Origin of the sequence: Andreprevotia lacus DSM 23236 (assembly GCF_900176275.1) — a bacterium.
In the GTDB taxonomy this organism is placed as follows: Bacteria; Pseudomonadota; Gammaproteobacteria; order Burkholderiales; family Chitinibacteraceae; genus Andreprevotia; species Andreprevotia lacus.
This window is the reverse complement of record NZ_FWXD01000002.1, coordinates 195,985-253,655: the sequence shown is the minus strand read 5'-3', so window position 1 is coordinate 253,655 and position 57,671 is coordinate 195,985. Positions and strand designations below refer to the sequence as shown.

The 57,671-nt window shown below is 63.7% G+C and carries 45 protein-coding genes and 1 pseudogene (1 of these 46 running past the window's edge); 23 read left to right on the top strand and 23 right to left on the bottom strand.

Annotated elements, in window-relative coordinates; genetic code table 11:
• The 11 genes from mrdA to B9A19_RS02770 all read left to right on the top strand — a co-directional run.
• On the top strand, positions 1-797 hold the 3' portion of the coding sequence (gene mrdA, locus B9A19_RS02820) for a penicillin-binding protein 2 (RefSeq protein WP_217806966.1). The gene continues 1,165 nt to the left of window position 1, outside the view; 797 of the gene's 1,962 nt are visible here — the last part of the coding sequence; its start codon lies beyond the left edge, outside the window; the stop codon is at positions 795-797.
• Positions 790-1,902 (top strand): rod shape-determining protein RodA, encoded by a 1,113-nt coding sequence (rodA, locus tag B9A19_RS02815; protein ID WP_084089023.1) that lies wholly within the window; start codon positions 790-792, stop codon positions 1,900-1,902. The genes mrdA and rodA overlap by 8 nt, the downstream gene beginning before the upstream one ends.
• A 2-nt stretch (positions 1,903-1,904) precedes the next feature.
• Complete coding sequence (locus B9A19_RS02810) at positions 1,905-2,918, top strand: septal ring lytic transglycosylase RlpA family protein (RefSeq protein WP_084089022.1); 1,014 nt, start codon at positions 1,905-1,907, stop codon at positions 2,916-2,918.
• Between the two features lie 80 nt (positions 2,919-2,998).
• A complete protein-coding gene (locus tag B9A19_RS02805) occupies positions 2,999-6,082 on the top strand; it encodes a bifunctional diguanylate cyclase/phosphodiesterase (protein ID WP_084089021.1) in 3,084 nt (1,027 codons plus the stop codon).
• A gap of 390 nt (positions 6,083-6,472) precedes the next feature.
• Positions 6,473-7,414, top strand: a complete 942-nt coding sequence (locus tag B9A19_RS02800; RefSeq protein ID WP_084089020.1) for an ABC transporter substrate-binding protein — start codon at positions 6,473-6,475, stop codon at positions 7,412-7,414.
• Between the two features lie 99 nt (positions 7,415-7,513).
• Positions 7,514-9,049: a sugar ABC transporter ATP-binding protein gene (locus tag B9A19_RS02795; RefSeq protein ID WP_245804245.1), complete on the top strand. Its 1,536-nt coding sequence runs from the start codon at positions 7,514-7,516 to the stop codon at positions 9,047-9,049.
• 10 nt (positions 9,050-9,059) lie between these two features.
• Entirely contained in the window at positions 9,060-10,085 is a 1,026-nt protein-coding gene (locus B9A19_RS02790; protein ID WP_084089018.1) for an ABC transporter permease subunit, read from the top strand.
• A 9-nt stretch (positions 10,086-10,094) separates the two neighbouring features.
• A complete protein-coding gene (locus tag B9A19_RS02785; protein ID WP_084089017.1) occupies positions 10,095-11,552 on the top strand; it encodes a xylulokinase in 1,458 nt (485 codons plus the stop codon).
• Entirely contained in the window at positions 11,534-12,523 is a 990-nt protein-coding gene (locus tag B9A19_RS02780) for a carbohydrate kinase family protein (protein ID WP_084089016.1), read from the top strand. The genes B9A19_RS02785 and B9A19_RS02780 overlap by 19 nt, the downstream gene beginning before the upstream one ends.
• A complete protein-coding gene (locus B9A19_RS02775; protein WP_084089015.1) occupies positions 12,520-13,446 on the top strand; it encodes a carbohydrate kinase family protein in 927 nt (308 codons plus the stop codon). The genes B9A19_RS02780 and B9A19_RS02775 overlap by 4 nt, the downstream gene beginning before the upstream one ends.
• Positions 13,447-13,480: 34 nt before the next feature.
• Entirely contained in the window at positions 13,481-14,230 is a 750-nt protein-coding gene (locus B9A19_RS02770; RefSeq protein WP_217806965.1) for a DeoR/GlpR family DNA-binding transcription regulator, read from the top strand.
• Here the strand turns inward: B9A19_RS02770 and B9A19_RS02765 are convergent.
• From B9A19_RS02765 to B9A19_RS02730, 8 genes and pseudogenes are all read right to left on the bottom strand, one after another.
• Positions 14,218-14,820 (bottom strand): annotated as a pseudogene (locus B9A19_RS02765) (ATP phosphoribosyltransferase regulatory subunit); the annotation flags it as partial. The gene B9A19_RS02770 and the pseudogene B9A19_RS02765 overlap by 13 nt on opposite strands.
• 342 nt (positions 14,821-15,162) lie before the next feature.
• Positions 15,163-15,495, bottom strand: a complete 333-nt coding sequence (locus B9A19_RS02760) for a hypothetical protein (protein ID WP_139798616.1) — start codon at positions 15,493-15,495, stop codon at positions 15,163-15,165.
• 111 nt (positions 15,496-15,606) lie between these two features.
• A complete protein-coding gene (locus B9A19_RS02755) occupies positions 15,607-15,873 on the bottom strand; it encodes an acyl-CoA-binding protein (RefSeq protein ID WP_084089078.1) in 267 nt (88 codons plus the stop codon).
• 223 nt (positions 15,874-16,096) lie between these two features.
• On the bottom strand, positions 16,097-17,380 hold the full coding sequence (locus B9A19_RS02750; RefSeq protein ID WP_084089011.1) for a dihydroorotase: 1,284 nt from the start codon (positions 17,378-17,380) through the stop codon (positions 16,097-16,099).
• Positions 17,377-18,348: an aspartate carbamoyltransferase catalytic subunit gene (locus tag B9A19_RS02745; protein ID WP_084089010.1), complete on the bottom strand. Its 972-nt coding sequence runs from the start codon at positions 18,346-18,348 to the stop codon at positions 17,377-17,379. The genes B9A19_RS02750 and B9A19_RS02745 overlap by 4 nt, the downstream gene beginning before the upstream one ends.
• A 324-nt stretch (positions 18,349-18,672) precedes the next feature.
• Positions 18,673-19,434, bottom strand: a complete 762-nt coding sequence (locus tag B9A19_RS02740; protein WP_084089009.1) for a transporter substrate-binding domain-containing protein — start codon at positions 19,432-19,434, stop codon at positions 18,673-18,675.
• A gap of 112 nt (positions 19,435-19,546) precedes the next feature.
• Entirely contained in the window at positions 19,547-19,960 is a 414-nt protein-coding gene (gene ruvX, locus B9A19_RS02735) for a Holliday junction resolvase RuvX (protein ID WP_084089008.1), read from the bottom strand.
• Positions 19,957-20,514 (bottom strand): YqgE/AlgH family protein, encoded by a 558-nt coding sequence (locus tag B9A19_RS02730; protein WP_084089007.1) that lies wholly within the window; start codon positions 20,512-20,514, stop codon positions 19,957-19,959. The genes ruvX and B9A19_RS02730 overlap by 4 nt, the downstream gene beginning before the upstream one ends.
• Positions 20,515-20,603: 89 nt before the next feature.
• Here B9A19_RS02730 and B9A19_RS02725 point away from each other — a divergent pair, with 89 nt between their 5' ends.
• The gene (locus B9A19_RS02725) at positions 20,604-22,016 is read left to right on the top strand and encodes a cryptochrome/photolyase family protein (protein ID WP_084089006.1); all 1,413 of its coding nucleotides are present in this window, start codon (positions 20,604-20,606) and stop codon (positions 22,014-22,016) included.
• On the opposite strand, the gene B9A19_RS02720 is transcribed toward B9A19_RS02725, so the two are convergent.
• From B9A19_RS02720 to B9A19_RS02675, 10 genes are all read right to left on the bottom strand, one after another.
• Positions 22,013-22,735 carry a heparan-alpha-glucosaminide N-acetyltransferase gene (locus B9A19_RS02720; protein WP_084089005.1) on the bottom strand — a complete coding sequence of 241 codons (723 nt, stop codon included), beginning with the start codon at positions 22,733-22,735 and terminating at the stop codon, positions 22,013-22,015. The two genes, B9A19_RS02725 and B9A19_RS02720, sit on opposite strands and share 4 nt — an antisense overlap.
• 121 nt (positions 22,736-22,856) lie before the next feature.
• Positions 22,857-23,915 (bottom strand): class II fructose-bisphosphate aldolase, encoded by a 1,059-nt coding sequence (gene fba / locus B9A19_RS02715; protein ID WP_084089077.1) that lies wholly within the window; start codon positions 23,913-23,915, stop codon positions 22,857-22,859.
• 234 nt (positions 23,916-24,149) lie between these two features.
• Entirely contained in the window at positions 24,150-25,778 is a 1,629-nt protein-coding gene (locus B9A19_RS02710; RefSeq protein ID WP_084089004.1) for a cyclic-di-GMP receptor FimW-related protein, read from the bottom strand.
• 8 nt (positions 25,779-25,786) lie between these two features.
• A complete protein-coding gene (locus B9A19_RS02705; protein WP_217806964.1) occupies positions 25,787-26,215 on the bottom strand; it encodes an HIT family protein in 429 nt (142 codons plus the stop codon).
• Positions 26,216-26,324: 109 nt separating this feature from the next.
• Complete coding sequence (locus B9A19_RS02700) at positions 26,325-30,227, bottom strand: DUF3683 domain-containing protein (RefSeq protein WP_084089002.1); 3,903 nt, start codon at positions 30,225-30,227, stop codon at positions 26,325-26,327.
• A gap of 87 nt (positions 30,228-30,314) precedes the next feature.
• Positions 30,315-31,928, bottom strand: a complete 1,614-nt coding sequence (locus tag B9A19_RS02695; protein WP_084089001.1) for a tetratricopeptide repeat-containing diguanylate cyclase — start codon at positions 31,926-31,928, stop codon at positions 30,315-30,317.
• Positions 31,929-32,017: 89 nt separating this feature from the next.
• Positions 32,018-33,028, bottom strand: a complete 1,011-nt coding sequence (locus B9A19_RS02690; RefSeq protein ID WP_084089000.1) for a tetratricopeptide repeat protein — start codon at positions 33,026-33,028, stop codon at positions 32,018-32,020.
• A 113-nt stretch (positions 33,029-33,141) separates the two neighbouring features.
• Positions 33,142-34,302: an iron-containing alcohol dehydrogenase gene (locus B9A19_RS02685; protein ID WP_084088999.1), complete on the bottom strand. Its 1,161-nt coding sequence runs from the start codon at positions 34,300-34,302 to the stop codon at positions 33,142-33,144.
• Positions 34,303-34,356: 54 nt separating this feature from the next.
• Positions 34,357-35,367 (bottom strand): tetratricopeptide repeat protein, encoded by a 1,011-nt coding sequence (locus tag B9A19_RS02680; RefSeq protein WP_084088998.1) that lies wholly within the window; start codon positions 35,365-35,367, stop codon positions 34,357-34,359.
• Positions 35,368-35,482: 115 nt separating this feature from the next.
• Positions 35,483-36,385 (bottom strand): LysR family transcriptional regulator, encoded by a 903-nt coding sequence (locus tag B9A19_RS02675; protein ID WP_084088997.1) that lies wholly within the window; start codon positions 36,383-36,385, stop codon positions 35,483-35,485.
• Positions 36,386-36,481: 96 nt separating this feature from the next.
• Between B9A19_RS02675 and B9A19_RS02670 the strand changes: the two genes are divergently transcribed.
• Both B9A19_RS02670 and dkgB read left to right on the top strand, forming a co-directional pair.
• Positions 36,482-37,690 carry an MFS transporter gene (locus tag B9A19_RS02670; protein WP_084088996.1) on the top strand — a complete coding sequence of 403 codons (1,209 nt, stop codon included), beginning with the start codon at positions 36,482-36,484 and terminating at the stop codon, positions 37,688-37,690.
• Positions 37,691-37,724: 34 nt separating this feature from the next.
• Entirely contained in the window at positions 37,725-38,525 is an 801-nt protein-coding gene (dkgB, locus tag B9A19_RS02665) for a 2,5-didehydrogluconate reductase DkgB (protein WP_084088995.1), read from the top strand.
• Positions 38,526-38,782: 257 nt separating this feature from the next.
• On the opposite strand, the gene B9A19_RS22420 is transcribed toward dkgB, so the two are convergent.
• Both B9A19_RS22420 and B9A19_RS23230 read right to left on the bottom strand, forming a co-directional pair.
• Positions 38,783-40,156 carry a carbohydrate-binding protein gene (locus B9A19_RS22420; RefSeq protein ID WP_084088994.1) on the bottom strand — a complete coding sequence of 458 codons (1,374 nt, stop codon included), beginning with the start codon at positions 40,154-40,156 and terminating at the stop codon, positions 38,783-38,785.
• A 122-nt stretch (positions 40,157-40,278) separates the two neighbouring features.
• Positions 40,279-41,844 carry a carbohydrate-binding protein gene (locus B9A19_RS23230; protein WP_176216742.1) on the bottom strand — a complete coding sequence of 522 codons (1,566 nt, stop codon included), beginning with the start codon at positions 41,842-41,844 and terminating at the stop codon, positions 40,279-40,281.
• A 237-nt stretch (positions 41,845-42,081) separates the two neighbouring features.
• Here B9A19_RS23230 and B9A19_RS02650 point away from each other — a divergent pair, with 237 nt between their 5' ends.
• The 7 genes from B9A19_RS02650 to B9A19_RS02620 all read left to right on the top strand — a co-directional run bounded on the left by B9A19_RS02650 (position 42,082) and on the right by B9A19_RS02620 (position 51,847).
• On the top strand, positions 42,082-43,086 hold the full coding sequence (locus B9A19_RS02650) for a LacI family DNA-binding transcriptional regulator (RefSeq protein ID WP_084088992.1): 1,005 nt from the start codon (positions 42,082-42,084) through the stop codon (positions 43,084-43,086).
• Between the two features lie 148 nt (positions 43,087-43,234).
• Positions 43,235-44,488, top strand: coding sequence for an extracellular solute-binding protein (locus tag B9A19_RS02645; protein ID WP_084088991.1), 1,254 nt, complete (start codon positions 43,235-43,237; stop codon positions 44,486-44,488).
• Positions 44,485-45,372: a carbohydrate ABC transporter permease gene (locus B9A19_RS02640; protein ID WP_084088990.1), complete on the top strand. Its 888-nt coding sequence runs from the start codon at positions 44,485-44,487 to the stop codon at positions 45,370-45,372. Before B9A19_RS02645 ends, B9A19_RS02640 begins: the two co-directional genes overlap by 4 nt.
• A complete protein-coding gene (locus B9A19_RS02635) occupies positions 45,354-46,196 on the top strand; it encodes a carbohydrate ABC transporter permease (RefSeq protein ID WP_176216741.1) in 843 nt (280 codons plus the stop codon). The genes B9A19_RS02640 and B9A19_RS02635 overlap by 19 nt, the downstream gene beginning before the upstream one ends.
• Before the next feature lie 146 nt (positions 46,197-46,342).
• Positions 46,343-48,229 (top strand): beta-1,3-glucanase family protein, encoded by a 1,887-nt coding sequence (locus B9A19_RS23225; RefSeq protein WP_139798615.1) that lies wholly within the window; start codon positions 46,343-46,345, stop codon positions 48,227-48,229.
• A gap of 135 nt (positions 48,230-48,364) precedes the next feature.
• A complete protein-coding gene (locus tag B9A19_RS02625) occupies positions 48,365-49,129 on the top strand; it encodes a substrate-binding periplasmic protein (protein ID WP_139798614.1) in 765 nt (254 codons plus the stop codon).
• A gap of 129 nt (positions 49,130-49,258) precedes the next feature.
• On the top strand, positions 49,259-51,847 hold the full coding sequence (locus B9A19_RS02620) for a site-2 protease family protein (protein ID WP_139798613.1): 2,589 nt from the start codon (positions 49,259-49,261) through the stop codon (positions 51,845-51,847).
• Positions 51,848-51,867: 20 nt separating this feature from the next.
• Here B9A19_RS02620 and B9A19_RS02615 read toward each other — a convergent pair whose 3' ends face one another.
• From B9A19_RS02615 to B9A19_RS02605, 3 genes are all read right to left on the bottom strand, one after another.
• Positions 51,868-53,208 carry an RtcB family protein gene (locus B9A19_RS02615; protein WP_245804244.1) on the bottom strand — a complete coding sequence of 447 codons (1,341 nt, stop codon included), beginning with the start codon at positions 53,206-53,208 and terminating at the stop codon, positions 51,868-51,870.
• 237 nt (positions 53,209-53,445) lie between these two features.
• Complete coding sequence (locus B9A19_RS02610) at positions 53,446-54,393, bottom strand: GGDEF domain-containing protein (RefSeq protein ID WP_217806963.1); 948 nt, start codon at positions 54,391-54,393, stop codon at positions 53,446-53,448.
• Between the two features lie 148 nt (positions 54,394-54,541).
• Positions 54,542-55,348 carry a hypothetical protein gene (locus B9A19_RS02605; RefSeq protein ID WP_084088984.1) on the bottom strand — a complete coding sequence of 269 codons (807 nt, stop codon included), beginning with the start codon at positions 55,346-55,348 and terminating at the stop codon, positions 54,542-54,544.
• Positions 55,349-55,671: 323 nt separating this feature from the next.
• On the opposite strand from B9A19_RS02605, the gene B9A19_RS02600 reads away from it, so the two are divergent.
• On the top strand, positions 55,672-56,175 hold the full coding sequence (locus B9A19_RS02600; RefSeq protein WP_084088983.1) for a winged helix-turn-helix transcriptional regulator: 504 nt from the start codon (positions 55,672-55,674) through the stop codon (positions 56,173-56,175).
• Between the two features lie 101 nt (positions 56,176-56,276).
• A complete protein-coding gene (gene fabF / locus B9A19_RS02595) occupies positions 56,277-57,542 on the top strand; it encodes a beta-ketoacyl-ACP synthase II (RefSeq protein WP_084088982.1) in 1,266 nt (421 codons plus the stop codon).
• The last annotated feature ends 129 nt before the right edge of the window (positions 57,543-57,671 follow it).

Sequence of the window (57,671 nt, the reverse complement as noted above, 5' to 3'; positions counted from 1 at the left end):
CAGGTGGTCACGGCATGGTCGATATGTACCGCTCCATCGTGGTGTCGTGCGATACGTATTACTACTCGCTCGCCAACACCATGGGCATCGACAATATCTCGCGCTTCATGAAGCTGTTCGATTTCGGCCAGCCTACCGGCGTCGACATCCAGGGTGAGCAGCCAGGCGTGCTGCCCAGCCAGGAATGGAAGAAAAAACGCTTCAAGAATCCGGCACAGCAGAAGTGGTTTGCCGGCGAAACCATCTCGGTGGGCATCGGCCAGGGCTACAACACCTACACCCCGCTGCAGATGGCGCACGCCACCGCCACCCTGGCCAATGATGGCGTGATGTTCAAGCCGCACCTGGTGCAGTTCATCGAGGATGCCGACAAGGGCAGCCGCACGGTGGTCGAGCCCATGCCGGTGAAAACCATTCCGCTCAAGCCCGAGAATCTGGCCGTCATTCACCGTGCCATGGCCGGCGTGGTCAAGGAAGGCACCGGCGCCAAGGCGTTTGCCGGCGCGCAATACGAGGCTGCCGGCAAAACCGGCACCGCGCAGGTGTTCAGCCTGAAGGGTGGCAAGTATTCGGAAAGCGGCACCAAGAAACACCTGCGTGACCACGCGTGGTTCATCGCCTACGCCCCGGCCAACGATCCCAAGATCGCGCTGGCGGTGCTGGTGGAAAACGGCGGCTTTGGCGCAGCTACGGCCGCGCCGATTGCCCGCCAGGTGCTCGACTATTACCTGACCGGCAAGAAGCCCAACGCGCCGGCCATCAACGCATCGGATGTGGAGAGCAGCGGCGATGATTAAGCGGATTTGGGAAGGCATCAAGCGCCCGGTTGATCCGTGGCTGCTGTTCTTTACCCTGCTGGTCTTGGTGCTGTCGGTCGTGGTGCTGTATTCGGCATCCAACCGCGACATGGACAAGGTGAGTGACAAGCTCACCTTCATGGGCATTGCCATCGTGGCCATGTGGTGTGTGGCCAATATATCGCTGCAGAACCTGATGCGGCTGGCCCTGCCTGCCTATGTGCTGGGGGTGCTGCTGCTGCTGGGCGTGCAGTTCTTCGGTGTCACCAGTCACGGTGCGACGCGCTGGCTGAATGTCGGCATCACGCGCATCCAGCCGTCCGAGCTGATGCGCATTGCGCTGCCGCTGATGCTGGCCTGGTATTTCCACCACTTCGAGGCACACCTGAACTGGCGCCATTTCGTCGTGGCCGCCTTGCTGATGCTGATTCCGGTCGGCCTCATCCTCAAGCAGCCCGATCTGGGCACCGCGCTGCTGATCGCCGCGTCGGGCTTCTACATCCTGTTCTTTGCCGGCCTGCCGTGGTGGCTGATCGGTGCCATGGCGCTGGCGGGCGGTGGCATGGCGTATACCGTCACGCACTGGAACCTGTGCATCCACCTGCTGCGCGAATACCAGTGCCAGCGCGTGGCCACCATGCTCGACCCGATGGAAGACCCGCTGGGCGCCGGCTATCACATCATCCAGGGCACCATTGCCATCGGCTCGGGCGGTCTCCTGGGCAAGGGCTGGCTGAATGGCACGCAGACCCACCTCGATTTCATTCCCGAGCGCACCACCGACTTCATTTTCGCCGTGTTCGGCGAGGAATTCGGCCTGGCGGGCAATGCCGTGCTGCTGGTGATGTATCTGCTGGTAATCGGCCGTGGCCTGACCATTGCAATGAATGCCTCCACCCTGTTCGGCCGCTTGCTGGCCGGCTCGATCACCCTGACCTTTTTCACATATGCCTTCGTCAACATGGGCATGGTGTCGGGTATCCTGCCCGTGGTGGGCGTGCCCCTGCCGCTGGTGTCCTACGGCGGCACGTCCATGCTGTCCATCCTTACCGGTTTCGGCATCCTGATGAGCATAGGCCGCGACCGCAAACTGATGAAGGCGTGACCATGCCGAACAGAACCCTGCTGCAACACCCGCTTGCACGGCTTGGCGCCACCCTCCTGGCCATACTGCTTGCCGCCTGCAGCAGCACGCCGCGCCAGAGCGCGCCCGTCACCGAGCGCGGCAACAACCCGGTAAGCCCGACCTCGCCGGTCACGCCACCGGTGGTCAGCAATGGCAATCCGTCGCCCTACCCCTGCGTGTATGCATCGGCCGGCGCCGGCAAAGGCGGGTTCTACAAGGATGACGGCCCGATGGACGCGTTGCCGGCCAGTCTGGACCTGACGCCGGAACCCGTACCGCGCTGGGAGCCGCTGCACCGTTTTGCCAACAATCCCTACACCGTACTGGGACTGTCGTTCACGCCACTGAAAACCCCCGGCGCGCTCACCGAGCAGGGCATGGGTTCGTGGTATGGCCGCAAGTTCCACGGCCAGAGGACCTCCAGCGGCGAGGTCTACGACATGTTCCAGATGACCGCTGCCTCGCCGGTGCTGCCCATACCGAGCTATGCGCGCGTCACCAATGTGAAAAACGGCCGCAGCGTGATCGTGCGCGTGAATGACCGTGGCCCCTTCCACAAGGGCCGGGTAATGGACCTGTCCTTCCTCGCCGCCTGCCGGCTGGGCTATGCCATGAACGGCAGCACCGAGCTGAAAGTGGAAAGCCTGCTGCCGACGGATGCCCCGGTCGCCATTGCCGCAGCCGCCAATCGCGAAGCCAAGGTCATCACCCCGCCGCCGGCTGCCACGCCGACACAGCCGCAAAAGGTGCCGGTCAGCACCGGCAGCGACGGCATCTACCTGCAGCTGGCCGCCTTCGGCAACCAGGCCAATGCCGAGGCCTTCCGCGACAAATGGTCGCGCCTGATCGACGATGGCACGGCGCAGGTGGTAATCCAGACCAATGCCAATCTGCACCGCGTGCGCGTTGGCCCCTACCCGGATCGGCAAGCTGCGCTGGCCGCGGCAGAACGCATCACCGGCGAGCATAATCTGCAAGCACTCGTGGTGAAATAACAACGGCATGCCCCCGCGGTTGCAAAGGGCCGGCTTTCGCCCAAAAATGAAGTACACGCATAAATACAAGGGATATACCCGTGGCACGCGCAGCGGCCAGCCAGCCTGAGCAGGAAAGCCTGCGCTCCTTCGGCCAGATCCGCCACGTGCTCATCGCCCTGTCGCTGAGCGTGCTGATTTTCGTCGCTGCGGCCGTCAGCTGGTCCATCTACCGCGGCTACCGCGAAACGCTGGCCGCCGCCGAGCAACAGATGCTCACGCTGGCGCAAACGGTGGACGAACATGTGGGCCGTACGCTCGACGGCACCGTCAACGGCTTGTTCAGTGTGCAGCAGGATGATGTATTCCGCCTGTGCCTGGCTGCACGTGATGGCGCCTGCTTGCATGCCTATCTGCAGCGCCAGATCGGCCGTACACCCCAGCTGGTAAGCTACGCAGTCGCCTATGATGACGGTCAGCTGGCGGCGTCCAGCCTGCTGCACCCGCCGCCAGAGCACAATCTGTCGCAAGTGCATTACTTCAAGGTAGCGCGCTCGCAGCCGGCCTCGCCCTACTATATTGCCGAGCAGCAGCCCGACCCGACCGGCAAGCTCAGCATCATACCGGTCAGCACCGCGCTGTCGGACAAGCAGGGCCGCTTCGTTGGCGCACTGATCGCCGGCCTGCAACCCGCCTATTTCCAGCGTATCTATCAAAATGTGAGCCAGAACCGCGCGGTGGTGCTGGACATCTTCCGTGATGATGGCCTTTCGCTGGCCCATTTCCCCTTTGATGAACAAAACAACGGGCGTGACCTGTCAAGCAAGACCTTCTTTGAAAACGCCTTTCGCCTGGGCGACAGCGGCGTATTTACAGAAACCAGCGCCACCGATCATGTCACGCGCATCTATGGCTGGCGGCGCGTATCAGGCCTCCCGTTGGGCATCATGGTGGGCATAGACCGCGAAACCGTGCTGCAACCCTGGCGGCAGGAAAGCTGGATCAATGGCGGTATCAGCGCGCTGGCGGTATTGTCCGGCTCGCTGCTGCTGTTTTACCTGCTGCGCCAGATCAAGCGACAGGAGCGTACGGAGGCCGACCTCTATCTGACCAAGGTCGCGGTGGAGCGCGGTGCCGATCTGGCCATCTGGCTCAATCCGCACGGGCAGATCCGCTATGTGAATGCCACCGCCTGCAACCGCCTAGGCTACGCCGAGGGCGAGTTGCTGACCATGCGCTTCCGCGACATCAATCCCACCTTCCGCAGCGACGCCTGGCCGCGCTTCTGGGACAAACTGCGCGCGCAAAAGCACCTGTTCGACGAGATCACGCTGCGCACACGTGCCGGCGAGGAATTCCCCACCGAGGTGTATTCCAACCACATCGTCTTCAAGGGACAGGAATACAACTGCGCGGTGGTGCGCGACATCTCGGAGCGCAGGCTGGCCGAAGAGGCCATCATCAAAAGCGAGCAGCAACTGCGGCTGGCGCTGGAAGCGTCCAGCACCGGCCTGTTCGACATGCCGCTCGACAACCGGCGCAATGCCGTCACCAGCCCGGAATACGACCGGCTGCTGGGCTTCGAGCCGGGCGAGCTGATCGAAACCTTCGACAAGTGGAAGGAACAGCTGCACGTGGCCGACCGCGACATGGTGATCGGCGCCTTCCGCGACTACTACACCGGCGCCTCGCAGCAGTTCAGCATCGAATTCCGCCGCAAGGTGAAATCAGGCGGCCACCGCTGGTTCCAGTCGCAGGGGCGTTTTGTCGAATTCGACAGCCGCAACCGCCCCACCCGGCTGATCGGCACCATGACCGACATCACCGAGCGCAAGGAAGCACAGGAGCGCATTACCGAGCTGGCCAACTTCGACAGCGTAACAGGGCTGGCCAACCGCAACCTGCTGCGCGACGAGCTGCGGCTGGCAGTCGCCTCGTCGGAGCGCTTCGGCCGCAAGCTGGCAGTATTGTTCCTCGACCTTGACCGTTTCAAGACCATCAACGACTCGCTGGGCCACGCAGCCGGCGACCAGGTGCTCAACCAGGTGGCCGAACGACTGCGCAAGATCGTGCGCCGCTCCGACATCCTGGCACGGCTGGGTGGCGACGAGTTCGTGCTGGTGCTGACAGAACTGAAGGACGCCATGCAGGCCGGCGATACCGCCGAGCACCTGCTGCAGACCTTTGCCGAGCCCTTCGAGCTGGAAGCCGGCGGCTTTGCTACCACCACCTCGATCGGCATCAGCGTTTATCCCGATGACGGCAACGACCCCGACACGCTGATCCGCAATGCCGACGTAGCGATGTATCAGGCCAAATCAAGCGGCCGCAACAACTTCCAGTATTTCACCGCCGACATGAATGTGCGCGCGTCCGAGCGGCTGGAGCTGGAAACCAGCATGCGCCACGCGCTGACCAATGGCGAATTCGAGTTGTATTACCAGCCGCAGGTCAGCCTCAAGGACAACCGCGTGATCGGTGCCGAAGCGCTGATCCGCTGGAATCACCCGGAACAAGGGCTGATCTCGCCGGCCAAGTTCATTCCGGTAGCCGAAGAAAGCCGCATGATCGTACCCATAGGCAACTGGGTACTGCAGGAAGCCTGCCGCCATGCCGCGGCATGGCAGGCTGCCGGCTTGCCGCCCATCACCATTGCGGTCAACCTGTCACCGTTGCAACTGCACCAGTCCAACCTGCTGGACATCGTATCGGACGCAATGAGCAGTGCCGGGCTGGCGCCGCAATACCTGGAAATCGAAGTCACCGAATCGGTGGTAATGCAGGAAGTCGAACACGTGATGGCCATGCTGCACGGCATCAAGCGGCTGGGCGTCAAGCTCTCCATCGACGACTTCGGTACCGGCTATTCCAGCCTGTCCTATCTGAAGCGCTTTGCCTTCGACAAGCTCAAGGTGGATCAGAGCTTCGTGCGCGACCTGGCGTCGGACGCCAACGATGCTGCCATCGTGCTGGCCATCATTGGTCTGGGCAAGACGCTGGGCATGTCGGTATTGGCCGAAGGCGTGGAAACACCGCTGCAACTTGAATTCCTGCGCCGCGCGCAGACCGACTCCATCCAGGGCTATCTGTTCAGCCGCCCGCTCAACGCCAGCGAATTCCGCAAGCTGCTCGGCAACCCCGAAGGCATGCTGCTGTCCTCATCAGTCGCCCCCATCTCCGGTTAAGCCCTCCCCGCAGCCCTTGCCCGCAAAGCGGCAATCCCAGGAACCCGGCTTTGCCGGGTTTTTTATGCGCGCTCCGCTGCCTTTTGCCCGCATCACCATGCCTTCAGGCAAACGGGCTGTCATTTCCGGCCCCGCGGCAAATCGAACCAAAACGAACATTTAACATCACAAAAACGCCATCCACTCGTCGGACCATGCACAAAAACAATGCGTAAAATGTGCGAATCATGTTGCATTTTGGTGAAATTCCCGCTTTACTACGCGCATACCGGTGCATAACTCACAAAATCGATCCACAAGTGCCGGAAAAGCAAACCAAATCGAACAACGATTTAGCTGCACCACGCGGCCCGGCCGCAGCCTATCTGCAGCACAACCAGGAGTCGAAACATGAAATACATGCTTAACGCCGTGATGGCATCCGCGATTGCAATCAGCTGTGGCGGCGCCCTCGCCGCCGACAAACCGCTCAAGGCCGTCGGGGTCTCGGTCGGCGATCTGGCCAACCCCTTCTTCGTGGCCATCGGCAAAGGTGCGGAAGAATCGGCCAAGAAGATCAATCCGAACGTGAAGGTCACTACGGTATCGAGCAAGTACGACCTCAATACCCAAGTCGGCCAGATCGAGAACTTCATTGCCAACAAAGTCGACATCATTCTGGTCAATGCGGTTGACCCCAAGGGCATCGCCCCCGTGCTGGCCAAGGCCAAGGCTGCCGGCATCGTCGTGATGGCGGTTGACGTGGGCGCCGAAGGCGCAGACGCCACCGTGATGTCGGACAACGTGATGGCCGGCACCGAATCGTGCAAGTTCATCAGCAAGAAGCTGGGCGGCAAGGGCAATGTGGTCATCGTCAACGGCCCGCCGGTCACCGCCGTGGTTGATCGCGTAAAGGGCTGCAAGGCCGAGTTCGCCAAGACCCCGGGCATCAAGGTGCTGTCGGACAACCAGGACGCCAAGGGCAGCCGCGACGGCGGCATGGAAGTGATGTCCAACCTGCTGACCGCCAATCCGAAGATCGACGCCATCTTTGCCATCAACGATCCGTCGGCCATCGGTGCCGAGCTGGCCGTCAAGCAGGCCAAGCGTACCGACGTGAAGGTGATTGCCTCGGTCGATGGCGCACCGGATGCCGAAGTCGCACTGAAGGACAAGAACAGCCTGTTCGCCGTCACCACCGCGCAAAACCCGTACAAGATGTCCATTGAGGCCGTGAAGATCGGCTACGGCATCATGAACGGCAAGAAGCCGGCCACCCCGGTGATCATGTTGCCCACGCCGCCGGTCACCAAGGAAAACGTCGGCAGCTATCAGGGCTGGGTGAAGAACTGACCCGAACTGAGCAGGGATGGCGGCGGCGCGGCCACGCAGCGCCTGCCGCCCCCGACCGGGCCGGCAATGCCACATTGCCGGCCAGCGAGAAGGAAGCACATGATGACCAACGAAGTCATTCTGGAAATGTCCGGCATCAACAAGCGTTTCGGGGCCACCCGCGCGCTGTCGGACATGCGCCTGACCATACGCGCGGGTGAAATCCACGCGCTGATGGGCGAGAACGGCGCAGGCAAATCGACGCTGATGAAAATCCTCTCCGGCGTCTATCAACCCGATTCGGGGCAGATTTTGCTCGATGGCAAGCCGATTGCCATCAAGGGGCCGAGTGACGGCCGCCGCGCCGGCATCAATCTGATTTATCAGGAATTGAGTGTCTCGACCAACCTCACGGTGGCCGAGAACGTCTTTATGGGCAGCGAGCCGCGTGGCCGCTTCGGCCTCGTTGACCACGCCAGCATGCGCATGTGGACCAACGACGTGCTGAAAATGCTGGGTGCGCCGTTCAATGCCGACACCCACGCCGGCAAACTGTCGATCGCCGAGCAACAGCAGGTGGAAATCGCCCGCGCGCTGGTGCACAAGGGCCGCGTGCTGATCATGGACGAGCCGACCGCCGCGCTGTCCGACCGCGAGACCGAGCACCTGTTCCGCGTGGTGCGCAAACTGCGTGACGAAGGCATTGCCGTCATCTACATCAGCCACCGCATGGCCGAAGTGCACGCACTGGCCGACCGGGTGACCGTGCTGCGCGACGGCGGTTATGTGGGCGAAATGACCCGCGACGAACTCGACCCCACCCGCATCGTGCAAATGATGGTGGGCCGCCCGCTGGGCGACTTTTACCAGCACAAGGCCGGTCGCGTGCCGGGCCGCATGATGCTGGAAGTGGAAAACCTCAGTGGCGCCAAGGTCAAACCGGCCTCGTTCAGCGTGCGCGCGGGCGAAGTCGTCGGGCTGGCCGGGCTGGTCGGCGCCGGCCGTACCGAGCTGGCGCGGCTGATTTTCGGTGCAGACCGCAAGCACAGCGGCGAAATCCGCATCGACGGCCAGCCGGTACAAACACCCGACCCGCTGTCGGCCATCAAGCTGGGCATCGGCTATCTGCCGGAAGACCGCAAGGGCCAAGGCCTGTTCCTGCAGCTGTCTGCGCTGACCAACACCACCTTGAACGTGGTGAGCCAGCACGCCCGTGCCGGCATCATCAACCACAAGGCGCTGGAAAAGCTCACCCAGGATGCCATTGCCCGCCTCAACATCAAGGTGCCCGGCCCGGCCGGCATCGTCGGCGGACTGTCGGGCGGCAACCAGCAGAAAGTGCTGCTGGCGCGCTGGCTGGAAATCAAACCGCGCGTGCTCATTCTCGACGAGCCCACGCGCGGCGTGGATGTCGGCGCCAAGAGCGAGATTTACCGCATCATCCACGAACTGTCGCTGCAGGGCGTGGCCGTAGTGGTGATCTCCAGCGAGCTGCCCGAAGTGATCGGCATCTGCGACCGCGTGGTGGTGATGCGTGAAGGCCAGATCACAGGCGAAGTCAGCGGCGACGCCGTTACCCAGGAAAACATCATGACGCTGGCCACCCATGCCGGCGAACCCGCTGCCAATGCGCCCGTCGCGCTGCAGGCCGCCTAGGAGCACAACCATGTCCACCCACGCCATTTCCGACACCGCACAGGCGGCAGGCGCCAAGCGCCACGGCAACCTCGTCGGCCACCTGTTCAACCGGCTCGGCATGCTGCCGGTGCTGATCGTGCTGTATCTGGTCTTCTACGGCCTGACGGTGTATTTCAGCGCCGACGGCACGTCCAACTTCATGACGGCCGACAACACCATGAACATCCTGCGCCAGGTGGCCATCAACCTGGTGCTGGCCTGCGGCATGACCTTCGTCATCCTCACTGCCGGCATCGACCTGTCGGTCGGCTCCATGCTGGCCGTATCGGCCGTGCTGGGCATGCTGGTCTCGCTGCCCGGCCATGCGCCGGCGCTGGCGATCCCGACCTTCCTGATTGCCGGACTGGTGATGGGCATGCTGAACGGCAGCATGGTGTCCTTCCTCAGCATCAACCCCTTCGTGGTGACCTTGGGCACGATGACGGCACTGCGCGGCGCGGCCTATCTGTTTGCCGACGGCACCACGGTGCTGAACCAGCAGATTCCCAGCTTTGAATGGATAGGCAACGGCGATTTCCTCGGCCTGCCATGGCTGATCTGGATTGCCGCCGGCGTGGTGCTGTTGTCGTGGTTCATCCTGAAAAAGACCGTGCTCGGCCTGCATATCTATGCCGTGGGCGGTAACCCGCAAGCGGCAAGGCTGACCGGCATCAAGGTGAGCTTCGTGCTGTTGTTCGTGTACTCGATCAGCGGCTTCTTCTCCGGCTTGGCGGGCGCCATGTCGTCCAGCCGGCTGTACGGCGCCAACGGCAACTGGGGCGTGGGCTACGAGCTGGATGCGATTGCTGCCGTGGTGCTGGGCGGCACCAGCCTGATGGGCGGGGTCGGCACCATCTGGGGCACTGTGATCGGCGCGCTCATCATCGGCGTGATGAACAACGGCCTGACCATTCTCGGCCTATCGTCGTTCTGGCAATACGTGGCCAAGGGCGCAGTGATCGTGCTGGCGGTGATCCTCGACAAGTGGCGCCAGAAGCAAGCCGCACTCAACTGAGGAAACACCGTGTTTCTGGGCATAGACATAGGCACAGGGTCGGCCAAGGTATTGCTGTTGTCTGCCGACGGCCACACACTGGCCGAAGCCGGCGGCAGCTACGCCGTCACCAGCCCGCGCGCCGGCTGGCATGAGACCGACCCGGCGCACTGGTGGCGCGTGGTACGCGATGCAATCCGCAGCCTGCCGGCCGAGCTGCGCAGCGCCGTGCAGGGCATAGGGCTGTCCGGCCAGATGCACGGCGTGGTGCTGTGCGATGGCAAGGGCATCACCCGCAACCCGGCCGTGCTGTGGCTGGACCAGCGCGCCACCGACATCCTGCCGGCGTTTCCTGCCGGCAGTGCCGAGCGCAACGGCAACGCACTGGCCCCCGGCATGGCCGGGCCGATCCTGGCGTGGTTCGCGCAGGGCATGCCGGATGTGCTGGCTGCCGCACGCTGGGCGCTGCAACCCAAGGACTGGCTGCGCCTCAAGCTGACCGGCGAAGCCGCCGCCGACCCGAGCGACGCCAGCGGCACCCTGCTGGCCGACCGCAACGGCCAGTGGGATCTCGCGCTGATCAACCGCCTGGGCCTGCCCGAGCGCTTGTTCGCACCACTGCACGGCTCGGCCGAATCTGCAGGCGAGCTGAGTAGTGCCATGGCGCGCGAGCTGGGCCTGCCGGTCGGCATACCTGTGGCCATCGGCGCGGGCGATACGCCAGCCGCCGCCTTTGGCAGCGGGCTGTATGACGATGGCGCAGCACAACTCACCACCGGCAGCGGCGCGCAACTGATCGTGATGCGCAACGCGCCAGCAGCGTATGCGCGCAATACCAACAGCTATTGCGCGGTACAAAACGACGGGCTGCCGGGCTGGTATGCCATGGCGGCCATGCTCAACGGTGGCGTGGCGCTGGAATGGGCGCGCAAGCAACTCGGCCTGAGCTGGGACGAGGTTTACCAGCATGCATTCGCACCGCAAGCGGCCGCCAGCCAGGTCGTCTTCCTGCCCTATCTGGCGGGCGAACGTTCGCCGTGGATGAACCCGGCTGCGCAAGCCGCCTGGGTGGGCGCACGCGCCAACGATGACGCCGGCACCCTGATGCGTGCAGCGCTGGAAGGCGTGGCCTGTGCCATCCGCGCCGGGCTGGATGCACTGCGCAACAACGGCATCGCACCGACACGGCTGCGCCTTGCCGGCGGTGGCTCGGTGCACCCGCAATGGCAGCGGCTGCTGATCGACACGCTGGGCCTGCCCATGGATGCTGTGGCCTGCCCCAATGCATCGGCACGCGGCGCAGCACTGCTGGGCGGCATGGCCGCCGGGGCATTGCACCTGGCCGATGTGCGCCGGCTGGCCCCGGCCATCACCCCGCTGGGTGAACCGCAGGGCAGCAATGATGCCCGCTATCAACGATTTCTGGATTTGTATCGCCGGCTGGAAGGCTGGTTCGACGGGGCTGCCGCATGCGCATCGACATCCTGACCGCCGGCTGCATGGTGGCCGATCTGCTGGCCTATCCGGTCAACCAGTTTCCGGCACGCGGCAAACTCGGCAACGTCGAACGGGTCGGCGCGCACCTGGGAGGCTCGGCCGCCAATACCGGCGCGCATCTGGTCAGCCTGGGCTATCGCGTCGCCATTGCCGCAGCGGTGGGTGACGATCTGCTCGGCCGCGTGGTGGTTGGTCTGGCCGAGGAGGCAGGGCTGGATACACGCTGGCTGAGCCACAAGCCGGGCAGCCATTCGGCCGCCACCATGGTGATGGTTGCCCCCGATGCCGAGCGCAGTTTCCTGCAGGCCACCGGCGCGCAGGGGCTGTTGAGTGCCGCGGACATCCCGCTCGTTGCTGCCCGTGCAGCCGGAGCACGCGCTTTTCATCTGGCCGGCTATTTTGCGCTGCCGGCGCTGGAGGCCGGTGACGGCAGCCCGGCCGTGGCGCTGCTGCGCGAAGCCACCGCGTTGGGCTATCTGACCGCGCTGGATGGCGTGTGGGATGCACACGCGCGCTGGCGCCGGGTGATTTCGCCGCTGCTACCGTGGATAGACGTATATACCCCCAGTCGTGACGAAGCCGAACACATCGTCGGCGCGACCGACCCGCATGAACAGATCGACCAGTTGTTTGCGCTGGGTGTGCGCAAGGTCGTCGCCGTCACCGATGGTGCGCACGGCGCGTGGATCGGCGATGCGGCGGGCTTGCGGTATCATCTGCCGCCCGCCAAGGTGGCCACCGTGGATACCACCGGCGCTGGCGATGCCTTTGCCGCCGGCCTGCTGGCCGCGCTGCTGGACGAACTGCCGCTGGCCGAGGCCGGGCGGCTGGCCAGCGCCTGCGGGGGACTATCCACCACCGTGTTCGGCGGCGGCAAGGGCTTTGCCCGGCGCAACGAGGCCGAAGCACTGGCCGCAACCATCATCCCCGTTGCCGCCAAGGCCGGGCAGGAGTCCGTATGAGCAACAACGCCCGTTTCGTCGTGTTTGGCGAAGCCCTGACCGACTTCATCCGCGAGGACGGCCCGCACTGGCGCGCGGTGGCCGGTGGCTCGTGCTGGAACGTGGCGCGCGTGGGTGCGCGGCTGGGTATTGCCACCGGCTTTGCCGGCGCGGTCAGCATGGATACCTTTGGCGACGAGATCGCCACCCTGTCGGCCGAGGCCGGGCTGGACCTGCGCTACCTGCAGCGCCATGCGCGTGCACCCTTCCTGGCCATGGTCACCTCCAAACACCCGCCGCAGTATTTCTTTATCGGTGATGACAGCGCCGACCTGCATTTCAACCCCGAGCGCCTGCCCGCCGGCTGGCTGGATGATGCGCAGATCGTGCACTTCGGCTCGATCAGCCTGTACCGCCAGCCGCTGGCGGCACGCCTGCTGGATACCGCCGCCGCAGTGAAGGCGGCCGGCAAGCGCATCTGCTTCGACCCCAACTACCGCGCGCTGATGGACAGCGGCTATCGCCCCATCCTGCAGCGCATGGTGACGCTGGCTGACTACATCAAGATCTCCGACGAGGACATCGCCCACCTCTTCCCCGGCGTGAGCGAAGGCGACGCGCTGGCCATGCTGCGCAGCTGGGCTCCGCAGGCCAGCATCCTGTTCACGCGCGGCGCGGCCGGCATGAGCCTGCTGACGCCGACAGCCACGGTCGAGCGCGGCGTGTATGCGGTCGAGGTCAAAGACACCGTGGGCGCCGGTGACGCCAGCATGGGCGGCTGGATGGCCAGCCTGCTGACACGGCCGGGTGCGGCTTTATCGGCACATCTGGACTTCGCCGCCGCGACTGCGGCAGCAGCATGCCGGCATAATGGCGCCTACGCGCCCGGCTGGGCAGAGGTCGAGGCACTGATTGCCGAGGCCGGGACGAAGAACGATGGATAACGCACCCAACCTTACCCCGCTTGCGGATCACCGCATGCAACTGATCATGACCTTGCTCGCCAACAAGGGCGAATGCCGCGTACGCGAGCTGGCCGAGCAGTTCAAGCTGTCCGAAATGACCGTGCGGCGCGACCTGCAGGAGCTGGAAGCACGCGGCCTGCTCAAGCGCGTGCACGGCGGCGCGGTGCTGATCAGCCACGACGTGGGCTACCCGCAGCGCGTGCAGCAGGGCCAGGCGCAAAAGCAGCGCATCGGCCATACCGCCGCCAGCCTGCTGCGCAACGGCATGGCCATTTATCTGGATGCCGGCACCACGGCGATGGAAATCGCCCGCGCCATCCGCAGCGGCCTGCCCGACGTGCGCCAGCTGTCCATCGTCACCCACGGCATCAACATCGCCACCGAGCTATCGGGCCAGACGCCGTACAGCCTGCATCTGATCGGCGGCGAGGTTTACCAGAACGCCTTCAGCACCGTCGGCCCGGCCGCGCTGGAGCAGATTGCCGGCTTCCATTTCGACCTGTTCTTCATGGGCGCCGGTGGCGTCGATACGCTGGCCGGCTGGACCAACTCCAACCATCAGGAAGCGCAAGTAAAACGCGCCGTGATGGCGCGCAGTGCGGAAACCTGCGCCATCGTCGGCAGCGACAAATGGGGCCAGCGCACCTTTGCGCCGGTTGCCCGCTTCGAAGACGTGCGCAGCTGGATCGTCGACCGAGAACTGCCGGCCGACGCCATGCGCATTGCCGATCAGGTCGGCATGAGCGTGATTTACGCGGATTGAGCGGCTTGCGGGCCGCTCAGGCGGTCTGCCAGCCCGGTCAGCTCCAGCGCCAGCAACAGGCGCTCCAGCCCGATGGCAAAGCCGGCCCCTTCACGATAGGCACCACCGCCAGCCAGCTGCTGTTGCGCCCCAAGCACGGGGCAGCGGATCTCGAAGCCATCGCCATCAAGGTAGTAGCTCAAACCGCGCCGCGTGGATTCAACCGTCTCGTATTCCAGCCCCAGTCCGTCCAGAAAGCGCCGGCACAGCGCCAGACTGGCGATCCGCGCTGCCTGCGGATCGGCACACAGGTACTCAAAGCCCAACTGGGTAAACTCGCGGTAGCGCCCGGCCTGCGGCCGCTCGTAGCGATAGCAGCGGGCGATGTAGAAGCATTGCGCTTCGCGCCGGCGGCGCAGGAATTGCGCGGCTTGCTCCTGAAACAAGGCAGTGGCCTCGGGGATCAGGCAGCAGGCGCGCCCTTTTTTGTCGGCAAAGGCCCACATCTGGTCGAGGATTTCACTGCCACCCGCCTTGTCGATAAAGGTGGCCTGCAACCAGAGCGCGGGCAGGATGACTTCCTCTGCGCCAGCGTCAATGAAGGCTGCTCCGGAATGCTGCCTCCAGCGCGCGCAGTTGCATGGTTTGTTGGCCGGTGTAGATCTTGGTGCCTCGTATCATGGTGATGCTCCTGAACAGTGATGTGCCGCGAAGGGCAATAAAAAAGGCGCCCGAAGGCGCCTTGGTGTACTGGACGACGGCGTTGGCTTATTGCCAGCGGCCATCTCCAGAGCGAACAACACCCCGGCGCCGGAACGGGCCGTGGTGATGTCGAATGGGGGTGCTGAAATACGCAGTCATGATGTGATCATGCACGAGGCAGGGGCAAGTCACAAGCAGGCATGCCAATACAGGCGGGATGTCCTGTCCGCTATCGGCGGCTACTCGGCGCGCTAACCATCAGCGACACGAATCGTGACGTCCATGTCTCGCAAGCCCGCTGGCGGCTCGTCCGCCCCCCATGCATGGCACTCCAGCGTCAGCTCATGGTTGCCGAGGAATACCACAAAGCCGACAACAAGCTCCCCCGCGTGGCCGGTGACAAGCGGGCTTGCCAGCGTGAACGCTTCGCTTGGCAACGCAGGATGCTTGATGGTCAGGAAATAGCCGCTGTTGCTGGGATCGACTTGATAAGCCGGCACTTCAATCACGGCTTGCAGCATTTCCGGGGGTACGATGCCATTCAACAGATGGCGTAGTGCAGTCTGCTCAAACCCGCGTATCACTGCGCCTCTCCAATGGTGTTGGCAGCCATGGCTGATGTGCCCTCAAGCCCACGCCTCACTTTGCGGTCGAAAAAATAGCGGCTCATTGGCCGCTATTTTTGTGCTTCAAGCTCAGGAGTCGTTCTTCTTCAGCTCTTCCACCAGATCGATGTATTGCTGCATGGCGGCATCATTGGCAGTGCCTTTGAGCTTGGCCCATGCATCGTACTTGGCCTGAGCGACGAAGTTGATGGCGCTGGGGCGGTCGCCGCTCACATCACCTTCGCTGGCTTGCTTGAACAGCGCATAGAGCTTGAGCTTGGTTTGCACGTCGGGTGCGTCGTTGAGGTTGACGACTTCATCCTGCGCGGTCTTGAAACGGCTTGCGAGGTCGGACATGAAAGACTCCTGTTCATTTTCAAACAATTGTTTGAAGTCGCACCAGTATAGCGCCGTGCGATGCACATTCCAAACACGGGAAAGCCTGTAAAGCGTCGTTCACTGTAGCAGCCGCCATGCATGGATCAAGCCACCGGCAATTCATCCGCCCGAACAGCAAGGAACCCGGTCAAGCCGGGTTCCCGATAGACCTGCTCCGTCACTGGGGATTTTGAATCCCCTGTCAGGCTTGATAAACCAGCTTGCCCTTGACCAAGGTATAGCGCGCACGGCCCAGCACTTCCATATTGGCGAACGGCGTGTTCTTGCCCTGGCTTTTCAGCGTTTGCGGCGTGACGCGCCAGGCTTCGTCCGGGTCGAACACCAGGAGGTCGGCACGGCTGCCCACGGTCAGCGCGGCGGTGAAGCCCAGCTTGGTGGCCGGGAAGCTGGAAATCTTGGCCAGCGCCTGCACCAGCGGCACTTTCTGGCTGCGCGCCCACGCCAGGGTCAGCGGCAGCAGCAACTCAAGGCCGGTAGCGCCGCGTTCGGCTTCGGCAAACGGCAGCAGCTTGCCGTCGTCGTCCACCGGGCTGTGGTCGGAGCAGATGGCGTCGATGGTGCCGTCGGCCAGCGCGGTGGCAATCGCGTCGCGGTCGCGCACGCTGCGCAGCGGCGGGTCGAAGCGGTACTGGCTGTTAAAGTAGCCGATATCCACGTCGGCCAGGTGGATGTGGTTCATGTCCACGTCGCAAGTGATGGGCAGGCCTTCCTGCTTGGCGGCGCGCACCAGCGCAATGCCGTCCGCGCTGGACAGGCGGGTGATGTGGATGCGGCAACCGGTGGCGCGCATCAGTTGCACGATCTGCGCAATCGCCAGGGTTTCGGCAATCACCGGGATGCCGGTGAGGCCAAGACGCGAGGCGTATTCGCCATCGTGCGCCACGCCGTCGTTGACCAGACTGGCTTCTTCGGGCCGCAGGCGCAGCTCGAAGTTGAAGGTGGCCGCGTACTGCATGGCGCGGTACAGCACCTGCAGGTCGGCAATCGGCACATCGCCTTGCGAGAAGGCTACACAGCCAGCTTCGCGCAGCTGGGCCATCTCGGTGATTTCCTTGCCCTTGAGGCCGACAGTGAGCGCACCTACCGGGTAGAGCCGCGCCAGATCGTGCTTGCGCGCGCGCTGGCGCAAATTCATCACCAGGCCCGGTTCGTCCAGCGGCGGGTCGGTATCGGGCGGGCAGACGATGCTGGTGACGCCGCCTGCCACGGCTGCAGCCATTTCGCTCGGCAAGGTGGCTTTGTATTCAAAGCCCGGCTCGCGCAGGCGCGCGCACAGGTCCACGAGCCCTGGTGCGACGACGAGGCCGGTCGCATCGATATCCAGCTCGGCGACGAAACCGGCCGGCGCACTGCCGACACCGACGATCTTGCCGTCGGCCAGATACAGGTCGGCTTGCGCATCGGTGCCATTGGCCGGGTCAATCAGGCGGCCATTGCGGATGACGGTGTTCTTGGTCTCTATCATGCTTGCGCCCCCTGGCCACGCTGGTTTTCGGACACGATGGCCATCACGGCCATGCGCACGGCAATGCCGAAGGTCACTTGCGGCAGGATCACCGCGCGGTCGCCGTCGGCCACGGCCGAGTCGATTTCGACACCACGGTTCATCGGCCCCGGGTGCATCACGATGGCATCGGGGTGGGCATGCGCCAGTTTTTCCGGCGTCAGGCCGTAGTATTTGAAGAATTCCTGCGTCGAGGGCAGGAAGGCGCCGCTCATGCGCTCGTTCTGCACGCGCAGCATGATCACCACGTCCACATCCTTCAGGCCGGCGGCCATGTCGTGGTAAACGTGCACGCCCAGGCTCTCGATGCCCACCGGCAGCAGTGTCTTGGGTGCGATCACGCGGATTTCCGGGCAGCCCAGCGTGCTGAGCGCATGGATGTCCGAGCGCGCCACGCGCGAATGCAGGATGTCGCCGACGATGGCCACACGCAGCTGGGTGAAGTCGCCCTTGTAGTGGCGAATGGTGTACATGTCCAGCAGCGCTTGCGTCGGATGCGCGTGGCGACCGTCGCCGGCGTTGACCACGGCGATGCCCGGCTTGGCGTGCTCGGCAATCAGATAAGGCGCGCCGGATTGCGCATGACGCACCACGAACATGTCGGCACCCATGGCCTCCAGGTTCTGGATGGTGTCGAGCAGCGTTTCGCCCTTGGCGGTGCTCGATGCCTGGATGTTCAGGCTGGTGACGTCGGCACTCAGGCGCTTGGCGGCAATTTCAAACGTGGTGCGGGTGCGGGTGCTGTTCTCGAAGAACAGGTTGAACACCGAGCGGCCGGCCAGCGCGTTGAACTTGCGCGTGCCGGCGTCGCCAGCAGCAATGTATTCGGCCGCGCGGTCGAGGATCTGGTTGAGGATGCGCTTGGGCAAGCCTTCGGTCGTCAGCAGGTGGATCAACTCCCCCTGGCTGTTCAGTTGCGGATTGAGCATGGATTATCCCGGACGCGATGCACCGGCCACGCAGGGCCGATGGAGATTTGGAGGGTGCTGGGGCGGAATTTTCGATCATTCGGGCGCGGCTGACCAGCCTTAACATGCAAGCGGCCCGCCTGACGGCCGTAACACACGCACGTTTCCGGGTTTAGCCCTTTCCTTGGGCTACAGGCGCGCGTTCGTCGGGCGCCACTGCGGCAGCGAAGGCGGAGGTGTGGAATCAAGCAAGGGGGTGGTATTTCTCCTGCCACGACAGCCTGGAGCACAACTCGGCCAGCTCTGCGGGTTCAACCAGGACAGCGTATGTGCGTGGCAAGAGGCCTACTGCACCGGATCACGCGACTGATAGGCGCGCAGTTCGCGCTGCCAGTCGGCATTGCCGGCCAGTTGCTGGACAGACTGGGCAAGGAAATCGGCCAGCTCGGCATCGCCATTGGGTGAAAACAGGCAGCGCTCATAACTCTGGTTGCGTGGCTGCAGCAGCAAGCGTGGAAACTGCGCACCATATTCACGCCGCATCCAGACCGTCACACTGGCTGGCATGGTGATGAAATCGACCCGCCCGGCCAGCAGCATGCGCAATGACGAGCCGTAGTCGGCGGCGTCGTAGCGCTTGATGTGCTCGCTGTCGATGGCATCGGCCAGATCAGGGTAGCGGTGGCCAAGCAGCCCGCCAAACTGAAGGCTGCCACCCTCCTTGAGCTGCGACAGCTGCAAGGGCTTATCGCGCCGGCTCAACCACCAGTCGGTATCGCGCAGCACAGCCGGCGTCCAGCGATAACGCTGGCGCGATGCATCGCCAAACCAGAGCGGATTGGCCCACGGCACCACCCAGCCGCTCTCGGCACGCACGACTTCCAGATCAAGCCGGCGGCGCGGCATGACCACGACCTCGAAATGGAAACGTCCGCTGCCCAGCCGGTTGAGCTGATCGGCCAGCACATAGGTCAAGCCTTGCCCGGGCACGGTCACGAAAGGCGGTGCGTCATAGTAGTTGTACAGCACGATCTGCCGCACGGCCGCCTGTGCCGGCGCAAACACCAGTAGCAGCAGCAGGGCACAGATGCGCAGCAAGCAGGCCATGATGGCCTCCCGAGGGGACATATCCTGATTATATGGTGCGCCGCTTGCACCACCCAGTAAGGGCTTGTCGCTAGGGTCCACCGGCATCGGCCTCATGCAGGCCTGACGGGGATCAGCCGGCCCCAGCCAACCAGCTGTCGAGGATATTCATTGCCGCCACCTGATCCAGCGCAGGCTTTTGCTTGCGGCCTTTGAGGCCGGTCTGGTTCAGCGCCTGGCTGGCCTCGGCCGAGCTGTAGCGCTCGTCGACCAGTGCCACCGGCAACTGGAAGCGCCCTTCCAGCCGCTGCGCAAACTTGCGCGCCAACCGGCTGCTTTCCTGTTCGCCACCGTCTTCGGCCAGCGGCAGGCCCACCACCAGTTGTGCCGGCTGCCACTCGGCAATCAGCGTGGCAATGCGGGCAAAGCGGGTGTCATTGTCGATGGCGGCAATGGTTTCGACCGGGTGGGGAATGCCCAGCTCGGTGGTGCCGACTGCAACACCGATGCGTGCAGCGCCGAAATCGAATGCCAGCACGGTGCTCACGCGTGGCCGGCCTCGTCGGACAGCATGGCCATGTCGATGCCCAGCAGCTTGAGTGCGGCCTCGTAGCGCGCTTCGGCCGGCAGGCTGAAGATGATGTCCGGGTCGGCCTCGACCGACAACCAGGCATTCTGGGCGATTTCGTTCTCGAGCTGGCCAGCCTCCCAGCCGGCATAGCCGAGGGTGACGAACATCTGCTCCGGCCCGGACCCTTCGCCCACGGCCAGCAGGATGTCCTTGGAAGTAGTCAGGCCCATTTCGTCCGACACCGACAGGGTGGATTGCCAGTCGCCCAGCGGCTTGTGCAGCACGAAACCACGGTCGGTCTGCACCGGGCCGCCAAAGCACACCGGCAGCTCGGCCACGTCGGGCCGATGCAGTTCGACGTCGATCTGCTCGAACAACGTGGTCAACGACATGCCCAGCGGCCGGTTGACGATGACGCCCATTGCGCCTTGATCATTGTGATCGCACACAAAGGCCAGTGTCTTGGCAAAGATCGGATCGACCAGGTTCGGCATCGCGATCAGGAAGTGCTGCGAGAGATTCATGTCCATGCGGCAATTATCGCACATGGATTCCGCCGTTGAGCAGACCGCGCAGCAGCGTTAGCATCAACGGTCTGTGATGCATCCCACCGAATCCCATGTCCAACTCGACTGCCCTCGTCTGGCTGCGGCGCGATCTGCGCCTGCATGACCACGCCGCCTTTTATCACGCACTGAAACAACACCAGCGCGTGATTGCCGTATTCATCTTCGATCGCCCCATACTTGAACCACTGCCGCGCGACGACCGGCGCGTGGCCTTCATTCATGCCTCGCTCGCTGCGCTGCAGGCCGAGCTGCAACGCCACGGCAGCGATCTGGTGGTGCGGCATGACGACGCGCGCAGCGCCATTCCGCAACTGGCGGCCGAATTCGCCGCCGCCGCCGTGTATGCCAACCGGGATTACGAACCGGCAGCCATCGCGCGCGACGATGCTGTGGCGACCGCGCTGGCCGCGCAGGGCATCGCCTTCCACAGCAGCAAGGATCAGGTGATCTTCGAGCAGGACGAGGTGCTGACGCAGAGTGGCGGCATGTACAGCGTGTTCACGCCCTACAAGCGCGCCTGGCTGGCAAAACTGAATGACTTCTACGTGCGGCCCTATCCGGTATCGCGTTATCTGGATCGCCTGGCGACGTTGCCGGCACAGACACTGCCGGCGCTGGCCGAACTGGGCTTTGCCGACATCGACCCGGCTGCGCAGCGCATTCCCGCCGGCATCGACGGCGCCGAGCAGTTGCTGGCCGACTTTCTGCCGCGCATCGAGCGCTATCAGGAGCTGCGTGATTTCCCGGCGCGCAAGGGGCCGTCCTATCTGTCGGTGCACCTGCGCTTTGGCACGGTGTCGATCCGCGAGCTGGCCGCGCTGGCGTGGCGGCAAGGCGGCGCGGGGGCGGAAACCTGGTTGTCCGAGCTGATCTGGCGCGAGTTCTACCTGCAAATCCTCTGGCACCGGCCCGAAGTGGCCGGGCACGCCTTCAAGCCCGAATATGATGCGCTGCCCTTCCCCAACGATCCGGCACTGTTTGCCGCGTGGTGCGAGGGCCGCACCGGCTATCCGCTGGTGGACGCCGCCATGCGCCAGTTGAACCAGACCGGCTATATGCACAACCGGCTGCGCATGGTGACGGCCAGCTTTCTGGTGAAAGACCTGCTGATCGACTGGCGCTGGGGCGAACGCTACTTTGCCGAAAAACTGATCGATTTCGATCTGGCGGCCAACAATGGCGGCTGGCAGTGGGCTGCCAGCACGGGTTGTGATGCACAACCCTATTTCCGCATTTTCAATCCGGTCAGCCAGTCAGAAAAGTTCGATGCGGACGGCCGCTTCATCAAGCGCTATTGCCCCGAGCTGGCCATGCTGTCCGGCAAGGATATCCATGCACCATGGCTGGCCAAGCCCCTGTCGCTGCAGGCTGCAGGCATCGTGCTGGGCCGCGACTATCCGGCGCCGGTGGTGGATCATGCCGTGCAGCGTGACAAGGCACTGGCCTTGTTCAAGAAAAACTAGGCAATGATGCCCAGCCAGCGCGCCGCGTAGAACCCGCCAAACAACAGCGGCTGGTGCAGCAGATAAGTCAGCAGGCTGTGCCGCCCCAGCCAGGCCAGCCAGCGTGGCGCACGCGCGCCGATGTCGCGGGCCAGTGGCCGCTGCGCATAGCCATGGCGCTGCCATAGCGCAGCGCCGGCGATGCCGATCAGCACCACGCCCAGCCAGGGGAACAGCGGCACGTAATCCTCGGTCTCCGGCAGATGCGTCACGAAACCCAGGCAGCTGAGCGCCTTGTGATCGAACAGCGGCGATTGCAGGGTCAAGCCCGCCACCAGCGCCGCAACCCCCAGCAAGGCATTCCAGCGCCCCAGCGGCAGTGCTGCACGCCCCAGCAGCGATGCAATGGCGATGAAGTGCAGGATGCCGAAATAGATATAGCCGGTGGGGAAGATCAAGCGGCTGCCTATGGTAACCAGTAGCGCGCTGCCGGCAATCTGCAGCCAGCGCTTGCCAAAGCCGCGCGCCGAGCCTTGCTGCGCCAGTTGCAGACTGATGCCAACCAGCAAGAGGAAGGACGTGACGATGATGGCGCGCCAGCCGGTCCAGAACCAGTGCTCGCGCAACTGGAACTGCGTGATGCGAAATAGCGTGGTGTCGTAGCAGAAGTGGTAGGCGATCATCATCGTGACCGCACAACCACGCAGCACGTCGATGATGGGGAGGCGTCTGGTTTGCATGGCGCGAGTATAACGGCAACGCCAGGCACCGCAGCTGCCGGTATGTATCAGCGTACCCTCCCCCTGCAAATGCAAAAGCCCGGCATGAGCCGGGCTTGGCATGGCCAGCGCTTACCCCCGCTTATGCGGGCTGCAGATGACGCCCGGCATAGCGGCGCGCCATCGCCTCCAGCGGCAGCGGCGCAAGGCGTGACCCCTGGCCGGCGCTGCCGAAAGCTTCGTAGCGCGCTTCGCACACCGCGCGCATGGCGGCGATAGCGGGCTTGAGATAGCCGCGCGGGTCGAACTCGGCCGGGTGCAGCGCAAAGTGGCGGCGGATGGCCGCGGTCATGGCCAGGCGCAGGTCGGTGTCGATATTGATCTTGCGCACGCCGTAGCGGATGGCGCGCTGGATTTCCTCGACTGGCACGCCCCAGGTCGGCTTGAGCTCGCCGCCGTAGCGACGGACTTCCTCCAGCAGCTCTTGCGGCACGCTGGACGAGCCATGCAGCACCAGATGCGTTTCCGGGATGGCCTGATGGATTTCCCGCACGCGGTCTATGGCCAGCACAGCGCCGGTGGGTGGGGAAGAGAACTTGTAGGCGCCATGACTGGTGCCAATGGCAATCGCCAGCGCATCGACCTGCGTGGCGGCGACAAAGGCACGCGCCTGCTGCGGATCGGTCAGCAATTCATCGTGATCCAGCGCACGGTTGGCACCCACGCCGTCCTCGGCTTCGCCCACGCCGGTATCGAGCCGGCCCAGACAGCCCAGTTCGCCCTCGACCGACACGCCACGTGCGTGCGCCAGCTGCACTACCTCGCGCGTGACGGCCACGTTGTAGTCGTAGTCGGCCGGGGTGGCGCCGTCCTCGCGCAACGAGCCGTCCATCATCACGCTGGAGAAACCCATGTCCATCGCGCTGCGGCACACCTGCGGCGTGGTGCCGTGATCCTGGTGCATGACGATGAGCAGATGCGGGTAGCTCTTTACCGCCGCCTCGATCAGCTTTTGCAGGAAGTTCTCGCCGGCATAGCGGCGCGCACCGGCCGAGGCCTGCAGGATGACCGGGCTGTCGGTGGCGTCGGCCGCCTGCAGGATGGCCTGCACCTGCTCCAGGTTGTTGACGTTGAAGGCAGGCACGCCATAGCCGTAATCGGCGGCGTGATCGAGCACCTGGCGTAGCGAGACGAGTGGCATGGCAGACTCCGGCATGAGCAATGGCTTGTGCAATGCACAAACATTAGTCCTGCCTGTAAGCCGCCCCCAATCGGGATATTCGGCATTGGGGAAAGTACGGAAACCACTGCTTGCAACGCGCAATTACCAGTGGGCGCCATACACAAAACCCTGCTGGCAACCGCGCCGCAGTCCGAAAAACAGACAGGCCATCCAAGGATGGCCTGTCTGCATTACAGCCTGTGCGGCGTGCGGTCAGCGCGCCTGACCGGCCGGCACCACGTGTACGCGCTCGTAATCGACGCCGCGTTCCAGCAGTGTTTCGACGCGCACCTTGCGGATCTGCTCGCCATCCCACCACTCGACCAGTCGGCCACGGCGGAACCAGCCCACCGGCACCAGCAGGCTTTGCGGTGCCTTGAGCGAGGTCACCGGCGGCAGCGACATGCCTTCGTTCCAGCCACGGCGGTCCGAATGCGCCAGCTCGACCGGGCGCAGCATGGCCGCAGCCGGTTGGCCCGGCAGCAGGCGCACACCGATGGACAGCCACGGCTCGCCCTCGTGATCTTCCTGTTGCAGCCAGCGCACCACGGCGGCAAAGAACTTGCCGTCCAGATCGACCACGATAAGCTGTTGCAGCGCAATGCGGGTGCCATCCGTAGCGCGGCGCGCCAGTCGCAAGCCTTGGGCCGATTCGTTGCGCACATGCCATGGCTCGCGCACCGGCGCATCCACCTTGGGCTTCACGCCGGCCGGCGAACGCTGGCCAAACAGCGCAAAGCGCACGGCATCTTCTTCCTTGAGCGAACTGGGGCCGTCGTCCGGCGGGCCGAACTCGCTGCCGCCGATCAGGGCGGCCTGTTTGGTCAGGCCGAATACCACTTCGATGCTGCGATCAGTACGGTGGCGCACCGAGCGCTCGCTCGGGTGCTCACACCAGGTGCGGTATACATCCACCAGCAGCCCTTCGATCACGCTGCCGGCAAACTGGGTGCCCAGGCCGAGCTTCTCGGGGTTCTCGCCCTGGCGCAGCAGCTTGATGCGACGCGACAGCGCCTGCGCCAACTGGAAGGTGTCCAGCTCGCGGATGGTCGGGCCGGACAGGCGCGGCTCGACGCGGCGCGGCGGGCCCGGCTCGGCCAGATCGACCTGCAGGCTGCCACGCCCCGGCAACGACGGCGCCAGCTCGGACAGCGGCGCACGCTGCGCCAGCATGGGCAGGCGCTCGTCCAGCCACAGGATTTGCCGGCCGGTGAAGTGGAACGGCGATGCCGCCGACAGCAACAGCACCTGGATGAATACCTGTTGCGGCGTTGCCACGCCGGACAGGGTCATCAGGCTGTCCTTGGCCGGCTTTTCGCTCAGCTGGTGCGTTTCGGCCAGCTGATAGTAGCCAAACAGGTCTTCCCACAACGGGGTCGGAATAGGCTGGAACACCAGCAGTGATTCACGCGCCTGCAGGCTGAGGTAGCGCAGGCTGCGCTGCGCCAGCAGCGCCTTGTGCTCGGCAGTGCCTTCGTCGCCTTCCAGCGCGGCACGCCAGCAGCGCGCATAGACACGCCCCAGCAGGCCCCACAGCTGGCCCACACCGCGCCAGGTTTTTTCTTCGTCCGGTGCCAGCGGCAATGCGCGGCCGACGATGCGGTCAATCAGCGTGGACTGGGTCAGGTGCACGGGCTCGCGCATCAATTCCAGTATTTTCAGCGTTTCGTACGGTGCGATGGCACTGTCGAGCAGTGCTTCGAACGCTTCAACGAATTCGGCATGCACCACGGGTGCATTGATCAGGGGCAGCAGCTGCAGCCAGGCCTTGGCAGACCGGGCATCTTCAAATGGCGGCGTGGTCAGGCCGGTAGCTGCAGGCAGGCGCGTCAGGTCAGTCATCACCAATCCTATGCGAGCGAGGCGTCAAACAATACGCGAATTTGCGCGCGCAATTGTGTCAGTTGGGCCGCCGTCACCGGCGACACGGCATCGGGGCGGCGCGGGGCTGCCCAGATCGGGTCCGGAAAATGGCGGTCACCATGCCAGCGCGGGATGACATGCCAATGCAGATGCGGCACGACATTGCCCAAACTGGCCAGATTGATCTTGTCTGGATCAAGTGTAGCCCGGATTACCCTCTCTACGGCAAACACGCGTTGCATCAGCGCGATTTGCTGCTCGGCAGGCAACTCGGTCATCTCGGCGACATGCGCGTTGAGTACCACCCGGCACAGGCCCGGATAGCCCGGTTCATTGGCCAGTATCACCCGGCACATCTCGTCACCGGCCAACACTTCCCCACCTGCCTCCTGGCAGAGTACACACTGCGCATCCATCGTCATTTCCTTATGCTGGGCAGGATTATTGAACAAGCGGGCCGGATAAACAACGGGGGCGTAACCTTGCGGTCACACCCCCGTTATTTTGCTGACTTTGTATCCAGACTCAAAGCAGCACGCGTTCGATACCGCCGTTGCGTGCTTTTTCCACATATTCGGGCATCCAGTCGTTGCCCAGCACATGCTTGGCGATCTCGACCACGATGTAATCGGCGGTGGTGCCGGCATCGTCATCATACCGCTGCAAGCCCTGCAGACAGGACGGGCAACTTGTGAGGATTTTCACATTTGCATCCTGAGTTGTACCTTGTTCAGCGGCGCGTGCACGCGCTTTTTCGGCACCCTTGATCATTTCCTCTTCCTTGCGGAAGCGGACCTGGGTGGCGATATGCGGCTGCGAAGTACCGAAAGTGCCCGATTCGCCGCAGCAGCGGTCATTCAGGTCCACCTGCGTGCCCATCAGCTGGTTGGCCACGTCGATACCCTTGTACTGCTTCATCGGTGTATGGCACGGTTCATGGTACATGTACTGCGTGCCAGCCACGCCCTCTAGGCGCACGCCCTTTTCCAGCAGGTATTCATGGATGTCCAGCAGGCGGCAGCCGGGGAAAATCTGCTCGAACTGGTACTTTTGCAGCTGGTCCATGCACGTGCCGCAACTGACGATCACCGTCTTGATGTCGAGATAGTTCAGCGTATTGGCCATGCGGTGGAACAGCACGCGGTTGTCGGTGGTGATTTTCTCGCCCTTGTCAGCCTGCCCCGCAGCCGCCTGTGGATAGCCGCAGCACAGATAGCCCGGCGGCAGCACCGTGGTGGCGCCGACGTGCCACAGCATGGCCTGCGTGGCGAGGCCCACCTGGCTGAACAGGCGCTCCGAACCACAACCCGGGAAGTAGAACACCGATTCCTGCTCTTCCATCGCCAGCTTGGGGTTGCGGATCACCGGGATGGTGGCTGCATCTTCCACATCCAGCAGCGCACGTGCGGTCTTCTTCGGCAACTTGCCCGGCATGGGCTTGTTGATGAAGTGGATGATCTGCGTCTTGATCGGCGGCTTGCCCAGGGTGGCGGGCGGCTGCTTCTTGATCGCATTGGTCAGCCCCAGCTTCTTGCCCAGCGCATAGCCGATGCGCTGCGCCTTCACGCCCCACTCGATCGACACCTTGCGCACCAGCTTGATGGTGGCCGGGTCTTTCAGCGTGAGGAAGGCCATGCCCAGTGCCGATACCGGGTTGAACTTCTTCTTGCCTTCCTTGCGCAGGAAATTGCGCATCGCCACCGATACGTCGCCAAAGTCGATCTTGACCGGGCACGGGTTCACGCAGCGGTGGCAGACCGTGCAATGGTCAGCCACATCGCCCAGCTCGTCGAAGTGCTTGAGCGACACACCACGGCGCGTCTGCTCTTCGTACAGGAAAGCTTCGGTCAACAGGCCAGTGGCCAGGATCTTGTTGCGCGGGCTGTACAGCAGGTTGGCACGCGGCACGTGCGTGGTGCACACCGGTTTGCACTTGCCGCAGCGCAGGCAGTCCTTGATCGAGTCGGAAATCGCGCCGATGTCCGATTGCTCAAGGATCAGCGATTCTGCGCCCATCAGGCTGAACGACGGTGTATAGGCGTTTTCCAGGTCGGCGCCCGGCAGCAGCTTGCCCTTGTTGAAACGCCCCTGCGGATCGACCTTGGCCTTGTAGGCTTCGAACGGCGCCAGCTCGTCGCGGGTCAGGAATTCATACTTGGTGATGCCGATGCCGTGTTCGCCCGAAATCACGCCGTTCAGGTCACGCGCCACCTGCATGATGCGTGCCACGGCCTTGTGGGCACGCTGCAGCATGGCGTAGTCGTCCGAGTTCACCGGCAGGTTGGTGTGCACGTTGCCATCGCCGGCATGCATGTGCAGCGCCACCCAGGTACGGCCCTTGAGCACTTGCTGGTGAATGGCCAGCACGGCATCCAGAATCGGCTTTTCGTTGCGGCTGGAGAACATGGCTTCCAGATCGCTCAGCAGCTCGCGCTTCCACGAGATGCGCAACACGAAGTCACGCAGCGCCAGGAATACGCTTTGCGGCATTTCTTCGGCGCTGAGCTGCTTTTCCAGCGGCATGCCGGCAAAGTTGGCGGTATAGGCCTCGAAGGCGTCATCGAGGTGATCACGCACCCATTGCCAGTGCGTGCGGGCACGCGTGATCAGCTCCAGGGCGGCCTCGCGGCGCTCGCCCACCAGCGCCTCGCGCGACAGCGGCGTATCGGCAAAGTCGACCGGCAAGGTGCCTTGCGAGAAGAAGGCTTGCAGCGTGTCGAGCAATTCCAGCTTGTTGTCGATCGACAGCTCGATGTTGATGCGCTCGATGGCATCCGAATACTCACCGAGGCGCGGCAGCGGAATCACCACGTCCTCGTTGATCTTGAACGCGTTGGTGTGCTTGGCAATCGCGGCCGTGCGGGCGCGATCCAGCCAGAATTTCTTGCGCTGCTCGGCACTGGCAGCGATGAAGCCTTCGCCACCGCGTGCGTTGGCAAGACGCACTACCTGCGATGCGGCCTCGCCCAGCGCGATTTCATCGTCCGACACGATGTCGGCGATCAGCACCATCTTGGGCCGCCCCTTGCTCTTGGCCTTGGTGGCATAGCCCACCGCACGCACATAGCGCCAGTCCAGGTGCTCCAGGCCGGCCAGCTGCACGGCCGGGTGCGCGTCGAGGTAATCCTTGATCTCGACGATGGACGGCACGGCGCGGCTGACCTCGCCGAAGAACTCCAGGCAGACGGTGCGGATATGGTTGGGCATGCGGTGCAGCACGAAGCGCGCGCTGGTAATCAGCCCGTCAGTGCCCTCTTTCTGCACGCCCGGCAGACCGGCGAGGAATTTGTCGGTCACGTCCTTGCCCAGCCCCACCTTGCGGAACTGCTTGCCCGGAATGACCAGGGTTTCTTCGTTCAGCACCGTCTTGCCATCGGGCTTGTAGGTGGTGACGCGGAAGGATGCCTTCTCGGCATCGTGGATCTTGCCGAGGTTCTGGTCCTGCCGCTCGATGAATTTCCAGTTGCCGTCCGGGTCGACCATTTTCCACGACACGAGGTTGTCGAGCGCGGTGCCCCACAACACGGCCTTTTTGCCGCCGGCATTCATGGCCACGTTGCCGCCGATGCACGAGGCATCAGCCGAGGTCGGGTCAACGGCGAACACCAGGCCGGCATCTTCGGCGGCTTCCATCACGCGGCGCGTCACCACGCCGGCGCCACACTGGATGGTGGCGACCTTCTTGCTATGGCCGGGAATGTCGATGAACTCGACGCCGTTGTGGCGATCCAGCTTTTCGGTGTTGATGACGGCCGACAGCGGCGTCAGCGGCACGGCGCCGCCGGTATAGCCGGTACCGCCGCCACGTGGAATCACGGTCAGCCCCAGCTCGATACAGGCGGCCACCAGCGGCGCCATTTCCTCTTCGGTATCGGGTGCCAGCACCACGAAGGGATACTCTACGCGCCAGTCGGTGGCGTCGGTGACGTGCGACACACGCGCCAGACCATCGAAGCAGATGTTGTCGCGACGGGTGTGGCCGCTCATGCGCTTGAGCACTTTCTTGCGCAGCGCCGCCACATCGTGGAACTCACGCTCGAACGCGTCGACTGCACCGTGTGCCTTGGCCACCAGCTGGCCCACCTGCAGATTGTCCTGGCGGCGCTTCTCGATTTCGGTCAGACGGTGGCGCATGGCCGTCGTCAGCAGCTTGAGACGCTTGGGATTCTCGAGCAGGTCGTCCTGCAGGTACGGGTTGCGCTTGACGACCCATACATCGCCCAGCACCTCGAACAACATGCGCGCGGATCGGCCGGTTACCCGTTGCTGGCGCAATTCATCCAGCACCCGCCAACCATCGTGGCCGAGCAGGCGAATGACGATTTCGCGGTCGGAGAACGACGTGTAGTTGTACGGGATTTCACGCAGGCGCTCGGCCGCGTGCGGCAGAACGGTTCCGGTCTGGTCGGCGAGGGTGTGATCGGGCATTGCAGGCGATCTCGCAGGGCTGCTAAAGATCGGATTTTACCGGAAAAAACCCGGCCTTAAGCCCCAATTTGCTTATGGTTTTTGCGCTTACGGTTGCGCGGCATCAAGCTCGGGTTCCATCACCACCCGGTTGCGGCCTGCAGCCTTGGCCCGGTACAGCTGCCGGTCAGCCCGATCCAGCAGTGGCGCCAGCGTGCTTTCCAGCCCGCACTCGGCAATGCCAACACTGATGGTCAGGGTCAGGTCGGGGTGGATGCGCGTCCACGACCAGCCGCCGATCAGGCCGCGCAGGCGCTCGGCCACGTCGAAGGCATCGGCACAGCGGCGCCCGGGCAGCATCACCAGAAACTCTTCGCCGCCATAGCGCGCCACCAGATCATCCTGGCGGCAGCCGGACTTGATCAGCGCAGCCACCTGGCGCAGCACCTTGTCGCCCAGCGCGTGGCCGTACTGGTCGTTGACGCGCTTGAAGTGGTCGATGTCTATCATCAGCACCACCAGCGGCTTGACCTCGTCGCGCGCGCGCATGAACAGCTGATTGCCCTGCATGTCGATGCCGCGCCGGTTGAGCACGCCGGTCAGCGCGTCCTGACAGGCCATTTTCTCGACCCGCTTGAGTTCCTTGTGCTGGCTGGCACGCTGCTGCCTGAGCAGGGCGTTTTCCAGCCTGGCCTTTTCCATTTCCAGCTGCATCTGCAGCATGCGCAGCTTTTGCGGCGACGACTGGCGCAAGATGGCCAGATAGCCGCGATGATAGGCACGATAGGCCGCCAGGGCCTCATGCGGCTGGCCCAGCGCCTCATAGATGTAGCTGAGCTGCTCGTCGATCTGGAACTGCAGATGCGCCGCCGCAATGGCCTCTGCCTGCTGTTGCGCCTTCAACAACAGCTCCAGCGCGCGGATTTCGTTGCCGCGCGCCCGCGCCAGCTTGCCCAGCAGTAACTGGTTGAATGCCTCGCCCCACAGGTGGCCGTGGTCGCGGTTGACCTCCCACGCATGCAGCAGGCATTGCTCGGCATCGTCCAGCCGGCCCTGAGTCAGATAGATGTGGCCGATGCCGCTGTAGGTATCGGCCTCGTACTCACGGTGCATGCGCTGCTCGACCATGCGCAGCGCCTGTTGCAGCGGTTGCAGCGCCTCGTCGCAACGGTCGAGCCGGTGCAGGTCCACGCCCAGATTGATCAACACCGCGACCTTGAGGTTGTCGTTGTCCAGCGCGGTCAGGCCCTCTTCGGCCTTGAGGTGGTGCTCATAGGCCGACTGGAAATCATCGTGGGCGAAATAGATCTGCCCCATGCCGATCTGCGCGCGCACATAGGCTTCGTGCGCCTCGGCATCGAGCGAGGCACTCAGACAGGACGCCCAGTACTCGAGCGCGGTGTCATATTCGGCCAATACATAGTGCGCACGTGCGATTTCCTGCAGGCATTCCGCCACATGGATCTTGTAGCCATATTCCTCGCCCAGAAACATGCTGTGCCGCATCAGCGCAATCGCCTCGGCATAGGCGCCCTGCAGGATCTGCGCGCGCGCCTGATTGAGCAGCCCTTCGACATAGCCGAAATGGTAGTCGATGGACACTGCCATGCTGCACGCCTGCTCGGCCAGCACGCGTGCAGCATGGCTGCGGTCGCAGTACATGGCACGCGCTTGCTGGTTCAGCTCATCAACCAGATATTGGGAGGGGGGCTCGGCATTCATTGCAGCAGCATTAAACGGGACAGTTCATTAGTAGAGCAGATCGCCGGGCAATAGCAAGGAAGGCGCTCACAGCGCCATAAACCGGCACTTCAATCGTTCAGCCGCAGCTCCATGCTGGCAAAGCGGCTGGAAGTAATGGTGTTGATGATGTCCTGCTGCATGTTCTGGTAGGCCGCGATATGCGCCAGCGACTCTTCAGGCGACTCCAGCGCCATATAGAGCGTGGACAGCGCCAGATGGATGCGTGCCGTCAGGTTTTGCGTGCCCATGGCCTCGGCCAGTTGCATGGCCCGCAGCAGTTCGTCCCGCGCAGCCTCCAGCAAGCCATCGGTGATGCTGCAATGGCCCAGCCACAGCAGATCGTTCGCCTCGCCCCACAGGTGGTTGTGCAGGCGGTTGATTTTCAGCGCCACGCGCAGGCTCATGCGCGCCTTGGCCACTTCGCCACGCGCAAACTGGATCTGGCCGATGATGCCGTAGATTTCTGCCTCGAATTCATAATGCTGGGCGGCACGCACCAGCGGCAGCGCCTGCTTGAGCGCATCCAGTGCATCGACAAAATGCCCCAGGTATTGCTGATCGACGGCGATATTGATCAAACTGGCAGCCATCAGCGTGACGTCGTCACAGTTTTCCGACAGCTCTGCCGCGCGCCTGTGGTGCGCCAGCGCGGCTTCGTATTGCTCGTTGGCAAACAGTACCTGGCCCAACCCGATATGCGCCTGCACCTGGTCAACCGCGCTGACCGTCTGGCGGGGCAATTCGATGCAGGCCAGCCAGCAATCGGTGGCGGCTTCGTAATCGGCCTGGGTGTAATGGCTACGCGCGATCAGTTGCAGCGCCATGCCGTGCTGGGTGCCGATGTCGATCTGGCTACCCAGATCCATCACCCGCAACAAGGTATCCAGTGCATCGGCATACTGGCCGAACAAAGCCATGGACTGGGCCGACAGGTTGAGCGCCTCGGCCTCGGCATAGCGATCACCATCCGCCACCGCCAGATCGCGCGCGCGCAGCGCGAGCGACAGCGCATCGGCAGTCTGGGAGTTCACCAGCTTGCGCGCGCGGTCGAGCAGATCTTGCAGTTCGGGACGAGCCATGGGTAGGGAGGGCGAGCCTGGACAGTGCTTGCGGGCTAGAAGCTTAGCACTTTGCCGCAGCAATCGCCGCGCCGGCACGCCAGACGTTGCGTGCTTGCCGCACCTGCGGCAGATCAGGCAGCTGCGAGCAGGATGCGGGCGCAGTCATCCGGAGTCAGCACACCGCCCTCGCCCAGCTGCAGCCGGTTGTGGCGGATCAGCTGCGTGCGCACGGCCTCGGCCACTTCGGCTGCGTCGAGCTTGTAGGCCGACAACCGCGTCGGCACATCCAGATGTTCGAAGAAGGACGCCGTAGCATTGATGGCACCGCTGGCCACCACCCGGTCGCCACCGCTCAGCGCCCACACGCGCCTGCCATACTGCGCCAGCTTGGCCGTCTTGTCGTTGAGGCGATAGCGCAACAGGCTGGGCAACACCAGCGCCAGGGTGCGCGCATGGTCGATACCATACAGCGCGGTCAGCTCGTGACCGATGGCATGCGTGGCCCAGTCGGTCACCTGCCCGGCGCCAACCAGACCGAACAGCGCCTGATTGGCCGACCACACCAGATTGGCACGTGCATCCGGGTTGGCCGGATCGGCCAGTGTCTTGGGGCCATTCTCGATCAGTGTGGACAGTATGCCCTCGGCCAGCCGGTCCTGCAGCGAGGCAGCATTGGGTACGGTCAGATACTGCTCGGTGGTGTGCACAAAGGCATCGACAATACCGTTGGCCACCTGCCGTGGCGGCAGGCTGCGCGTGACGGCCGGGTCGAGCACGGCAAAGCGCGGGAACACCAGCGGGCTCTTGAAAGACAGTTTGTCTTGCGTGCTGCGCCGCGTGATCACGGCAGCGGCATTGCTCTCCGAGCCGGTAGCCGGCAGGGTCAGCACCACGCCCAGCGGCACAGCCGTCTTGAGCGGGGTACGGTTGCCGATGATGAGCCAGGGATCAATGTCGGTATCGAGCGCCAGCGCGGCAGCAATGAACTTGCTGCCGTCGATGACCGAGCCGCCCCCCGCTGCCAGCACCCAGTCCACGTGCTCGGCACGCCCCAGCTCGACCGCCTTGCACAGCGTTTCAAACTCCGGATTGGATTCGATGCCACCGAACTCGATCACCGTGCGCCCGGCCAGCGCAGCCAGTATCTGGTCATACGCACCATTGGTGCGGATGCTGCCACCACCAAAGGTCAGCAAAACCTTGCTGCCGGCGGGGATTTCGTCGGCAATGCGCGCAATCTGGCCGGCACCGAAATGAATGCGGGTCGGGTTGTGCAGGGTGAAAGCGTGCATGTCTGGCTCACTCCGGGGTGGGGCTCGATTTTAAACAACGGCCCCGTGCGGAGCCTAGCGCTTCAACCTGGCCTCAAGTGCGCGCAATTGCGCAAACGTCGCTGGCCGTACGATGCGGTTGAAGACTTCCTGATAGCGACGATGATAGCGCTCTGCATCGGCCACGTCGCCTGCCAGCTGACTGGCCTGAGCCAGCAAGTGATTTGCTTGATACACCTCGTGCGCCGAACCCATGTCCTCGGCACGTGCCAGCGCACCGGCAAAACAGCGCCGCGCCTCGGCCAGATCGCCCTCGGCCATGGCCAGCCGGCCGCGCGTGATCTGTTGCGACACCTCGCCCCACACCCAGACGCGACGCAGCGCTTCCGCACCGGCCAGATACTCGTGCGCTGCGGCAAGCTGCCCCAGATCAAGCGCGATATGGCAGCGATAAACAAGGATTTCGCCCAGGTATTCCTGATTGCCCGCCTCGACCGACAGTGGCTCGGCCAGGCTCAGCGCGGCAAGTGCATCGTTGTAGCGATGCAGCTTGTAGTAATCGGCAGTCAGGTTGATGGCAACGCGTGCCCGCAAATCGACATGCAGCTCGTCAGTACATAAGGACTGCGCCTGCAAGTGATGGGCCAGCGCCATCTGGAAGGATTCGTGCGCAAAGTACACCTGGCCAAGACCGATGTGCGCGTGTATGCGCGTGGACAGTACAAAGCCGGCATTGTGCGTTTCGTCCAGGCAATCGCCCCAATAGGCAATCGCCTCGCCATACTCGCCCAGCGTGTAATAGATGCTGGCGATTTCCTGAATGATTTCGCCGCGTTCGAACTCGATGTCCTCCGCTTCGGCGATCTTGAGCGCATTGAGCATGGCCTGCTGGCCATCCGGTATGCGGCCGAACGCCAGCAACAGCGAACCGTAGCGACGCCAGGCACGGCTCGCCAGAACGGGGTCGGCAGAGGTGGCGGCCAGCCGGCTGGCCTCCTCGGCCAGGCTGAGTGCCCGATGCGGATCGAGGTAGGTCAACCGCTCGCTTTCTTCAATCAGGCCGCCTAGCGCTGAAGTATCCGGCATGGGGTTGCAAGCAGAGTGGTATTGAGAACGAATCGCCGCAGCCTACCCGCGCCCGGCAACGATTTCAAGCGCGGCATGCCCGGTGTAACCCTGTGCACAGCATGCACATCGCGCCTCAGTTGTCCCGCTGCCACCCGGCCAGATGCGCGGCCAGATAATCAAGAAAGCAGGCAATGCGCGCGGCCAGCGCGGTATTGCGGTAGTAGACGGCATGTACCGGCTGCCGCACATCCACGCGGTAATCGGCCAGCACCTCGTGCAGCAGCCCGCCAGCACGAGCATTGGCGGTCATGAAGTCAGCGAGGCAGACGATGCCCTCACCCGCCAGCGCCAGCGCCAGCAGCGCATCGCCGCTGGATGCCTGCAGCGAGGGCGCAATGGCATACCGCTCGCCGCCCGCGTGGCGCAGCGGCCACTGGTTGAGTGACTCGGGCAGGGTGAAACCCAGCAAGCTGTGCTGTGCCAGCGCCTCGACGCTGTGCGGCATGCCGTGGCGCGCCAGATAGGCCGGGCTGGCCAGCACGCGCAAGCGGTGACCGCCCAGCGGCCGTGCGTGCAAGGTGGAATCACTGAGCGGGCCAATGCGGATGGCCACATCGGTGCGCTGCTCCAGCAGATCGATGACGTGGTCGCTGCTGTGCAGTTCCAGCGCGATGTCGGGATAGGCGGCCCTGAAGCCGGCCACCATGGGCACGAGCACATGCAGCATGTACGGGGATGCCGCGTTGACGCGCAAGCGCCCGGCCGGCCGCGCGCGGCGCAGCGTCAGCTGTTCCTCCGCCTCGTCGACGGCGGCAAGAATGCGGCGCGCCTGCTGCAGAAACAGCCGGCCCTCCTCGGTCAGCTCCAGCCGGCGCGTGGTGCGCAGCAGCAGGCTGGCGCCGAGCTTTTCTTCCAGCCGCGCCAGCGCCCGGCTGACGCCCGAGACCGTCTGCTGCAACTGCCGTGCCGCAGCGGTGATCGAGCCGCAATCAATCACGGCCACCAGTGCCTGCAATTCATCCAGTGTCGTTTTCATTGTTGATTTTCAGTCAAATATCTTTTCAATTTACACCGGTTTTTCCGCAACAATAAAGCGGGGACACTGCGGGCTTTCCACCTGCAGGAGTGCGACATGCCACTTGCCTTGCTGGCGCTGACCATCAGCGCCTTTGCCATCGGGACGACGGAGTTCGTCATCGTCGGCCTCATTCCCACCATGGCAGCCGATCTGGGCGTCAGCGTGCCATCGGCCGGCCTGCTGGTCAGCCTGTATGCATTGGGCGTTGCCATCGGCGCACCATTGTTGACCGCGCTGACCGGCCGCATGCCACGCAAGGTGCTACTGATCGCGCTGATGGCGCTGTTCACCGCCGGCAACCTGCTGGCCTGGCTGGCCCCCGGCTATGGGCCGCTGGTGCTGGCCCGCGTGCTGACCGGGCTGGCACACGGTGTGTTCTTTTCCATCGGCTCGACCATCGCCACCGGCCTCGTCAGCCGCGACAAGGCGGCCAGCGCAATTGCCACCATGTTCTCCGGCCTGACCGTGGCACTGGTGACCGGTGTGCCACTGGGCACCTTCATCGGCCAGCATCTGGGCTGGCGCGCTACCTTTCTGGCCGTGGCCGCGCTGGGCGTGCTTGCCATGCTGGCCAGCCTGCTGTTCGTGCCGCGCCACCTGCCGCACGCACCGCCTGCACGCTTGCTGCAGCAACTGCAGGTATTGCGTCAGCCACGCCTGTTGCTGGTGTATGCCATGACGGCAATCGGTTACGGCGGCAGCTTCATCGCCTTCACCTTCCTCGCCCCCATCCTGCAACAACTGGCCGGTTTCAGCGCCAATGCGGTCGGGCTGGTGCTGCTGGTCTATGGCGTATCCGTTGCCATCGGCAATGTGTGGGGCGGCCGGCTGGCCGACCGGCGCGGGCCGATTGCCGCACTGCAACTGATTTTTGCCGGCCTCGCCGCCGTGCTGTTCACGCTGTCGCTGACCGCGCCCCACCCGTGGCTGGCCGTATTCACGGTACTGGCCTGGGGCGCCTTTGCCTTCGGCAACGTGCCCGGCCTGCAGGTGTACGTGGTGCAACAGGCGCAACGCCACGCGCCGCACGCGGTCGATGTGGCATCCGGGCTGAACATCGCGGCCTTCAATCTCGGCATTGCCTTCGGCGCATGGGCCGGCGGGCTGATCGTCGCGCAATTCGGGCTGATCCATACCGGCTGGACAGGCGGCGCCATCGTGCTGGGCGCACTGGCGCTGACCGGCTGGAGCGGCCGCCTCGACCGCCGCGCCGGCACGCAATACGTGGCAGAGCGCGGCATGGCCTGCGCCGGCGGCCACTGAACCTTGCCCTCATTCACAACCAGGAACCATCATCATGTCCATACCCGCTTTCGGCCTCGGCACTTTCCGCCTGCAGGGCCAGCAAGTCATCGACTCGGTGCGCACCGGCCTTGAACTGGGTTACCGCCATGTCGACACCGCGCAAATCTACGGCAATGAAGCCGAAGTGGGCGCCGCCATCGCGCAGAGTGGCGTGCCGCGCAGCGAGCTGTTCATTACCACCAAGGTGTGGATCGATCATCTGGCCACCGGCAAGCTGCTGCCCAGCCTGGACGAGAGCCTGAGCAAGCTGGGCATCGATCAGGTCGATCTGGCCCTGATCCACTGGCCCGCCACCGGCGACGCACCGGCCGTTGCAGACTATCTGCCGGACTTGCTGGCGGCAAAGCGACAAGGGCTGGCGCGGCAGATCGGCGTCTCCAACTTCACCATCGCACATCTGCAGCAAGCGATAGCCTGCATCGGCGCGGGCGAGATCGCCACCAACCAGGTCGAGCTGCACCCCTTCCTGCAGAACCGCCAGCTGGCGCAGTTTGCCGCCGGGCACGGCATCCACCTGACCGCCTACATGCCGCTGGCTTATGGCAAGGTGATGCAGGAGCCGTTGCTGCAGGACATCGCCCGGCAACATAACGCCACACCAGCACAGGTGGCGCTGGCCTGGCTGCTGCAACAGGGACATGCGGTGATTCCGTCCTCGACAAGGCGCGACAATCTGCACAGCAACCTGGCCGCGCAAACGCTGAAGTTGAGCAGCGCCGACATGCAGGCCATTGCCGGGCTGGACCGCAACGAGCGACTGGTGAATCCGGACTTTGCTCCCGCTTGGGACTGAGCGCCGCCCCACCAGGCAAAACGCCGACAATAGCCGGCGTTTTTCTTGCCTGGAACCCAGAGCACCTCATCTCCAAAGGACGCATTCGTGCCACTGACGAGCGAAGCGAGGCCCCCTCGCGGTGGCGAGGGTGGGGGTGTGGAATCAAGCAGGGAAGCGCCGCGCTACGTCCACCAAAACTGGCAAGAACCCGGCTTTGCCGGGTTCTTGATGCCTGTATACCCACAACGACCGCCTGAGGGATACAGCACAGGCGCTTACTGTTTTTGGAACACGCGCACGTAGTCCACATCCATTTCCTGCGGGAAGGTGGTGTTGCTGTCCGGGCTGCCCGGCCAGTTGCCGCCTACTGCCACATTCAGAATGATGTAGAAGTTCTTGTCGAACGGCGCCGGGTAAGCGCCACCGGTGGAATACCAGCTGGTCTGGGTCGAATACAGTGTGTTGTCGACATACCAGCGGATCTGGCCCGGCTCCCACTCCACCGCATAGACATGGTAGTTGTCGGCAATGCTGGTCGGCGGGGTGTAGGCCACGGTGGTGTGCTGATTGTTCGGCCACGATGCGCCGTAGTGGATCGAGCCATACACGGTGTTGCCACCGGCACCCTTGGTATTGATGGCCTCAAGGATGTCGATTTCGCCGCTGGCTGCCCAGCCGCCATAGACGCTGTCTTGCGGCATCATCCAGAACGCCGGCCACAAGCCTTGGCCATACGGCAGTTTCAGGCGGGCTTCCATGCGGCCGAAGGTCCAGCTGGCCTTGCTGTGCAGGCGTGCCGAGGTATAGTTGCGCGTGCCGTCGTTGCCGGTGTACTGCTCCTTGAGCGCCTTGATGGCCAACGCGCCGTTCTGCACCGACGCGTTCTGGCTACGATTGGTGTAGTACTGCAGCTCGTTGTTGCCGCCGCCGCTGCCATTCACTTCGAACTCCCACTTGGAGGTATCGAGGCTGCCGTTGTTGAACTCGTCGTTCCACACCAGCTTGTAGCCGGCCGGCACCGGGATACCGGCCGGGGTCGGCGTCACGACCGGTACCGGAGTGGGTGTAGGCGGAACCGGCGTCGGCGTGGCCGGCTTGGGGGTAGCGGTCGGCACCGGGGTGGCCGGCGTGCTGCCGCCGCAGGCACCGATATCGGTCCACGGCTGGCCGTCGCCGGTACTGCTCGGCGGTACATTGCCCTGGGTCCACCACTTGGCGCTGTAGTTGCGGCCGGCATAGCTGACCTGCGCGCCGCCGTTGTAGGCGGTACTGCTGTTCCAGGCGGCGTAGCAACCGGCACCGGACGGTGCCGGGGTCGATGTGGGCGTAGCAGGCGGCTTGGTCGGCACCGGCGTGCTGGCCGGCGGGGTAGTCGGCTTGGGTGTGGCCGTCGGCGCCGGGGTCGGTGCTACGCCACAGCTACCGCCGGCTTGCCACAGGCTGCCGGTGCTGGCCGGATTCCAGTTGGCGCCGGCATAGGCGGTATGCGTGACCAGCGCGGTATAGGTCGCGCCCTGGTAGGTGACGGTATCACCCGCGTTATAGGTATTGCCTTCGGCCCATTCGCCACGGCAGGCGGCTTGTGCGCTGACGGCATAGGCTGCCATCAGGGCGACCGGGATCAACCCGGCCACGGTCAGTCTGTTCATGTCCACTCACTCCATATCGTTATTGCTGTTGCCAGCTTGTAGGTACTGCCCTCGAGGTACTGCACGGGCGGCTGGCTAGGCTGCCCGTTTGAAACAACTGCTCGCCGCTGATCGCAGCCCGATCAATAGCGGATGTTCGGAAAATCGCGTTTGGCCTGCTGGTATTGCGTTTCCCAGTCGGCCGGCCAGCCAAAGGCCGTGGCGGCCTGTGCCTTCAGGTCGGTGCCGGCTGCGCCGCTCATGAAGTGGATGTACTCGCCCCAGTTCATGTTGCGCGTGTAGTCGCGGCCGTTATTGGGGAAGTACTGCCCCACCAGCTGGAAGTAGCGGTTCATTACCTGCGCGTGGCCGTGATCGCGCCATAGCGGGTAGAACCAGTCGCGGAACCAGTTGGTGCCGGCACGCGGGAAGCTGTCGCTGTCGTTCGTCCAGCGGTTGTAGACATCGCTGGCCTGCGCACTCATGCCCAGCGCCACATAGGCGTCGTAGATGTAGAACTCCATCCACTTGCTGTCGCCCCACAGCGGGAAGGCCGGCGAGCCATGCTTGCCACTGGCGATGCTTTCGACCACGTGGCCGGTTTCGTGCGTGACCACCTCGTACTGCGGGTTGATCCAGTTGCTGCCGCCCACATCGCTGACGTTGTGATAGTCGTGCGAGGCATCGTAGACAGTGGACGGATGGCCACCGTAGTACTTGGCTTCATGGTGCAGCGAGTACATGCGGTCGGTGGTCAAGGTGGCCGGGCCATAGGTCTGCTGTGCGTACTGCCACATCTTCGTCAGGTAAGGCAGCATCCACTTGCCGGCATCGCGGTTCACGTCGTCGTCGAAATACAGTGCGACGGTGTCGTTGTAGGCAATCAGCTTCATGTTCTGCTGGTGTTCGAACCAGTGCTCCTGCCAGCTCAGCGCCGGTGCGGCAAACTTCGGCACCGGCTGGACCAGCGGCTTGCAGCTGCCGCCGGCCTGCCACAGCGTGGCCGTGCTGCCCGGGTTCCAGTCCACGCCGGGCGCCAGCGTATGCGGCACCAGCGCGGTGTAGGTCTTGCCTTGATAGGCGACGACATCGCCGGCCGCATAGGTCTGGCTCTGCAGCCAGCTTGCACATGCCGGCGCCGGGGTTGGCGTTACCGTCGGGCGTGGCGTAGCAGTCGGGATGGGCGTGGGAGCTGGCGTGGCACTCGGTCGCGGGGTCGCTGTAGGCATAGGCGTGGCCGTCGGCAGGGCAGTGCCACAGCTACCGGCATCGTTCCAGGGCCGGCCTTCAGCCGTGTTGCTGGCCGGGATGTCGCCCTGCGTCCACCAGCGCGCCACGTAGTTGCGGCCGGCATAGCTTACCTGCGCGCCTCCGTTGTAGGCCTTGCTGCTGTCCCATGCTGCGTAGCAGCCACCGGCCGGCGCAGCGGTGGGCTGGGGGCTGGGCAATGCCGTCGGGATCGGGGTCGGTTGTGGTGTAACAGCGTTGCTACTCGTCCCCAGATCGCGCCACAAGCTGGCACTATTGGGGTTCCAGCCGGTGGCTGCGTAGTCGGTCTGGCTGACCAGCGCCTGGTAATCGTGCCCGTTGTAAGACACGATGCTTCCGGCGGCATAATAGACGTCGGCCTGCCAGACCGGCCAAGCGGCATGAGCCAACGGAACGGTCAGCACCAGCAGGGCAGCGACCAGGGGTAAGGGCTTGAACATGGGCAATGCAGACTCCATCCAGTCAGGGTCAGGCCTCCACTTGCCGCCGTGCAGTAACGGAAAAATGGAAGCGCTTTCAAATTTTTACGCAGTTTTTACTGCAACACCGCAATCGACATGAACAGAAAATGGCAGTCGAATGCTAAAATAGCCAGAACAAATAAGCAGTTAGCTGCAATAAAGTGGCACGATAGCAAACGTGCCCATTCATGACAACGCTTTCAAGATGATCAGTCCATGCAAGCAAAAATAAGTACGCTGGAGCAAGTGGCCCGAGAGGCCGGCGTTTCGCCCAGCACCGTATCGCGCATCCTGAACGGCACCGCTGCGGTCAAGGACAGCAAGCGCGAGGCCGTGGAGCGCGCAATCAACAAATTGAACTACCAGCCGAACCGGGTGGCGCAGGCACTGGCCAGCGGCCGTTCGATGACCATAGGGGTGCTGACGCAGAACATTGCCAGCCCTTTCTATGGCGAATGCCTGGAGGGCGTAGAAAAAGGGCTGGCCGGCACCGGCTACACCCCCATCTTTGCCAACGGCCACTGGGACGCCAAGGAAGAAGCCCACCGTATCGCACTGCTGGCCAGCCGGCAGGTGGACGGTCTGATCGTGCTGACCGGCGGCATGCTGGATGAAGCACTGGTGCACCAGGCCGCGCGCATTCCCGTCGTCGTGACTGGCCGCCAGCTCGATGCCGCCAATGTCTACAGCTTCTGGCTGGACGACCGCGCCGCCGCGCGCGAGGCCACCGCCTATCTGATCAGCCTGGGCCACCACCAGATTGCACACATTTGCGGCGCCCCCGGCCACCCGGACAGTGAGGAGCGGCAAGCAGGCTACAAGGACGCACTGGCGGCGGCCGGCATCGCCATCGACCCGCGCCTGATCGTGCAGGGCGAGTACAGCGAGGTGAGCGGCGTGGTTGCGGTCAGCCAGCTCTTGAGCGACCGCATACCGTTCACCGCCATTTTTGCCGCCAACGACCAGATGGCGCTGGGTGCACGACTGGGACTCTACCAGCGCGGCATCCGCGTGCCGGAGGACGTATCGCTGGTCGGCTTCGACGACCTGCCCTACAGCAGCTACATGGCCCCGCCGCTGACCACGGTGCGCCAGCCTGCCTTCGAGATCGGCATGGCGGCAGCACAAACGCTGGTCAGCGTGCTGAGCGGGCAAACGCCGCAACGGCCCGATCTGCGGCTGGAATTGATCACGCGCGACTCCACTCGTCGGTTGCGCTGACGCATAAGGTCTTTACTGGCTTCTCTCCCCCGGAACGACACGTTATCTTGCCAGTCGGGCATGCACGCATGCCCGGTCGGACATGCCGCACGGCCCAATGCCGGCGGCCCCTACAAGAAAACGGTCTGAAGGCCGTGGGGAGACAAGCATGAATACGCAACACCGCCTGCGGCCGGTGCTGGCCGCGTGCACCTTTTTTCTGCTCTCGGCCGTACACGCCGGGCAGGTACTGACGGTTGCCGTTTTTCCCAAGCTGGATGAAGCCGTCAAGCTTGCATTGCCGGCGTGGCAGAAGCTGCACCCCGACGTGCGCATCAATCTGGCCACGCTGGGCTATGCCGATCATCACAACCGACTGGTCACCCAGCTGGCCGGCAAAAGCGGCGTGCCTGACCTGGTCGGCATCGAGGCCAATTACCTCGGCCGCTTCAAAGCCGCCGGGGTGCTGACCGACCTCACCGCCCCGCCCTACTTGGCCGCGCGCCTGCGGCCGCTATTCGTCCACTACGCCTTCGAGCAGGCGACCACCGGCAAGGCCATCTATGCACTGCCCGCCGACATCGGCCCCGGCACACTGTTCTACCGCAAGGACGTGCTCGACCGCGCCGGCCTGCGCGAGGCCGACCTGACCACCTCGTGGGAGGGCATGCTGGCCGCCGGACGCAAGCTGAAAGCGGCCACTGGCCAGTATCTGCTGGCCAATGCACACGACATGAAGAACCTGTATCTGCGCGCCAATACTGCCGAAGGCGAGGGCATTTACTTCGACCACAATGGCCGCCCCGCCGTTACCAGTGCGCGCTTCATCAAGGCATTCGAGCTGGCACGCACGGTGCGCAAGGAAGGGCTGGATGCGCGCGTCACGCCGTGGACCAACGAATGGACCGCCATGCTGCGCAGCGGCAAGGTGGCGACGGTGCCGAGTGGCTCGTGGTTTGCCGGCCAGCTAGAGAGCTGGGCGGCCCCCAACACCGGCGGCCAGTGGCGTGCTGCGCCGCTGCCGGCACAACGCAACGCGGCGTGGGGGGGCTCGTTCTATGCCATTCCGGCGCAAGCGGCAAACAAGCAACTGGCGTGGGAATTCATGCAACTGCTCAGCGCCGACAGCAAGATACAGCTTGCCGCCTGGCAGGCGCCGGCACTGCAGGCCTTTCCTGCGCTGAACAGCGCAATGCAGGATGCCTATGTCGATGCCCCCATGCCCTTCTTCGGCGGCCAGCCGGCGCGCAAACTGTGGCGCAATGCAGCGCAGGCCACACCGGCAACACGACTGGACCGCAACGACCCGTTGGCCGAAGAACAGGTGAATGCCGCACTGGACGCGGTGCTGTTCAACGACAAGGACATTCGCGCAGCACTGGCTGATGCGCAAAAGCAGATCGAGCTGCGCTTGCGGCAATGAGCGGCACCCGCTGGGCGCCCTATCTGTTTGCGGCGCCATTCTTCGTGCTGTTTCTGCTGTTCGTGGCGGTGCCGTTCGCGGGTTCATTGTGGCTGGCCTTCCAGCATGGCGATGCGGTCGCCGGGCTGGCCGGGCTGCGGCCGGCCGGCTGGCAGAACTTCCGGTTCGCCTGGCATGACCCGCTGTTCTGGGCCTCGCTCGCCAACACGCTGGTGCTCACCCTGCTGGCCGGCATCCCGCAGCACGTACTGGCACTGGCGCTGGCCTGGGCCATTTATACCCGGCTGGGCCGCTTGAGCGGGCTGGCCGGCTTTGTCTGCATGCTGCCCTATGTCACCTCGTCGATTGCCATCGCGCTGGTATTCATGACGCTGTTTTCCAACGAATTCGGCCTGCTCAACCAGATGCTCGCCCGGCTGGGGCTGGGCACGGTGGACTGGCTGCATGATGCGCACTGGATCAAGTTCTCGATCGCACTGCTGGTGATCTGGCGCTACACCGGCTGGAACACCGTGCTGTACCTGACCGCGTTGCAAAACCTGCCGCCGCACCTGCTCGACGCCGCTACGCTGGATGGCGCCACCGGCTGGCGGCGCTTCCGCAGCGTGGTACTGCCGCAATTGCGCCCCATGCTGTTGCTGGGTGGCACGCTCACCTTGATTGGTGGCTGCCAGTTGTTCGATGAAGCCTTCATCCTCGCCCCCGATGGCGGCACCACCCAATCGGCACTGACTACCTCGCTCTACATCTACCGGCTGGCCTTCATCAATGGCGACATGGGCAGCGCCGCCGCCATGGCATGGCTGCTGCTGGTCAGCACCGTCACGCTGATCGTGGCCCTCAATCTGCTGGGCAAGGAACGCGCATGGCCGGGCAGGCACTGAACGGCCCGCGCTGGCAGCACTGGCTGGCGCGGCTGTGGCTGGTCGCCGCCGGCATGCTGATGCTGCTGCCGTTCTGGTATCTGCTGGTCTTTGCCAGCCACGACAGCGCCAGCATCTTCAATCTGCCACCGCCCATGCTGCCCGGCCGGCAGTTTGCCAACAACATCGCCACGCTGTCGGCCACGCCGTTCTGGTCTGCGCTGGGCAACAGCCTCTATGTCACCTGCGTGGGCACCGTGCTCAGCCTGGCCGTTTCCGCGCTCACCGGCTTTGCGCTGGCGGTCTACCGCTTTGCCGGGCAACGCATGCTGGTTGCGCTGGCGCTGCTGGCCATGCTGCTACCGCCGTTCATGACCGTGCTGCCCTATTTTTTCTGGGTGAACCAGCTGGGCTGGGTGGATCAGTTCCGCGCGGCCTACATGCCGGCAGCGGTCAGCGGCATGGGCGTGTTGCTGATGCGTCAGCATATCGCCCAGGGCATACCGCAAGCCCTGCTCGACGCCGCGCGCATCGACGGTTGCAATGAATGGCAGCTGTTTGTCCGAATCGCGCTGCCATTATGCAAACCCGCGCTTGCCACGCTGGCGGTCATCTGTTTCATCGCCACATGGAACAGCTTTCTGCTGCCACTGGTGGTACTGCCCTCGCCCGAGCACTACACGGTGCACGTTGCCTTGCGTGCCATGCAAGGTGCATCAGGCGGGGACTGGGGTGGCGTGATGGCCGGTGCCCTGCTGGCCATCGTACCGACACTGATCGTACTGGCACTGGCCACCCGCCAGTGGCGCAGTGTGCTGGCCGGTAACGGCATGCACGAACACTGATCCCGCGCTGTATCGCACAAGCCACAACAGCCCCGCCGTTTGTCATTTTCCATCACCGACTATCCAGACCGCTTGACAGAAAAACTGAAAGCGCTTTCAATTGCCGGCAAACCAAAACGACCCGCCCAAGCGGGATGGAGAGAGCAATGAACAACTGGATACGAATGGCCGCCCGGCTATTCGCGCTGGGCCTTGCACTATTGGCCATGCGCGCAATGGCGGCGGATTACAGCAATGGTGTGGATGTCAGCGGCAACAGCGCGGTCATCTGGTTCAAGTCCAACGTCAGCACCAGCTGGGTGGACGTGCACTACACCGTCAACGGTGGCGCACAGCAAAACCTGCGCACCAGCTACAACGGCAGCAGCGCCCGCTACGAGCAGAAGGTCGATGTCGCCACCGGCAACGCGCTGCGCTACGCCTTCACCTACAACAACGGCACCCCGGCCTACGATACGCCGTGGTTCAGCGTAACCATCGGTGCTGCGCCAACTGCAGCACCGACCGCTGCGCCCACCAGTACGCCGACACCCAAGCCGACCACGGCCCCCACCAGCACGCCAACCCCGACTGCCAAGCCGGCCGCAACGCCGACCCCGGTCAGCACCGGCGCGGGCTGCTATCCGGCCTGGAACAGCAGCACCGCCTATAACGGCGGCGCACAGGTGAGCTACGCCAGCCGCAACTACGTGGCCAAGTGGTGGACGCAGGGCGAAGTGCCTCCGCAAAGCTTGGGCGACGGCAAGCCTTGGAATGACGTCGGTGCATGCGGCGGCAGCCAGCCGACAGCGGCCCCGACGGCAACCCCGATCCCGACCAAGGCCCCGACCGCAGTCCCGGCCACACCGACGCCGACACCGCGTCCGACCACGGCACCGACCGCCGTGCCGACAGCGACCCCGACACCGGTTACCAACATCCCGACCGGCAATGGCGCCATGACCATCCAGCTGCTGAACGGTACCAAGGGTGCGTTTGCCGACAGCCAGGTGTACTGGGCCATCATCGGCTACGACCCGGCCAACGGCCAGCTGGTCTACGTCAACAGCGCCGGCAACCTGGTGCCTGCCACCGTGGCCGACAATGATGGTGCCAACCATCTGAGCAAGAACGGCCAGAACTACAGCAACTATTTCCAGAAGCTGAGCAGCACCAGCTGGGTATCGCTGCCGCGCATCACTTCGGGTCGCATGTTCATCAGCCTGGGTTCGCCGCTGTACATCAAGATCAACACCACCGGCGACGGCCGCACCGGCTTTGCCGGCCCCGATCTGGGCAACCCGACCGACCCGAACCAGGACGTGTACTTCGAATGGGTGGAATTCACCGTTGACCAGTACGGTTATCACGGCAACTCGACCCGCGTGGACCAGTTCGGCTTCCCCATCCTGACCCGTCTGATCGGCAACGATGGCTACGACAAGACCGTGGGCGAAACCGAAAGCCGCGCCGCGCTGTTCGCCGCCTACCAGAACGACGTCCCCGCGGAGTTCAAGACGCTGGTGAAGGCACCGTACCGCATCGTGGCTCCGGCCAAGGGTGCATTTGGCCCGGCCGGCAGCTACGCCAGCTACTTCGACAACTACGTGAACCAGATCTGGAGCTACTACGCCAGCCACGAGCTGACCTTCACGGCCGAAGCCGGCACCTTCAGCGGCCACGTCGTCGGCAACGACTTCGTGTTCAACAAGAATGGCGGCGCCTACAACCTCTACATCCACGGCAAGCCGACCACACTGGCCATCCTGGAAGGCTCGGGCAACCTCGCCAGCGGTTCGTCGGACGAATTGGTGGTGCAGGCGCAGATCACCGCCGCATTCAACCGCCACCTGATCCAGACCGTGGATCAGGCCAACTGGAGCAACGCCGCCTACTACTACCTGCAGGCGCCGGCCAACTACTACGCAAAGTTCTGGCACGACCACAGCATCAACGGTCTGTCCTACGGCTTCTGCTATGACGACGTCCGCAACCACAGCAGCCTGCTGGAAGTTGGCAACCCCAAGGCGCTGGTCGTCACCGCGGGCTGGTAACAGGCAACACGAAGCAAGATTTTTTCCCTTGGCTTGGCTTAGGCGACAGCTTGTCTGTCGCCTTTTTTTTGCCCGCGCGCCAGCCGGGGTCGTGATTATGCCGCCAGCAGCTATGCTTGTAAGGAAAGGCGTCGATTGCGCGCCCGGACCATCACCATGCTGCGTGCCTGCTGTATTGCCACCCTGCTGCATCTGTTGCCCGCGCCCGCGCTGGCCGAGGTGGTGCGGCTGGTCACCGGCAACTATCCGCCTTACGAATACGAGGCAAACGGGCAGGTGCAAGGGGTTGCGGTCGAGCTGATCCGCAGCGCCTATGCCCGCAGCAACTGGCAGGTGGATATCCAGGTCGTGCCCTGGGCACGGGCTTTGCGCGACGTGCAAAATGGGGACGCCGACGGCGTGTTCGCAACGGCACGCACGCAGGAACGCGATGCGCAGTTTTTCTTTTCACGCGAGAGCATCATTCCCTTCACCACCACGCTGTTCGTGCACATCGACAACGGCTGGCGTTTTGACGGCGATCTGCTCAGCCTGGCCGACCTGCGCATCGGCCTGCTCAATCAGGCCAGCAACGGCCCCGCCTTCAACCTGCTCATGGCCCAGGGCAAGCTGCACAATGCAGAAATGGCCAACGATACGTTGACCAATGTGCGCAAGCTGTTGAGCTGGCGCATCGACGTGATGGTGGCCAACCGCTACAACGCCATTTACGTGATGAAGCAGAACAACCTCTATGGCCAGGTGCTGCCGCTCAAGCCGGATATCGACACCAGCCCGACCTATCTGGCCTTCAGCCGCAAGCGTGACCTCAGCCGGGCGCAATCGGTGTTCGACGCCGGCATTGCCGCCATGAAAAAAGACGGCAGCTACCAGCAGATTCTGGAACGCTACGGCTTCTGATACCGGTATGCGCCGGCGGCCCCTGCCCCGCAGACGGTCACTTGATCCCGGCGCAACAGACCAAAATGAAAGCGTTGCGTCAGCCTGTATTTGCTGGACAATGGCCGGACACCTCTTGCCGAAACTGCCATGCCCCGTCTGCTCGATTTACTGCCCCTGTTCTTTGTGCTGCTGCTGGTCAGCCCGCTCATGCGCTTTGTGCTGCTGGTGTACCAGTTCCTGCTGGTCGAGGAATATCCCGCGCACATCACCCCGGGTGAAGATCGCACGCTGCCCGCGCACGAGCAGGCGGCCGTGGACGAACTGCTGGCACTGGGCTTTGCGCCGGTTCGCCCACTGCATATCCACATCGGCCCGATGCTGCGCCACGGCGTGCTGCTGCGACATCGCGACGAAGCAGCCTGGGCCCTGCTGACCTTTGCGCCCTCGCTCGGCACCGGCTACCCGGTGTTGTTTTTCAGCGTGACCGACGAGGACACATTGCTGCTGACCTGCAACCGCATGTCGCAATATGGCTTGGTGCGCTTGCCAGCGACCCTCTCGGGAGACGCGTGGGCGGATGACCTGCCCTCGCACTGGCAAGACCACCTGACGCGTGCACGCCAGCACGGCTTGCAAACGCTGGATGAAGCGCAGGCCCATGCGCGCATCTGCCAGTTCCAGCAGTCCACCTTTCCGGCCTTGCAGGCCAGCGGGAATGTGGTGCAGCGTGGCGGGGGCTGGTTCTATCCGTGGCGCACAGCCTTGCGGCTGACCCGCCAGGTGATGCGCAAGTACGCGCTGATGCAACGCCCCTACCAAAGCGCCAGCACCGAGGGGAGCGCAGCAGCAGCAGCCTATTACGCCTTCTGTGCCGCCGAACACACCCGCTACCTGCAGCTGCGCCGCAAGCGCCCCTGGCTGCAAGAGCTGCTGCTGCTCGGCACCGCATTGCTGGGCCTGCTGGGCTGGGGCTGGCTGATCAGCTGGCAGCAAGCGGTGCTGCTGCTGATCATCCTGCTGGTGCATGAATCAGGCCACGCCATCGCCATGCGGCTGTTTGGCTACCGCGATGTGAAAATGTTCGTCGTGCCCTTCGTCGGCGCCGTCGTCACCGGCCGCCCCAGCGCAATACCGGCATGGAAGCAGGCCATCGCCTATCTGGCCGGCCCCCTGCCGGGCTTGCTGGCTGGTTTCGGCATGCTGTTCTGGCTGGGTAGCCAGCCACCGGCCGACTGGCACCAGCACGCCCAGCTGGCGGCAATCATGGCGGTGGTGATCAATCTGTTCAACCTGCTGCCAGTCATCCCGCTCGACGGTGGGCGATTGCTGGAGCTGGCCTTGTTCCAGCGCTGGCCCACAGCGAGGCTGCTGTTCACCCTGCTGAGCATTGCCGCAACGGCATGGCTGGCCTCGCAACTGTCATCGCCCGGCTTGTGGATCATCCCGGCCGTACTGGTACTCGGCCTGCGCCACCAGTGGCAGACACTCAAGCTCCATCACGTACCCGACCCGGGCGGTAGCGAACAGGAACGCCTGGCCCCGCTGTTCGAGCGCGCAATGGCGCTGAAACCGGGCAAATCCTATCTGGCACTAAGCCCGCTGGTGCGCGGCATATTCGTCAGCCGTGCGGTGCAAGCCCCGCGCTGGTGGGAAAGCGTAGCCATCTTGCTAACCCTGGCTGCGCCGCTGGCGTTTGCCGGCTGGCTGGCAATGGACCTGGGGTGGATAGGCCACAAAGCACCTGCCATGACGGAGCCAACAGACCAGCGCAGCAATGCTCAGACCGCTTTTGATGTCGTCTTCAACAACGACATTGATGATGAAGCCGCGGCCAAGGTACGTCAGAGCAAACTGCTGGACATTGCCAGCCGCCTGCCAGCCAGCGACCCGCGTCATGTCGATCTGGCATGGGATCAGGCATTGCGGCTAGACGACAGTGACAAGGCACAAGACGCCATCATTGCAGCCGGCAAGGATGGCAATCTGCTCAACATCGACCAGATGATCGATTCGCAGCTGAACAAGCTGCTCTGGACGCTCGCCGACCGAACCGCTGCCGAGCGTGCCAGCGCCCTGGCTGGTGCAATCGCTCACTATCGGCAATTGGCGCCTGCCCACGGCAACGCCTTGATCAGCGCCACCATACGTCAGGCTGAAGCAACAGATGATGCAGGCCACGCACAAGAGGCACTCGCGATCCTGAACAGCCTGGCGGTGACAGGCAACATGAACGACAGCACACAGAACCTGCAGCAGCAGATCACCGCTGCACGGGGCTGGTATTTGCTTAGCCATCAACAATACAAGGCAGCGCTCGGCATCTTTACCGCCCCTCACCCTCAATCATCCGAAACCGAATTCAACTGGCCGAGGCAGCAGCAACAGCTCAACCATGCCTGGGCCCTGTTGCTTGGCGGCGACAAGGCTGGCGGGCTGGCAGCAATGCGGGATGCCGCGGTTTTCCACAAGCCGGACACACGCTGGAGTGCCCGCCTGCTGGGTATGGGCAACACGCCTGCCGTGCTGATGGTTGAACCGGGTGAACTGGTCTATGCCTTGCTGGTCAACGGCAAGCGGGATGAGGCAGCCAAACTGTTCGGAAACAGTCGCAGCATGTGCTCCAACCATGACCATGACGAGCCAGTGGCAGCTACCGAACCTTGGCAGCGCGTACGCGTTGAAGCAATGCGCAACGCGTTGGCATCACTGTGTGCAGGCTCGGTCCGTTTTGAATGAACCCGGCAGCCGGGCCTGCCTCAAGCCTTGAACGTCAGCAGTGGCCGCAGCCGAGCCACCGGGCGGATCAGTCCCGCCTGCTCCTGTGCGTCGATCACCGGGCCGATGGGTTTGTAGGCCTGTGGCGCTTCTTCGATGCGACGCTCCTCGCGCAGAGTTACACAGCGCCAGCTGCCATCCGACTCCGGCTGGCGCATGCGCCTCACGTCTTGCCGCCGCATGCGTCGACCAGCACCATGACTGCATGACCAGAGCCAGTCTGATTGACCAAGGCCAAGCGCGAGATAGGAAGCATCGCCCATAGAGCCGGGTATCAGCGCCAGATCACCGTCATGCGCTGGCGTAGCGCCCTTGCGGTGCACATTCCAGCCGTGCTCCTGCAGCACCACGTTGTGCGGGACATCGACCACCAGCCGCGATGCGGTCACACCTGCGACCGCCGCCAGCGCCTGGCGCACCAACTCCGCCAGTACCAGGCGATTGGCCCATGCATAGCGAGCAGCCGTACCCATGGCAGTCAGGTATTCCTGCGCCAGCGCTCCAGCCAGCCCGTACAATCCGCTGTCCGGGTGCTTGAGGCCAGCCGGCCACGCTGCGCGGGCACGATCCATCCAGCGCTGGCCGACGTAAAACCCCAAATCGCGCGAACCGCTATGAATCATCAGCACCACATCGTCGGCGCGCAGCCCGGCTGCGTAAGCAGCATGCCGATCGAGCACGGCATCGACGCACTGGAACTCGACAAAGTGATTACCGCCCCCCGGCGTACCAAGGCAAGGATCACGAATCACCTCGCGCGCACCGACCAGCGCATCCGGCGCGCAGCGGCTGCCTGCCTGAAATGAATCCAGACCAATACAGGCTCCCAGTTCGTCGGCCAGCCGTTGTGCATCCACCTGTGACCAAAGGCCACCAGCATGCAGGCTGTCGATGAATGCCAGCGGGCCATCGTCGAACAAGGCACGGTAGGACTGCGTGTGCAAGGGCACATCGCGACCGTTTTGCAGCAAGGTTCGGGTGAGATACGCCTGCAATTGCGGTTCGATCTGCCGAAAGGCAGCAAGGGTCAGACCCGTGGTGATCAAACGCATGCCGCAATTGATATCGGTACCGATGCTGGCCGGGATGACGAAATCGCTGGCTGTTGCCACAACCGTGCCCACCGGCACCACGCTGCCGGGGTGAAAATCCGGCGTGGCGCAGGCTTTGCACACAGCATGAGCGCCGTCTGCTGAACGCACGGCAGCAAAGTCGAGCAGTTGTTTTACTGCTTTCTGCTCCAGCGGCAACGTGGCTGGTAGCAGTACGCTGGCACTGGCGTCGGCACGGCTGAGCCGATACACCCCATGCGTATAGTCCACATGGACACCCTGGCGGGCCAAGGATTTGGATAAGCGGGAAAAATGGGCAGACATCTGCTGAATTCCAAAGACATGAGCTAGCACTCGCCGTTTTGGGCGAGTGGCATGCCTTCGATCAGCAGCGAATCGGAAGGGAATCTGCAGTCTAGTCAGCGGTGCAGCGCGCGACAAGCGACACGCCACTGACTGCGGCCAGTTTGCAACATTGCCGCGCGGGGTTCGCGCGGCAGGGCGACGCTAGATGTGGTCGGCCACCTCGATCCGGTCCCGCCCGTTCTGCTTGGCCGCATACAGTTGCCGGTCTACCGCCTGGATGAAATCGGTTGGGGAGAGGCCATCGTGTGGCACGACGGTGCCGACGCCGATGCTGGCGGTGACGCTGCGGCCATTGGGCGACTTCACGTGGGCGATGTCCTGCCGTTCGATCAGGCGCCGGCAGCGGTTGGCGACCGCCAGCGCGCCGGCGGCGTCGGTTTCCGGCAGCATCAGGACGAATTCCTCGCCGCCGTAGCGTGCAGCCAGATCGCGCGGGCCGGCCAGCGCCAGATTGAGCGTCTGCGCCACAGCGGTCAGGCAGGCATCGCCCTGGATATGGCCGTAAAGGTCGTTGTACTGTTTGAAGAAATCGATATCGAGCAGGATCAGCGACAGCGGCTGGCCGCTGCTGCGCGCGCTTTCCCACTCGGTGCTCAGGCTGGCGTCAAAGCGGCGGCGGTTGGCGATGCCGGTCAGCCCGTCCTTGAACGACAGCGCCTCCAGCTCGCGCTGCAGGCTGAGCAGTTTTTCCTCGGTCTTCTTGCGCTCGCTGATGTCGAACATGAAGCCTACCAGCGCATCGACTTCGCCGTTTTCCTTGCGTACCACGTGCACCACGTCGCGTATCCACACATAGCCGTTGTCGCGTGTCAGCGCGCGGTAGTCGGCCTCGTGGTCCACGCCGGCCTTGGATTGCGAGATGCAGAAGTTGACCACGTAATCGCGGTCGTCCGGGTGGATGCGCGCAGCCCAGTCCTCGGCGCTGATCCAGCTATCCTGACGCCAGCCCAGCAAAGGTTCGATCTGCGGGCCGATGTAGGCAAAACGCATGGTGGCCCAGTCGATTTTCCACGGAATCGCCTTGGTCGACTCCAGCAGCGTCTTGTAAACGTCGCTGCCCAGTTCGCCAACATCGGACATATCGGACATGCCATCCCTCCCGGATGAATGATGATGTGGATTCAGAACCGCTGACAAAACCCAGTGCAACGGTGCTGGCAAGGCGCGCGAAACGCAGGCAGTACAAGTCGTACGACAAGTGAGCGCAACGCGGCCAGCAGGGTTTTGTCAGTGGTTCTCAGCCTACGGTGACGGGCTTGCCGTGCGTCGTCGGCAGGGCATTCCAGTACCAGTAGAAAAAGCCGTTGTCGTTCTGCAGCAAAGTCTGCGTGACGATGCTGTTCTGGCGGATATCGCCCCAACAGGCGCGCGCCGAGTTGCGGTTGTTGTGCAAGTCGATGCATTCCAGCTGGGCCGAGGCCGGTTTGGGCGGAATATACAACGCGCTGCCACGCGGCACCCACAAATCAGCCAGACGGATGACACCCAGCTTGGGCCAATAGCGCGCCACCGACGTCACCAGGGGCTGGGTCGGGTCGGTTGAGGCAAACACATGCGGAAAATTGTGGTGCTCCAGATCAGTACACACCACGCTCAGCAAGCTGCGGCCGGTGTCCTGATACGGCGACCAGTGCCCGGCAAACACGCCATACTCATATTCGATCTGCTGCAGCTCGACCACCGGGCTGCTCAGCATCACCGCCTGCCCCGGCTCCACCAGCGTAATGCCGAAGGCAGCCGCCACATCGCGCGTGGCCCACAGCGGGGCAAACGCCACCTCGCTGGCGGCAAAACCCAACTGGGTTTCCACGCCATACGGCGGCGTCTGCTTCACCCCCATCACATCGGCCACGATGTATTCATTGCCCATGGCCATGGCAGGGTTGGTCACCGCCGGCACCAGCGGCGTGATGCCGGTCGGCAGCTCGCTCAGGTAGGTTGGCACGCCGCCATCGTTATAAAAAAACGGCGTCTTGACGGTATCTACCGCTGTTTCACGGATTTCTTTGATGAATACAGGGGTCTCGAAAATCATTTCCGACATGGGCAAGGCACTCCTTCAACTCAGCAGCTGGACTGAACTCCATTTAAGCATAAGAAAATGCTGAGATGATGAAACGCCCGTGCCACGCCCGCTCGACTGAGGCGGACAAAGCCCGCCTGGCAGGGGGGCGCGAACGCGACGGTTTTCCGGCAGCAAGCCCCGCCCCGACAAGCCGAGCGGCAAATGCCAGCGCCGGCGCGTGCCCGACGCGATGAAGGCTGGCCAATCCCGGGGCCTGTGCAGACCTTCTGCGGCAGCTTGTTACTTGCATCTTGATAGCATATAGTTACTTTCATTTTGAAAGTTACATCCAAGACCAGCCGATGAAACGCACCGACCTCAGTACCTGGGCCTGCCCCATCGCTCGCAGCCTCAACCGCGTGGGTGAATGGTGGAGCATCCTCATCCTGCGCGATGCCATGTCCGGCTTGACGCGCTTTGACGAATTTGAAGTCAGCCTGGGGATTGCACCCAACATGCTTACCCGCAGGCTGAGCGATCTGGTTGGCGCCGGCCTGCTTGAGCGCGTGCAGTACAGCAGCAAGCCGCCCCGCCATGAATACATGCTGACCGAGCTGGGCTGGTCCTTCCGGCCGATCCTGCTGGCCTTCGTCGAATGGGGTAGCGAACAACTATCGCCCGAGGGGCGTGCCATCCAGTTGATCGACCAGGCCTCGGGCCGCCCGGCCCGGATAGGTCTGGTTGATCTGGAAACGGGCCAGTTGATCACGCGCGAGAGCCATTCCATCGTCCCCGGCCCGGCGGCCGACCAGCAAATCCGGCAGCGCTTTGCCGGCAGGCAATCCGCGCCAGCGGGGAATGAATAGCGACAACCGCCCCCGCTGCGGCAAGGGCGCGTCGAAATGTCGCGCCTTCCGGCAGGCAATACCCGGGTAGTACGCCCTTTATCAGCTACGCAAGGAATGAGATGAAGCGAATTGTCATCACCGGCATGGGCATCGTGTCCCCGCTGGGTTGTGGTGTCGAACACGTGTGGCAGCGGTTGCTTCGCGGTGATTCCGGCCTGGTCACTCTCCCTGCGGACATGGTGGAAGGCATTGCCGCCACCGTGGCCGGCCTGGTGCCGGATTACGCGGAAGACTGCCCGGCCGGCTTCGACCCGCTGTCTGCCGCAAGTGCCAAAGATCAGAAAAAGATGGATCGTTTCATCCTGTTCGCGCTTGCCGCCGCCCAGGAAGCCTTGCAGCAAGCGCAATGGTCACCACAACACGAGGCGCAGCGCGCCAGGACTGCAACCATCATTGCCTCGGGCATCGGCGGTTTTGGCGCAATAGCGGATGCGGTGCGCACCACCGCAAGCAAGGGTCCTCGCCGCCTCTCCCCATTCACCATTCCCAGCTTCCTGGCCAATATGGCGGCGGGCAGCATTGCCATACAGCATGGCTTCACCGGGCCCCTGGGCGCACCTGTTACCGCTTGTGCCGCCGGCGTACAGGCCATCGGCGATGCGGCGCGCCTGATTCGCGCCGGCGAGGCCGACATCGCGCTCTGCGGTGGTGCCGAGGCCTGCATTGATCGGGTCAGTGTGGGCGCCTTCGCCGCCGCCAAGGCCCTGTCCACCCACTTTGGAGAACACCCCACGCAGGCATCGCGCCCGTTCGATCAGGCGCGGGATGGCTTTGTCATCGGCGAGGGTGCCGGCCTCTTGGTCATCGAAGCACTCGACCATGCGCTCGCCCGTGGTGCCAGACCCATCGCCGAGCTGGTCGGCTATGGCACCAGCTCGGATGCCTATCACATGACCTCGACACCGGCCGACGGCAACGGCGCACGCCGGGCGATGCAACTGGCCATTCAGCAAGCCGGTATCAGCCCAGACGCCATACAGCACCTGAACGCCCACGCCACCTCTACCCAACTGGGCGACAGCAGCGAATTGAACGCCATCAAGACCGTATTCGGCCCGGACAACGGCCCTGCGGTGTCTGCGACAAAGTCATCAACAGGCCATCTGCTTGGCGCCGCAGGCGGGATAGAGGCCATTTTTACCACGCTGGCCATCCGCGACCAGATAGCCCCTGCCACGCTCAATCTGGACACCCCGGATGAAATGGCCGCCGGCGTTCATATCGTGCGCAAGACCCCACTGCGCATGGACATTGAATATGCCATTTCCAACGGATTCGGATTTGGTGGCGTCAATGCGAGCATCTTGCTCCGTCGATTTGTCTGAACCGGACACAAGCAGGCTGCCCGGCACACGACCATGCCGGCCAGTCCCGGGCGAGGCAAGGCGGCCCATGCATCATGCCAGCCTGCCGGCCTAGGGCCTGTTAACACTTATTTCGCGCTTGCGCTGGGC

Bases quoted from the DNA above. Each gene is read 5' to 3' on its own strand.
- rodA (WP_084089023.1), top strand. From the start codon at position 790: ATGATTAAGCGGATTTGGGAAGGCATCAAGCGCCCGGTTGATCCGTGG.
- B9A19_RS02810 (WP_084089022.1), top strand. From the start codon at position 1,905: ATGCCGAACAGAACCCTGCTGCAACACCCGCTTGCACGGCTTGGCGCC.
- B9A19_RS02800 (WP_084089020.1), top strand. From the start codon at position 6,473: ATGAAATACATGCTTAACGCCGTGATGGCATCCGCGATTGCAATCAGC.
- B9A19_RS02795 (WP_245804245.1), top strand. From the start codon at position 7,514: ATGATGACCAACGAAGTCATTCTGGAAATGTCCGGCATCAACAAGCGT.
- B9A19_RS02790 (WP_084089018.1), top strand. From the start codon at position 9,060: ATGTCCACCCACGCCATTTCCGACACCGCACAGGCGGCAGGCGCCAAG.
- B9A19_RS02780 (WP_084089016.1), top strand. From the start codon at position 11,534: ATGCGCATCGACATCCTGACCGCCGGCTGCATGGTGGCCGATCTGCTG.
- B9A19_RS02775 (WP_084089015.1), top strand. From the start codon at position 12,520: ATGAGCAACAACGCCCGTTTCGTCGTGTTTGGCGAAGCCCTGACCGAC.
- B9A19_RS02770 (WP_217806965.1), top strand. From the start codon at position 13,481: ATGCAACTGATCATGACCTTGCTCGCCAACAAGGGCGAATGCCGCGTA.
- B9A19_RS02755 (WP_084089078.1), bottom strand. From the start codon at position 15,873: ATGTCCGACCTCGCAAGCCGTTTCAAGACCGCGCAGGATGAAGTCGTC.
- B9A19_RS02750 (WP_084089011.1), bottom strand. From the start codon at position 17,380: ATGATAGAGACCAAGAACACCGTCATCCGCAATGGCCGCCTGATTGAC.
- B9A19_RS02745 (WP_084089010.1), bottom strand. From the start codon at position 18,348: ATGCTCAATCCGCAACTGAACAGCCAGGGGGAGTTGATCCACCTGCTG.
- B9A19_RS02740 (WP_084089009.1), bottom strand. From the start codon at position 19,434: ATGGCCTGCTTGCTGCGCATCTGTGCCCTGCTGCTGCTACTGGTGTTT.
- B9A19_RS02730 (WP_084089007.1), bottom strand. From the start codon at position 20,514: ATGGACATGAATCTCTCGCAGCACTTCCTGATCGCGATGCCGAACCTG.
- B9A19_RS02725 (WP_084089006.1), top strand. From the start codon at position 20,604: ATGTCCAACTCGACTGCCCTCGTCTGGCTGCGGCGCGATCTGCGCCTG.
- B9A19_RS02720 (WP_084089005.1), bottom strand. From the start codon at position 22,735: ATGCAAACCAGACGCCTCCCCATCATCGACGTGCTGCGTGGTTGTGCG.
- fba (WP_084089077.1), bottom strand. From the start codon at position 23,915: ATGCCACTCGTCTCGCTACGCCAGGTGCTCGATCACGCCGCCGATTAC.
- B9A19_RS02710 (WP_084089004.1), bottom strand. From the start codon at position 25,778: ATGACTGACCTGACGCGCCTGCCTGCAGCTACCGGCCTGACCACGCCG.
- B9A19_RS02705 (WP_217806964.1), bottom strand. From the start codon at position 26,215: ATGGATGCGCAGTGTGTACTCTGCCAGGAGGCAGGTGGGGAAGTGTTG.
- B9A19_RS02700 (WP_084089002.1), bottom strand. From the start codon at position 30,227: ATGCCCGATCACACCCTCGCCGACCAGACCGGAACCGTTCTGCCGCAC.
- B9A19_RS02695 (WP_084089001.1), bottom strand. From the start codon at position 31,928: ATGAATGCCGAGCCCCCCTCCCAATATCTGGTTGATGAGCTGAACCAG.
- B9A19_RS02690 (WP_084089000.1), bottom strand. From the start codon at position 33,028: ATGGCTCGTCCCGAACTGCAAGATCTGCTCGACCGCGCGCGCAAGCTG.
- B9A19_RS02685 (WP_084088999.1), bottom strand. From the start codon at position 34,302: ATGCACGCTTTCACCCTGCACAACCCGACCCGCATTCATTTCGGTGCC.
- B9A19_RS02680 (WP_084088998.1), bottom strand. From the start codon at position 35,367: ATGCCGGATACTTCAGCGCTAGGCGGCCTGATTGAAGAAAGCGAGCGG.
- B9A19_RS02675 (WP_084088997.1), bottom strand. From the start codon at position 36,385: ATGAAAACGACACTGGATGAATTGCAGGCACTGGTGGCCGTGATTGAT.
- B9A19_RS02670 (WP_084088996.1), top strand. From the start codon at position 36,482: ATGCCACTTGCCTTGCTGGCGCTGACCATCAGCGCCTTTGCCATCGGG.
- dkgB (WP_084088995.1), top strand. From the start codon at position 37,725: ATGTCCATACCCGCTTTCGGCCTCGGCACTTTCCGCCTGCAGGGCCAG.
- B9A19_RS22420 (WP_084088994.1), bottom strand. From the start codon at position 40,156: ATGAACAGACTGACCGTGGCCGGGTTGATCCCGGTCGCCCTGATGGCA.
- B9A19_RS23230 (WP_176216742.1), bottom strand. From the start codon at position 41,844: ATGTTCAAGCCCTTACCCCTGGTCGCTGCCCTGCTGGTGCTGACCGTT.
- B9A19_RS02650 (WP_084088992.1), top strand. From the start codon at position 42,082: ATGCAAGCAAAAATAAGTACGCTGGAGCAAGTGGCCCGAGAGGCCGGC.
- B9A19_RS02645 (WP_084088991.1), top strand. From the start codon at position 43,235: ATGAATACGCAACACCGCCTGCGGCCGGTGCTGGCCGCGTGCACCTTT.
- B9A19_RS02640 (WP_084088990.1), top strand. From the start codon at position 44,485: ATGAGCGGCACCCGCTGGGCGCCCTATCTGTTTGCGGCGCCATTCTTC.
- B9A19_RS02635 (WP_176216741.1), top strand. From the start codon at position 45,354: ATGGCCGGGCAGGCACTGAACGGCCCGCGCTGGCAGCACTGGCTGGCG.
- B9A19_RS23225 (WP_139798615.1), top strand. From the start codon at position 46,343: ATGAACAACTGGATACGAATGGCCGCCCGGCTATTCGCGCTGGGCCTT.
- B9A19_RS02620 (WP_139798613.1), top strand. From the start codon at position 49,259: ATGCCCCGTCTGCTCGATTTACTGCCCCTGTTCTTTGTGCTGCTGCTG.
- B9A19_RS02610 (WP_217806963.1), bottom strand. From the start codon at position 54,393: ATGTCCGATATGTCCGATGTTGGCGAACTGGGCAGCGACGTTTACAAG.
- B9A19_RS02605 (WP_084088984.1), bottom strand. From the start codon at position 55,348: ATGTCGGAAATGATTTTCGAGACCCCTGTATTCATCAAAGAAATCCGT.
- B9A19_RS02600 (WP_084088983.1), top strand. From the start codon at position 55,672: ATGAAACGCACCGACCTCAGTACCTGGGCCTGCCCCATCGCTCGCAGC.
- fabF (WP_084088982.1), top strand. From the start codon at position 56,277: ATGAAGCGAATTGTCATCACCGGCATGGGCATCGTGTCCCCGCTGGGT.